Origin of the sequence: Synechococcus sp. PROS-7-1 (assembly GCF_014279795.1) — a bacterium.
Taxonomy (GTDB): Bacteria; Cyanobacteriota; Cyanobacteriia; order PCC-6307; family Cyanobiaceae; genus Synechococcus_C.
Genome location: NZ_CP047945.1, coordinates 2300256 through 2355472, shown reverse-complemented (window position 1 = coordinate 2355472; position 55217 = coordinate 2300256). Strand labels below are relative to the sequence as shown.

At 58.0% G+C, this 55217-nt stretch carries 58 protein-coding genes (1 of these 58 only partly in view); 38 read left to right on the top strand and 20 right to left on the bottom strand.

Translation table 11 applies throughout. The features are described from left to right. Nucleotides 1-376: 376 nt before the first annotated feature. Nucleotides 377-667: a type I restriction-modification system subunit M N-terminal domain-containing protein gene (locus SynPROS71_RS13810; protein ID WP_255442198.1), complete on the bottom strand. Its 291-nt coding sequence runs from the start codon at nucleotides 665-667 to the stop codon at nucleotides 377-379. Nucleotides 668-952: 285 nt separating this feature from the next. Here SynPROS71_RS13810 and SynPROS71_RS12815 point away from each other — a divergent pair, with 285 nt between their 5' ends. The 3 genes from SynPROS71_RS12815 (at nucleotide 953) to SynPROS71_RS12810 (ending at nucleotide 2167) form a co-directional block, all read left to right on the top strand. Beyond that, nucleotides 953-1552: a recombinase family protein gene (locus SynPROS71_RS12815; RefSeq protein ID WP_186595555.1), complete on the top strand. Its 600-nt coding sequence runs from the start codon at nucleotides 953-955 to the stop codon at nucleotides 1550-1552. After that, complete coding sequence (locus SynPROS71_RS13805) at nucleotides 1546-1728, top strand: hypothetical protein (RefSeq protein WP_222929532.1); 183 nt, start codon at nucleotides 1546-1548, stop codon at nucleotides 1726-1728. The genes SynPROS71_RS12815 and SynPROS71_RS13805 overlap by 7 nt, the downstream gene beginning before the upstream one ends. A 208-nt stretch (nucleotides 1729-1936) precedes the next feature. Then, the gene (locus SynPROS71_RS12810; protein WP_186598113.1) at nucleotides 1937-2167 is read left to right on the top strand and encodes a hypothetical protein; all 231 of its coding nucleotides are present in this window, start codon (nucleotides 1937-1939) and stop codon (nucleotides 2165-2167) included. On the opposite strand, the gene SynPROS71_RS12805 is transcribed toward SynPROS71_RS12810, so the two are convergent. Continuing rightward, nucleotides 2164-3720 carry a site-specific integrase gene (locus SynPROS71_RS12805; RefSeq protein WP_186595553.1) on the bottom strand — a complete coding sequence of 519 codons (1557 nt, stop codon included), beginning with the start codon at nucleotides 3718-3720 and terminating at the stop codon, nucleotides 2164-2166. The two genes, SynPROS71_RS12810 and SynPROS71_RS12805, sit on opposite strands and share 4 nt — an antisense overlap. A 236-nt stretch (nucleotides 3721-3956) precedes the next feature. Here SynPROS71_RS12805 and SynPROS71_RS12800 point away from each other — a divergent pair, with 236 nt between their 5' ends. The 3 genes from SynPROS71_RS12800 to SynPROS71_RS12790 are packed head-to-tail and all read left to right on the top strand — an operon-like array spanning nucleotide 3957 to nucleotide 6604. Next, complete coding sequence (locus SynPROS71_RS12800) at nucleotides 3957-4553, top strand: hypothetical protein (RefSeq protein WP_186595551.1); 597 nt, start codon at nucleotides 3957-3959, stop codon at nucleotides 4551-4553. A 57-nt stretch (nucleotides 4554-4610) separates the two neighbouring features. Then, nucleotides 4611-4925: a hypothetical protein gene (locus SynPROS71_RS12795; RefSeq protein ID WP_186595549.1), complete on the top strand. Its 315-nt coding sequence runs from the start codon at nucleotides 4611-4613 to the stop codon at nucleotides 4923-4925. Nucleotides 4926-4942: 17 nt separating this feature from the next. After that, nucleotides 4943-6604 carry an AarF/ABC1/UbiB kinase family protein gene (locus tag SynPROS71_RS12790; RefSeq protein WP_186595547.1) on the top strand — a complete coding sequence of 554 codons (1662 nt, stop codon included), beginning with the start codon at nucleotides 4943-4945 and terminating at the stop codon, nucleotides 6602-6604. 20 nt (nucleotides 6605-6624) lie between these two features. Here SynPROS71_RS12790 and eno read toward each other — a convergent pair whose 3' ends face one another. Continuing rightward, nucleotides 6625-7917: a phosphopyruvate hydratase gene (eno, locus tag SynPROS71_RS12785; protein WP_186595545.1), complete on the bottom strand. Its 1293-nt coding sequence runs from the start codon at nucleotides 7915-7917 to the stop codon at nucleotides 6625-6627. 146 nt (nucleotides 7918-8063) lie between these two features. Between eno and gloA the strand changes: the two genes are divergently transcribed. The 8 genes from gloA (at nucleotide 8064) to rplL (ending at nucleotide 14848) form a co-directional block, all read left to right on the top strand. Then, nucleotides 8064-8465, top strand: a complete 402-nt coding sequence (gene gloA, locus SynPROS71_RS12780) for a lactoylglutathione lyase (RefSeq protein ID WP_186598090.1) — start codon at nucleotides 8064-8066, stop codon at nucleotides 8463-8465. Nucleotides 8466-8476: 11 nt separating this feature from the next. Beyond that, nucleotides 8477-11242 (top strand): ATP-dependent Clp protease ATP-binding subunit, encoded by a 2766-nt coding sequence (locus tag SynPROS71_RS12775; protein ID WP_186595543.1) that lies wholly within the window; start codon nucleotides 8477-8479, stop codon nucleotides 11240-11242. Between the two features lie 93 nt (nucleotides 11243-11335). Further along, a complete protein-coding gene (gene secE / locus SynPROS71_RS12770) occupies nucleotides 11336-11584 on the top strand; it encodes a preprotein translocase subunit SecE (RefSeq protein WP_186595541.1) in 249 nt (82 codons plus the stop codon). A 63-nt stretch (nucleotides 11585-11647) separates the two neighbouring features. Next, nucleotides 11648-12316, top strand: a complete 669-nt coding sequence (gene nusG, locus SynPROS71_RS12765; RefSeq protein WP_011934262.1) for a transcription termination/antitermination protein NusG — start codon at nucleotides 11648-11650, stop codon at nucleotides 12314-12316. A gap of 110 nt (nucleotides 12317-12426) precedes the next feature. Continuing rightward, nucleotides 12427-12852, top strand: coding sequence for a 50S ribosomal protein L11 (gene rplK, locus SynPROS71_RS12760; RefSeq protein ID WP_186595539.1), 426 nt, complete (start codon nucleotides 12427-12429; stop codon nucleotides 12850-12852). An 80-nt stretch (nucleotides 12853-12932) separates the two neighbouring features. Next, nucleotides 12933-13640: a 50S ribosomal protein L1 gene (gene rplA, locus SynPROS71_RS12755; RefSeq protein ID WP_186595537.1), complete on the top strand. Its 708-nt coding sequence runs from the start codon at nucleotides 12933-12935 to the stop codon at nucleotides 13638-13640. A 240-nt stretch (nucleotides 13641-13880) separates the two neighbouring features. Next, entirely contained in the window at nucleotides 13881-14408 is a 528-nt protein-coding gene (gene rplJ, locus SynPROS71_RS12750) for a 50S ribosomal protein L10 (RefSeq protein WP_186586005.1), read from the top strand. Nucleotides 14409-14455: 47 nt separating this feature from the next. Next, nucleotides 14456-14848: a 50S ribosomal protein L7/L12 gene (gene rplL, locus SynPROS71_RS12745; RefSeq protein WP_011934258.1), complete on the top strand. Its 393-nt coding sequence runs from the start codon at nucleotides 14456-14458 to the stop codon at nucleotides 14846-14848. Between the two features lie 257 nt (nucleotides 14849-15105). Here the strand turns inward: rplL and SynPROS71_RS12740 are convergent, their stop codons facing one another. Next, nucleotides 15106-15810 carry a DUF3747 domain-containing protein gene (locus SynPROS71_RS12740; protein ID WP_186595535.1) on the bottom strand — a complete coding sequence of 235 codons (705 nt, stop codon included), beginning with the start codon at nucleotides 15808-15810 and terminating at the stop codon, nucleotides 15106-15108. Nucleotides 15811-15870: 60 nt separating this feature from the next. Between SynPROS71_RS12740 and SynPROS71_RS12735 the strand changes: the two genes are divergently transcribed. The 6 genes from SynPROS71_RS12735 to SynPROS71_RS12710 all read left to right on the top strand — a co-directional run bounded on the left by SynPROS71_RS12735 (nucleotide 15871) and on the right by SynPROS71_RS12710 (nucleotide 22602). Next, the gene (locus SynPROS71_RS12735) at nucleotides 15871-16593 is read left to right on the top strand and encodes a ribonuclease H (RefSeq protein ID WP_186595533.1); all 723 of its coding nucleotides are present in this window, start codon (nucleotides 15871-15873) and stop codon (nucleotides 16591-16593) included. Between the two features lie 14 nt (nucleotides 16594-16607). Beyond that, nucleotides 16608-17786, top strand: a complete 1179-nt coding sequence (locus SynPROS71_RS12730; RefSeq protein ID WP_186595531.1) for a quinone-dependent dihydroorotate dehydrogenase — start codon at nucleotides 16608-16610, stop codon at nucleotides 17784-17786. 48 nt (nucleotides 17787-17834) lie between these two features. Continuing rightward, nucleotides 17835-18746, top strand: coding sequence for a hypothetical protein (locus tag SynPROS71_RS12725; RefSeq protein WP_255442194.1), 912 nt, complete (start codon nucleotides 17835-17837; stop codon nucleotides 18744-18746). After that, nucleotides 18746-19438 (top strand): PilN domain-containing protein, encoded by a 693-nt coding sequence (locus SynPROS71_RS12720; RefSeq protein WP_186595527.1) that lies wholly within the window; start codon nucleotides 18746-18748, stop codon nucleotides 19436-19438. The genes SynPROS71_RS12725 and SynPROS71_RS12720 overlap by 1 nt, the downstream gene beginning before the upstream one ends. Beyond that, nucleotides 19435-20181: a hypothetical protein gene (locus SynPROS71_RS12715; RefSeq protein ID WP_186595525.1), complete on the top strand. Its 747-nt coding sequence runs from the start codon at nucleotides 19435-19437 to the stop codon at nucleotides 20179-20181. Before SynPROS71_RS12720 ends, SynPROS71_RS12715 begins: the two co-directional genes overlap by 4 nt. 90 nt (nucleotides 20182-20271) lie before the next feature. Next, nucleotides 20272-22602 (top strand): type II secretion system protein GspD, encoded by a 2331-nt coding sequence (locus tag SynPROS71_RS12710; RefSeq protein WP_186595523.1) that lies wholly within the window; start codon nucleotides 20272-20274, stop codon nucleotides 22600-22602. A 17-nt stretch (nucleotides 22603-22619) separates the two neighbouring features. Here the strand turns inward: SynPROS71_RS12710 and SynPROS71_RS12705 are convergent, their stop codons facing one another. From SynPROS71_RS12705 to SynPROS71_RS12695, 3 genes are all read right to left on the bottom strand, one after another. Then, nucleotides 22620-23435 (bottom strand): pentapeptide repeat-containing protein, encoded by an 816-nt coding sequence (locus SynPROS71_RS12705; RefSeq protein WP_186595521.1) that lies wholly within the window; start codon nucleotides 23433-23435, stop codon nucleotides 22620-22622. A 73-nt stretch (nucleotides 23436-23508) separates the two neighbouring features. Next, nucleotides 23509-23886, bottom strand: a complete 378-nt coding sequence (locus SynPROS71_RS12700; RefSeq protein WP_186595519.1) for a hypothetical protein — start codon at nucleotides 23884-23886, stop codon at nucleotides 23509-23511. Next, nucleotides 23883-24626: a DsbA family protein gene (locus tag SynPROS71_RS12695; protein WP_186595517.1), complete on the bottom strand. Its 744-nt coding sequence runs from the start codon at nucleotides 24624-24626 to the stop codon at nucleotides 23883-23885. Before SynPROS71_RS12695 ends, SynPROS71_RS12700 begins: the two co-directional genes overlap by 4 nt. A 156-nt stretch (nucleotides 24627-24782) precedes the next feature. On the opposite strand from SynPROS71_RS12695, the gene SynPROS71_RS12690 reads away from it, so the two are divergent. Both SynPROS71_RS12690 and SynPROS71_RS12685 read left to right on the top strand, forming a co-directional pair. After that, complete coding sequence (locus tag SynPROS71_RS12690; protein ID WP_186595515.1) at nucleotides 24783-25391, top strand: PilN domain-containing protein; 609 nt, start codon at nucleotides 24783-24785, stop codon at nucleotides 25389-25391. Further along, on the top strand, nucleotides 25388-26155 hold the full coding sequence (locus SynPROS71_RS12685; RefSeq protein WP_186595513.1) for a hypothetical protein: 768 nt from the start codon (nucleotides 25388-25390) through the stop codon (nucleotides 26153-26155). Before SynPROS71_RS12690 ends, SynPROS71_RS12685 begins: the two co-directional genes overlap by 4 nt. Here the strand turns inward: SynPROS71_RS12685 and SynPROS71_RS12680 are convergent. Genes SynPROS71_RS12680 through SynPROS71_RS12670 form a run of 3 tightly spaced genes read right to left on the bottom strand, consistent with a single transcriptional unit; the run spans nucleotide 26064 to nucleotide 29870 of the window. Then, nucleotides 26064-28064, bottom strand: a complete 2001-nt coding sequence (locus SynPROS71_RS12680) for a DUF3488 and transglutaminase-like domain-containing protein (protein ID WP_186595511.1) — start codon at nucleotides 28062-28064, stop codon at nucleotides 26064-26066. The genes SynPROS71_RS12685 and SynPROS71_RS12680 overlap by 92 nt on opposite strands. Next, the gene (locus SynPROS71_RS12675) at nucleotides 28061-28990 is read right to left on the bottom strand and encodes a hypothetical protein (protein ID WP_186595509.1); all 930 of its coding nucleotides are present in this window, start codon (nucleotides 28988-28990) and stop codon (nucleotides 28061-28063) included. The genes SynPROS71_RS12680 and SynPROS71_RS12675 overlap by 4 nt, the downstream gene beginning before the upstream one ends. Beyond that, a complete protein-coding gene (locus SynPROS71_RS12670) occupies nucleotides 28977-29870 on the bottom strand; it encodes a MoxR family ATPase (protein WP_186595507.1) in 894 nt (297 codons plus the stop codon). The genes SynPROS71_RS12675 and SynPROS71_RS12670 overlap by 14 nt, the downstream gene beginning before the upstream one ends. 62 nt (nucleotides 29871-29932) lie before the next feature. Here SynPROS71_RS12670 and SynPROS71_RS12665 point away from each other — a divergent pair, with 62 nt between their 5' ends. The 4 genes from SynPROS71_RS12665 to pilM are packed head-to-tail and all read left to right on the top strand — an operon-like array spanning nucleotide 29933 to nucleotide 32931. Next, nucleotides 29933-30430 (top strand): hypothetical protein, encoded by a 498-nt coding sequence (locus SynPROS71_RS12665; RefSeq protein ID WP_186595505.1) that lies wholly within the window; start codon nucleotides 29933-29935, stop codon nucleotides 30428-30430. A gap of 15 nt (nucleotides 30431-30445) precedes the next feature. Beyond that, on the top strand, nucleotides 30446-30664 hold the full coding sequence (locus SynPROS71_RS12660) for a hypothetical protein (protein ID WP_186595503.1): 219 nt from the start codon (nucleotides 30446-30448) through the stop codon (nucleotides 30662-30664). A gap of 38 nt (nucleotides 30665-30702) precedes the next feature. Beyond that, on the top strand, nucleotides 30703-31227 hold the full coding sequence (locus SynPROS71_RS12655; RefSeq protein WP_186595501.1) for a hypothetical protein: 525 nt from the start codon (nucleotides 30703-30705) through the stop codon (nucleotides 31225-31227). 3 nt (nucleotides 31228-31230) lie between these two features. Then, nucleotides 31231-32931 carry a type IV pilus biogenesis protein PilM gene (gene pilM, locus SynPROS71_RS12650; protein ID WP_186595499.1) on the top strand — a complete coding sequence of 567 codons (1701 nt, stop codon included), beginning with the start codon at nucleotides 31231-31233 and terminating at the stop codon, nucleotides 32929-32931. Between the two features lie 30 nt (nucleotides 32932-32961). Here the strand turns inward: pilM and SynPROS71_RS12645 are convergent, their stop codons facing one another. Genes SynPROS71_RS12645 through SynPROS71_RS12625 form a run of 5 tightly spaced genes read right to left on the bottom strand, consistent with a single transcriptional unit; the run spans nucleotide 32962 to nucleotide 38603 of the window. Further along, complete coding sequence (locus tag SynPROS71_RS12645; protein ID WP_255442192.1) at nucleotides 32962-34140, bottom strand: type II secretion system F family protein; 1179 nt, start codon at nucleotides 34138-34140, stop codon at nucleotides 32962-32964. 3 nt (nucleotides 34141-34143) lie between these two features. Then, on the bottom strand, nucleotides 34144-35196 hold the full coding sequence (locus SynPROS71_RS12640) for a type IV pilus twitching motility protein PilT (RefSeq protein WP_186595497.1): 1053 nt from the start codon (nucleotides 35194-35196) through the stop codon (nucleotides 34144-34146). Between the two features lie 13 nt (nucleotides 35197-35209). Continuing rightward, nucleotides 35210-36853, bottom strand: a complete 1644-nt coding sequence (locus SynPROS71_RS12635; RefSeq protein ID WP_186595495.1) for a GspE/PulE family protein — start codon at nucleotides 36851-36853, stop codon at nucleotides 35210-35212. A 6-nt stretch (nucleotides 36854-36859) separates the two neighbouring features. Next, nucleotides 36860-38152, bottom strand: coding sequence for a Tfp pilus assembly protein FimT/FimU (locus SynPROS71_RS12630; protein WP_186595493.1), 1293 nt, complete (start codon nucleotides 38150-38152; stop codon nucleotides 36860-36862). Beyond that, entirely contained in the window at nucleotides 38130-38603 is a 474-nt protein-coding gene (locus SynPROS71_RS12625) for a prepilin-type N-terminal cleavage/methylation domain-containing protein (RefSeq protein WP_186595492.1), read from the bottom strand. Before SynPROS71_RS12625 ends, SynPROS71_RS12630 begins: the two co-directional genes overlap by 23 nt. Nucleotides 38604-39051: 448 nt before the next feature. Here SynPROS71_RS12625 and SynPROS71_RS13950 point away from each other — a divergent pair, with 448 nt between their 5' ends. The 3 genes from SynPROS71_RS13950 (at nucleotide 39052) to cobD (ending at nucleotide 41195) form a co-directional block, all read left to right on the top strand. Then, the gene (locus SynPROS71_RS13950; protein ID WP_255442191.1) at nucleotides 39052-39186 is read left to right on the top strand and encodes a hypothetical protein; all 135 of its coding nucleotides are present in this window, start codon (nucleotides 39052-39054) and stop codon (nucleotides 39184-39186) included. A gap of 145 nt (nucleotides 39187-39331) precedes the next feature. Then, nucleotides 39332-40009, top strand: coding sequence for a hypothetical protein (locus SynPROS71_RS12620; protein ID WP_222929531.1), 678 nt, complete (start codon nucleotides 39332-39334; stop codon nucleotides 40007-40009). 46 nt (nucleotides 40010-40055) lie between these two features. Further along, a complete protein-coding gene (cobD, locus tag SynPROS71_RS12615; protein WP_255442190.1) occupies nucleotides 40056-41195 on the top strand; it encodes a threonine-phosphate decarboxylase CobD in 1140 nt (379 codons plus the stop codon). A 1-nt stretch (nucleotide 41196) separates the two neighbouring features. Here cobD and SynPROS71_RS12610 read toward each other — a convergent pair whose 3' ends face one another. Next, nucleotides 41197-42273, bottom strand: coding sequence for a glycosyltransferase (locus SynPROS71_RS12610; protein ID WP_186595490.1), 1077 nt, complete (start codon nucleotides 42271-42273; stop codon nucleotides 41197-41199). Between the two features lie 55 nt (nucleotides 42274-42328). Here SynPROS71_RS12610 and SynPROS71_RS12605 point away from each other — a divergent pair, with 55 nt between their 5' ends. Then, on the top strand, nucleotides 42329-43072 hold the full coding sequence (locus tag SynPROS71_RS12605) for a hypothetical protein (RefSeq protein ID WP_255442189.1): 744 nt from the start codon (nucleotides 42329-42331) through the stop codon (nucleotides 43070-43072). 2 nt (nucleotides 43073-43074) lie between these two features. Here the strand turns inward: SynPROS71_RS12605 and SynPROS71_RS12600 are convergent, their stop codons facing one another. Continuing rightward, on the bottom strand, nucleotides 43075-43983 hold the full coding sequence (locus SynPROS71_RS12600; protein WP_186595489.1) for an NAD(P)-dependent oxidoreductase: 909 nt from the start codon (nucleotides 43981-43983) through the stop codon (nucleotides 43075-43077). Between the two features lie 113 nt (nucleotides 43984-44096). Then, nucleotides 44097-45305, bottom strand: a complete 1209-nt coding sequence (gene pgk, locus SynPROS71_RS12595) for a phosphoglycerate kinase (RefSeq protein ID WP_186595488.1) — start codon at nucleotides 45303-45305, stop codon at nucleotides 44097-44099. A gap of 100 nt (nucleotides 45306-45405) precedes the next feature. Between pgk and SynPROS71_RS12590 the strand changes: the two genes are divergently transcribed. From SynPROS71_RS12590 to SynPROS71_RS12565, 6 genes are all read left to right on the top strand, one after another. Further along, nucleotides 45406-45789 (top strand): universal stress protein, encoded by a 384-nt coding sequence (locus SynPROS71_RS12590; protein WP_186595487.1) that lies wholly within the window; start codon nucleotides 45406-45408, stop codon nucleotides 45787-45789. Beyond that, nucleotides 45786-46655, top strand: a complete 870-nt coding sequence (gene ylqF / locus SynPROS71_RS12585; protein ID WP_186595486.1) for a ribosome biogenesis GTPase YlqF — start codon at nucleotides 45786-45788, stop codon at nucleotides 46653-46655. The genes SynPROS71_RS12590 and ylqF overlap by 4 nt, the downstream gene beginning before the upstream one ends. Before the next feature lie 111 nt (nucleotides 46656-46766). Next, nucleotides 46767-47987, top strand: a complete 1221-nt coding sequence (locus tag SynPROS71_RS12580) for a cytochrome P450 (protein WP_186595484.1) — start codon at nucleotides 46767-46769, stop codon at nucleotides 47985-47987. A 26-nt stretch (nucleotides 47988-48013) separates the two neighbouring features. Continuing rightward, nucleotides 48014-48892, top strand: coding sequence for a hypothetical protein (locus SynPROS71_RS12575; RefSeq protein ID WP_186595482.1), 879 nt, complete (start codon nucleotides 48014-48016; stop codon nucleotides 48890-48892). After that, on the top strand, nucleotides 48892-50058 hold the full coding sequence (locus tag SynPROS71_RS12570) for an NAD(P)/FAD-dependent oxidoreductase (protein ID WP_186595480.1): 1167 nt from the start codon (nucleotides 48892-48894) through the stop codon (nucleotides 50056-50058). The genes SynPROS71_RS12575 and SynPROS71_RS12570 overlap by 1 nt, the downstream gene beginning before the upstream one ends. Next, nucleotides 50055-50843, top strand: coding sequence for a hypothetical protein (locus SynPROS71_RS12565; RefSeq protein WP_186595478.1), 789 nt, complete (start codon nucleotides 50055-50057; stop codon nucleotides 50841-50843). The genes SynPROS71_RS12570 and SynPROS71_RS12565 overlap by 4 nt, the downstream gene beginning before the upstream one ends. Nucleotides 50844-50856: 13 nt before the next feature. On the opposite strand, the gene SynPROS71_RS12560 is transcribed toward SynPROS71_RS12565, so the two are convergent. After that, complete coding sequence (locus SynPROS71_RS12560) at nucleotides 50857-52254, bottom strand: MmgE/PrpD family protein (RefSeq protein WP_186595476.1); 1398 nt, start codon at nucleotides 52252-52254, stop codon at nucleotides 50857-50859. On the opposite strand from SynPROS71_RS12560, the gene SynPROS71_RS12555 reads away from it, so the two are divergent. Next, nucleotides 52253-53431 carry an MFS transporter gene (locus SynPROS71_RS12555; protein ID WP_370586828.1) on the top strand — a complete coding sequence of 393 codons (1179 nt, stop codon included), beginning with the start codon at nucleotides 52253-52255 and terminating at the stop codon, nucleotides 53429-53431. The genes SynPROS71_RS12560 and SynPROS71_RS12555 overlap by 2 nt on opposite strands. Further along, a complete protein-coding gene (locus tag SynPROS71_RS12550; RefSeq protein WP_186595472.1) occupies nucleotides 53406-54398 on the top strand; it encodes an RluA family pseudouridine synthase in 993 nt (330 codons plus the stop codon). Before SynPROS71_RS12555 ends, SynPROS71_RS12550 begins: the two co-directional genes overlap by 26 nt. Before the next feature lie 38 nt (nucleotides 54399-54436). On the opposite strand, the gene SynPROS71_RS12545 is transcribed toward SynPROS71_RS12550, so the two are convergent. Continuing rightward, nucleotides 54437-55217, bottom strand: the 3' portion of a protein-coding gene (locus SynPROS71_RS12545; RefSeq protein ID WP_186595470.1) for a transporter substrate-binding domain-containing protein. It continues 332 nt past the right edge of the window; the window shows 781 of its 1113 coding nt (coding positions 333-1113); its start codon lies off the right edge, out of view — the gene reads right to left on this strand; the stop codon is at nucleotides 54437-54439.

Here is a 55217-nt window from a genome sequence, read left to right as displayed (position 1 = left end):
AGTGACGGAATATCGCGAGATCCACCTCCCCTCAGATGTCACAGATCCCGTAAAATACTTACAGCAGTGTCGTGTTGATAATGATACCGATCTGTTGGAATACTCCTATTTCAGTGTAGAAGAGTAATCTTCAAGCATGGCAAAGGGTTCCTCTCGGAAGTAGTCAATACCCTTCGCCCATACACCATTGATGGAGAGGTGACTGTTCTCAAGAATGGTCACCTCAAGATCAAAGGTCGCTATCCCTCTGGCAACTATTCATTTGTGATTGGGGCAACTCCCAGCGATTGCAAATGGAAATTGCGCAGTCGGACTTTGCTTAGGCGATTTATCAACAAAGAAATTCTTCAAACTCAATACTAACTATCTATCAAATCTAATAAGCGCCCATCACCATCCACCAGGCGATGACTCCTTCTCGTGCCTCCTCAAAGGCATCGGACAGGCGCTTCACGAACAGCATCCCGAAGATGTAGTCCTTGAACTCGGACGCATCCATGCTTCCCCGCAGGATGTCTGCGCTCTTCCAGAGGAACGACTCCAGTTGGGAGAAGGTCAGTTTCTGACCGATCTGGAAGGTCGGTTCGGGTTCAGCAGCAGCGACCTTCTTCTTTCGCCCTCGCTTTTTGGGTTGCTCGTCTTCTCCTGAGATGACAGATGCCAGCAAGTCATCCAGACCAGCAGGTTCTTGGTCTGCGCCTTGAGCAAGAGGGTTATTCGCCGAGTCCGTCACGGAGGTCTTCTACCTGTCCTGATTTTGGATCCATCAGTGCGAGTGTGCCTCCCCTGAATGGGGGATTTCTACGGTCATTGCAGAAGACGCATGGACTCGGGTGTTCCAACAACCGATCGGAAACGAGAACATCAAACCCAAATCGCTGCAACTGAGATCTGAGTGTTCCAATAATGGTGTTCTGTTGTTATTCTTTCTGTAACAACCCTTTCTGGAACAGTGACTTCCCGAAGCATTGGTTACGCAAGAACCAGCGGCGGTGGCGACACCAAGCAGGCAGCGGGTCTGGAAGTCCAGGTCAAGTCGCTGAAGGATGCAGGGTGCGCTGTGGTTTTCCAAGAGATCGTCAGCACTCGCACGCCAGAGAAAGACCGCCATCAACTACAGGCAGCACTCAATGCGGTGGTGGAAGGCGACGAACTGGTCATCACTGCCCTCTCAAGACTTGGGAGGACGCAACGGGAGGTGATCAATCGTCTTCATGACCTTCAGGAGAAGGGCATTCATGTCCGCACCCTGGATGGACTGGTAAATACCAAGGCAATGGGAAAGATGGCACCTGTCCTCATTGGTCTGCTGACTGGTCTGAATGAAGTAGAGCGGGAGATGACCAGAGACCGAGTGATGGAGAGCATTGAGCACAGGAAGGCAACTGGTCAGAGCATTGGCGGACGCCCCAAAACCAATCAGGCAAAGGAGCGCCTGGTGCTGCGCTTAAGAGAAGAGGGTTGCTCCTATCGCTCCATTAGGGAACAGACAGGGTTGGCGCTCTCAACGATCCGTCGGATCATTGCCGAACAGGAGGCGATGTCGTGCTGAAGGTCCTCATAGGAGTCGGTCTGGGGTTCCTTCTCTTCACCAACCCAGAGGTAAGGCAGATCACCGCAGACCTGTTGAGATCAACTGCGAATGTGATTGCCCCTGAGCAAGACGGCAGGACCTTTCAGGACAGGGTGAAGGACGCAGTGGTTGAGAAAGTTTTGGAGGGCGAGTGAGGGATGGCAGGAGACCAGTTCCGCGTCCAAGAACTGAATCCCTTCATAGAATGGCACCTCCACGCCTCAGCGCCGTCGTTAGAGGTCGCCCCAAAAGAAGCGAACAGGATCGCCAGGATGATTGGTAGGAGGACCCGAGTCCTGGGCGAGGACGGAGAAGTCCTCCATGAAGTGGATCCATCAAAGTCAAGACCTTGACGGGCGACTGATGAGGTTCCTGCTACTCCCCCTATTGCTCCTGCTCCTCACCGCTCCAGCACTCGCTCAGATGAAGTTCGTCCTCCAATACCAGGATCAGTTCGGCAAATGGCATCGCTACCAGGAGAAGCACAACGAAGGCGATGCCTACAGGACTGCCAAGGCGCGCGCAGCGGCGACAGGAAAGCGGTTCCGCATCGTTGATGGTGATGGAAACCTTCTGGATCTCGTCTCTCCCTAGTCCTCTTTGACATAGGGATCTTTCATCCAGTCGGCGCTGAACCCCCCTTTTGGTACTCGTTTACGTCCTGTGATGAGTGCCTCAGTGGCGCGCTTGGCGTCATAGTGGAAGTAGTGCTCCTGCACGTACTGGATGCTCGTATCGCAGTTGGAGCATACGGTGGCGATTGGAACGCCTCGTTCCAGCGCAAGGGTGATGTAAGTGTGTCGGAACGAATACCAAGACAGTGACTTTCCCGATTTCACCTCTGCCTTCCTGCAGTTGTTGCTGTCGTCTTCTGCCCAATTCGCCAAACCTGCTTCAACGAGCATCTCCAGTAACCCATCGCGCCAGATACGATCTGATAATGCTTTCCTGTTGTTCAGATTGATGAAAAGAAGTTCGTCGTCTTTGCCTTTCGTCAGGCGCTTTAGGTGTTCTAAGTGTCTGGCGCAGGGCGCGCTTAGTTCATAGTGTCGTCCTGTTTTTGTATTTTCTGCTGGCACTTCAATCAAGCACCAGATTTTCTGATCTTCGTTGCTAAGTGTTTTATTCGCTGAGATGTGCGACCAGCGCATTTGGCGAAGCGAACCAATCCTGATGCCACTTTCCATCGATATCCTCATCGCCAGGTACAGCATCAGGCGGTGGTCTTTTTGTCGAGTTGCCCTCTTTGACTGGCGAGCGTGCTTGTCTTTGTTGACTCCAAAGAGGTTGTTTCTTGTGATGGGCGTATTGCTTTCCGTTCCTTTGTTTTGACCTCTTGTTATGAGTTTGTACCCAAGCGGTTCTCCAGTCGCTGAATACCTGCTGATTCCTTGTGTCCAGTAGAGGCGCGATGTTTTCTCGAGTTGTATCCATTCCTCTTCGCTGAGTGATGATCGGCGCAGAGACTTATCTTTCGGAACCTTCGCTCTGGGTATCTCTGGCATCTGGTCGCCAGTGATGTATCCATGACGTAAAGGGACTTCCTTGAACATCCTCCTGATCGTTGAGAACTCAGCATTGAGTGTTGTCGGGCGAGGAAGTTTTCTCCCTTGCTTGTCGTTCTCGCCTGTCGTGTCTTCACGCCACCGCTGGTACGTCTCCAGAAAACTCCGCCTTAGGAGATGGACCTGCTTGCTCGCCCCTGGTCCGTTCTTCCTGCAGCAGAACTCCAGGAAGTGCTTCGCCTGGTTTCTGAGCAGTCTGTAACGCGCAGCGGTGATGCCCTCATGAGGGCGATTGGAGATCCGCCCCTCTTCTTTGTCCAAGAATCTAGTGACCATCTCAGCGATGGTCATTGCCCGTACCGCTTCGCCTCGGTCGGTTTTGCCCTTCAGTTCAATGAACTTCTCCAGCGCAAGTTCCAAGGCGTCATCTAGACCGTCTGGAGTGGGTGATGGGAGGCGACCGTTGCTCCGCTTCAAGACAAAACGATGGCGCTGCATTGTTTCTTTGTTGATGAAGTAGAGGCACCAGCGACCGCCGCGTTGTCCGTCTCTAAAGACATAAGCGTTGTTTGCCCTGCCGCCTTGTAAGTCGCAGCGATCAAGGATCCGTTTTGGGGTCGTGTTGTCGAGTGCTTTGCTCACGGGTTGCTCACGCGATTCGCTCAGATCGCTTGCCTTGACTAGGCGACGACCGATGCTCACAATTTGCTCACACCTATTGTAATGGCAAACAATGCAGTCAGAGACTGGGATCTTGCCTCACGTGCGCATCAACGCCGATTACACCACCTGATTGCAGCCTTGGATGCGCTCCTGGCGTTCAGGGGCGAGGATGGGGCCCACCGTCAGGTGTGTTGTTGACCCTTTGAGTTCCAGTGATGGCCCCCTCCGCATCTGAGCTGCAACGCCCCAAACGCCCACGGTTCTGGGTGGGTCCCTTGGTGGCCGGGGCTTGTTTTGCGTTGGGATACGGCATCACCCAGCGCGTTGTGCTGATGCGGGCCGCTTGGCAGCAGCCCCAGCAGGAAGCGTTCCGCCAGCAGGGCTTCCCCGGTGAGACGCTCGAGGCTTTGAGACGTCGCTACGGCGAGGACAAAGCGTTGATGGGCGATGTGGCGGCGCTTGAAGCTGTGGAAGCAGAACAACGCAAGCTCGAGCAGGCCAAGGAGCAGGCTGCGGCCATCGCTGCCGAGGCTGAACGTCGGGACGCCGAGCAGCAGGCTGCTTTGGTTGAGCCCGTTTTGACGGAGCCCGCGTGGACGGCAACGCCAGTGGCTGCCCCTGCTGTTGAGCTCCCTGCAGCCGAGCTGGAGCCTGAGACGCCTGCGGAAACCGCCGTTGCACCGCTTCCTGATCCAGTGATTGATGCGCAGGATCCAGGTCTGTTCGAAAGCCCCGCCCCGCCGGTCAATCCTCAACCGTTCGAGGATCCCCAGGCCTTTTCAACGCCGCCCACGGCACCACCCAATCCGTAGATCAGCCTCACCAGATGAGGGAGGGATCTGCCACAGTTTGCGCATCGGCAGATCGCCATGACGCCACCTGATGCCTTGCTGCGCGCGACCATCAATCGCCTGGTTGCCCGCATTGGAGAGGGGTTAGCGGATGCTGCCGCTGGCATGGCGGTTGCTGTTCAGGATGCCCCCGAACGCATTCGCCAGGAGTGGGATCTCTTTCAGGAAGAGGTGAGAGCTGAGGCCGAGCGGCTGCATCAAGAGAGCGATCTGTCTGAATCCCAGGGCACCCAACCGCCAACGGATCCGTCGGATGAATCCCTGCAAGAGCGCATTGATCGCCTGAGGGCCCAGGTCGCAGACCTCGACAACCGCTTGGAGGAGCACACTTGAGTCGCTTGGTGTCGTTGATGGCGCCCTGGCGTCGCGCCCTCCGTGCCTTGCGCATCTGGCGAGCTGTTGTCGTGCTGCTTGTGCTCCTCTGGTGGGATGGGCAGGGCTGGACCTACGCCGGTGGGCCTACACCAGAGCGCAGGGAACAGCGCCAGCAGCAGCGGGCCCGTTGGCTCACTCGCGAACTTCTGGAGCTTGGTTCTGCCTTCATCAAGCTGGGGCAGTTGCTATCGGCCCGCCCGGATGTGCTTCCTGCGGGTTGGGTGGCCGAGCTGGCTGATCTTCAAGACAAGGTGCCGGCTTTCCCATTTGATAAGGCCCAGGCCTTGCTGGAAGAGGAACTGGGTGCCCGCTGCGCCGAGATCATCGATCTTGATGAAGAGCCGCTCGGAGCGGCCTCCCTGGCCCAGGTGCATCGCGCCAGCTTGCGCAGCGGCCGTCAGGTGGTGCTCAAGATTCAGCGACCCGGCTTGGAGTCCGTGTTCCGCCTGGACCTGGAGGTGATGCAACAGGTGGCGGCTGTTCTGCAGCGTCACCCCCAATGGGGGCGAGGACGTGATTGGGTGGCGATTGCCCAGGAGTGCAGGCGTGTGCTTCTCAGGGAGTTGGATTTCCGCCTTGAAGCGCAGCATGCGGCACGGTTCCGCCAGCAGTTTCTCGATGAGTCCAGGATCCGCGTGCCCGGCGTGATCTGGGAATTGAGCACCCGGCGGGTGCTTTGCCTTGATTACTTACCAGGCATCAAGATCAACGATCGCCCCGCGTTGATTCAAGCGGGAATTGATCCTGGTGAAGTTGCTGAGATTGGAGCCGCCAGCTATCTCCAGCAACTGGTGCGGTACGGCTTTTTTCACGCCGATCCCCACCCCGGCAATCTCGCCGTTGCAGCCGATGGGGCACTGATCTACTACGACTTCGGAATGATGGGGCAGCTGTCCGAGCGTCTGCGCCGGAGGCTTGGAGCGATGGTTCGTGCCGCGGCATCGAGGGATGCGGCCGCTCTGGTCGAGGAGATGCAGGCGGCGGGGGTGATCGCCGGTGATGTGGATGTGGGACCGGTGCGCCGTCTGGTGCGTTTGATGCTCCGTGATGCCCTCACGCCTCCGTTCAGCGCCAATGTGATCGACAAGCTTTCCGGTGATCTCTATGAACTGGTGTACGGCCAACCCTTCCGGCTGCCGGTGGAGATGATCTTCGTGATGCGGGCACTCTCCACGTTTGAGGGTGTAGGCCGCAGCCTTGATCCTGGCTTTAGTTTGGTGGGGATTGCCAAGCCCTATCTACTGCCTCTGATGACATCCAGTGGATCCGGTTCTAATGATCTCTTCAATGAGCTCGGCCGTCAGGTGGGAGCCCTGAGTTCCCGCGCTGTGGGGATCCCCCGGCGCCTCGATGAAAGCCTGGAGCGCCTGGAGCAGGGCGATCTGCAACTGCAGATCCGCATGGGCGAGTCCGACAGACAGTTCCGTCGCATGGTGACGGCTCAACACTCCATCGGTCAGTCGGTTGTGCTGGGGGGGTTGGCCGTGGCTGCGGCATTGATGGGTGCGAGCGCTCGGCCGCTGTGGGCACTGTTGCCTCTGGGTGCAGCTGTTCCTGTTGGGATGGGCTGGCTCAAACTCCAAGTGAAGTTGCGTAAGGACGCTCGGCTTGAAAGCCTGTCCTCAGCCCAGCGCTGAGAACAAGCTTGATTTGAGAATCAGGCGCTCCCGCGAGGACCCTGACCGACAGCACCGGCGTAGACGGCCTGGCTGCCCAGTTCGTCTTCGATGCGCAGCAACTGGTTGTACTTCGCCACGCGTTCGCTGCGGCTGAGGGAGCCTGTCTTGATCTGACCGGCGCGAGTGGCAACAGACAGATCAGCGATGGTGGTGTCTTCTGTTTCACCACTGCGGTGACTGATCACACTCGTGTAACCCGAGCGGCCGGCCAGATCGATCGCTTGCAGGGTTTCGGTGAGTGATCCGATCTGATTCACCTTGATCAGAATCGAATTGGCGGTGCTGTTGTCGATGCCCTGCTGCAGTCGCTTGGTGTTGGTCACGAACAGATCGTCGCCCACCAGCTGAACCTTGCTGCCCAGGCGTTCGGTGAGGAGCTTCCAGCCCTCCCAATCGTCCTCAGCGAGGCCATCCTCGATCGAAACGATCGGGAATTTCTCGACCAGCTTCTCCAGTTGACCCACCATCTCGGCGCTGTCGTAGCTGCCGCCGTCAAAGGCATAGCGGCCATCTGCGAAAAACTCGGTGCTGGCCACATCCAGAGCCAGGGAGATTTGCTCTCCAGGTTTGTAACCGGCTTTTTCAATCGCCTCCACCAGGATTTCACCGGCTTCCACGTTGCCCAGGTCGGGGGCAAAGCCGCCTTCATCCCCCACTGCGGTGCTCATGCCCTTGGCGCTGAGCAGCTTCTTCAAGGTGTGGAACACTTCGGTGCCCATGCGCAGGGCTTCCCGGAAGCTCGGGGCACCGTGGGGAACCAGCATGAACTCCTGGAAGTCCAGGCTGTTGGCTGCATGAGCGCCCCCGTTGATCACATTCATCAGGGGAACGGGCAGCAGGGTGGCCATCGGCCCACCCAGGTAGCGGTACAGCGGCAATCCCAGCCCGTTGGCCGCAGCCCGGGCATTGGCCATGCTCACCGCCAGGATGGCGTTGGCACCCAGGGACGACTTGTTGTCGCTGCCGTCGAGCTCCAGCATGGCGGCATCCACGGCGGCCTGGTCCAGTGCTGAAAGCCCGCAGAGGGCGGGGGCGATCCGCTCTTCGATGTGGTTCACAGCCTGGATGACGCCCTTGCCCATGTAGCGGTCGCCGCCATCGCGCAACTCATGGGCTTCGTGGGCCCCTGTGCTGGCGCCACTGGGCACAATTGCCCGGCCGCTAGCGCCACCCTCCAGGAGCACTTCGGCCTCCACGGTTGGGTTTCCGCGGGAGTCGAGCACCTCACGGGCCACGATGGTATCGATGACGAGGTCGAGGGAATCGAACACGTGCGGTGAATCGAAGACTGGGGGATCCTATGGGTCGCCCTGCTCACTGGAACTGTGCCCTTCGGCACGAATGGCAAGCGTCCCTACACGCGCTTCCGTCCTCCAAGGGAATGCACCATGCTGGGAAGGAGCTGCTGAACCTGTCGATGCGCATGCTGCACACCATGCTTCGGGTGGGCGATCTCGAGCGTTCTCTGGCCTTCTACACCAACGTTCTGGGCATGCGCTTGCTGCGGCGCAAGGACTATCCAGGCGGACGCTTCACCCTCGCCTTTGTCGGTTACGGGGATGAGTCGGAGTCCACCGTTCTTGAACTCACCCACAATTGGGATACCTCTGAGTACGACCTCGGAACTGGCTATGGACACATCGCCTTGGGCGTGGACGATATCCAGGCAACCTGCTCAGGAATTGCTGGCCAGGGGGGTCGGGTTGTTCGCGAACCAGGCCCGATGAAGCACGGCAGCACCGTGATCGCCTTCGTGGAAGATCCCGATGGATACAAAATTGAGCTGATTGAACTGGCGTCCCGTTCCCCGTCTGCCTGAGCCACCCCTTGATGACGTCTGCCTACGAAGGGAGTTCCCAGCCTCCAGCCAGCCTCACTGCCGAACCTGAGCGTTTCAGCGATCAGGCCTGGGATCTGTTGCTCAGTTCCCAAGACGTGGCCAGGCGTTGGCGCCATGGAGATCTCGATGTGGAGCATCTGCTCCAGGTGTTGTTCGCCGATCCTCGTTATCAGGCGGACGTGGCTGTGCTCTCACTCCCCCGCGACCGTCTCCTTGATCAGCTCGAATCGTTTCTTGTCGAGCAACCCACCGCCCGCGGTCAGGATCTTTTTATTGGGGAAGATCTCGAGCGTTTGCTGGAGTCGGCGGATCGTGTGCGGGGGCTTTGGGGCTCTCGTCTGATCGATCTATCCCACTTGATCATTGCGATCGGCCGGGATCCGCGCATTGGCGAAGATCTCCTCTCCCGCTTCGGGCTGACGCCGGACCGTTTGGAGGCGGAGCTGCGCCGGGCTCCGGACCCTGGCCCTGGAGCGACGATCCAGTCCCCCTCACAGGTACCTTCAGCACAGGGTCCGTCCTTCCCGGTCCCGCCGTCTGCTCCGGCATCGCCGCCCGCTCCAGCACCGCCACCGGCGCCTGCCCAAACGACCGACGCTGTGCCTGAGCCGGTCCCTGCGGCTGAAGCAACAGCCCTTGAGCGGTTCGGGCGGGATCTCACGGCGGAAGCTGCTGACGGCCAGCTGGATCCAGTGGTGGGTCGGGATGCCGAGATCCGCAGCTTGATCAAAGTGCTCTCCCGCCGCGGCAAGAACAACCCCGTGCTGATCGGTGCTCCGGGTGTGGGAAAAACGGCGATTGCTGAACTGCTCGCCCAGCGGATGGTGGCTGGTGAAGTGCCTGAATCGCTTCAAGGCCTGCGGCTTGTGGCGTTGGATGCCGGAGCGCTGATTGCCGGTGCCAAGTTCCGTGGACAATTCGAGGAGCGCCTGCGCGAGGTGTTGCAGGAGGTGAGTGATCCGGAAGCGGGTGTGGTGCTGTTCATCGATGAACTGCACACGGTGGTGAACAGTGATCGCAGCAGTGCCGATGCCGGCAGCCTGCTCAAGCCTGCGCTGGCGCGGGGCGATCTGCGCTGCATCGCCGCCACCACACCCGAGGATTACCGGCGCACTGTTGAAAAAGACCCTGCACTGAACAGGCGTTTTCAGCAGGTGCCCATCGCGGAGCCTTCCATTGATCACAGCATCGAGATCCTTCGTGGGGTGAAGGAGCGCTATGAGCTGCACCACGGCGTCACGATCACGGACGCCGCGGTCACCGCCGCCGCCCGGCTCGCCGATCGCTACATCAGCGACCGCTGCCTGCCCGATAAGGCGATCGATCTGATCGACGAGGCGGCCGCTCAGCTCAAGATGGATGTGACGTCCAAGCCCCAGGTGGTGGAAGACGCCGAAATGGCCTTGCGCCGGGTGGAGTTGTCGGTGCTTGCTGCCGAACAGGCTCCTGAGGCGGAACGTGTTCAGCTGCAGCGTCAACGACTGGAGGCCACCACGCACTTGTCCCGGTTGCGGGAGCGTTGGCAGGCCGAACGCGCCCAGCTCGAGGAGCTGCGCCAGCTGCTGCAGGAGGACGAAGATCTCCGCCATGCCATGGCCGAGGCGGAACGCGAGGGAGACCTCGAGGAGGCTGCGCGCCTGCAATACGACCAGCTCCATCGACTCCAGCAGCGCCGCGACGCTCTCGAGCAGTCCCTCAGTGATGCCCAAGCTGCTGGAACCGCGCTGCTGCGCGAACAGGTGGAGGCCGCGGATATTGCCGATGTGGTGGCGCGCTGGACTGGGATCCCGGTCCAGCGGCTGCTGGCTGGCGAGCGCCAGAAACTGCTGGAGCTGGATCAACGGTTGCAAGAGCGGGTGATCGGGCAACCGGAGGCCGTGCAGGCCGTGGCGGCTGCGATCCGCAGGGCGCGTGCCGGCATGAAGGATCCGCGCCGGCCAGTGGGGTCCTTCCTCTTCTTGGGGCCGACCGGTGTGGGCAAGACCGAGCTGGCCAAGGCCCTCTCGGGTCAACTCTTTGATGAAGAGGAGGCGATGGTGCGTCTCGACATGAGCGAGTTCATGGAGCGCAATGCCGTGGCCCGCTTGTTGGGTGCTCCTCCGGGCTATGTGGGCTACGAGGAAGGCGGTCAGCTCACGGAGGCCGTGCGTCGTCGTCCCTATGCCCTGCTGCTGCTTGATGAGGTGGAGAAGGCCCATCCGGATGTGTTCAATGTGCTGCTGCAGGTGCTCGACGACGGCCGGCTCAGTGATTCCCAGGGGCGCACCGTTGATTTCCGTCACACGGTGGTTGTGATGACCAGCAATCTCGCCAGTCGGGCCATCCTTGAGGCAGCGCGATCAGGCCAGGAGTCGGACCCTCAAGCCGCATCCCCGTCATTGGATGCGGCGGTGGATGAAGCGCTCAACAGCCATTTTCGGCCTGAATTTCTCAACCGCATCGATGAGGTGATTCGGTTTCGACCGCTCGATCAGCAGGATTTGAGCCGGATTGTGCGCTTGCAACTGGCTGATCTGTCCAGGCTTCTGCGGGAGCAGGGACTCTCCCTCGAGGTTGACGACGCCGTGATCGATGCCCTCGTGAGCCTGGGGTACGAACCTGAATACGGCGCCAGACCCCTGCGCCGTGTGTTGCGCCGCCGCCTGGAAAACCCCCTGGCGACGGAATTGCTTGAAGATCGCTTCCACGCTGCCCAAACCGTGCGGGTCCACGCTGGCGCTTCGCCCGCTGAACCCTTCAGGTTTGAACCTGCTTGAGCGCAGAAGGCGTCCGGTAGGATCTTTGTTTGCTGTCACGTGCCATCTGAGCCTGCGTCAGCACCGGCCCAATGACTCCGTGCCCAGCGATTCGTGACAACGCCTACCTCCGAGGACACCGCATCAGCCAAGTCACCGGCTCCTACCGGCTCTGACCAGCCGGGAAAGAAAGGTGGGTTCTTCGCTGCGACCTACGAGGAGCTCAAGCTGGTTGTCTGGCCCAGTCGGCAGCAGCTGTTCAGTGAATCGATCGCAGTGATTCTGATGGTGAGCCTGTCAGCCGCTGCCATCGCTGCTCTGAGTCGTTTTTACGGCTGGGCTGCGTCCCAGGTGTTCCGTTGATCGGCTGGTCCGCCTCCCACGGCGTCGAGTCGCATCGATGCTCTGTTCTTCTCATCCTGCCCCGTGTCTGATCTCGATCTCAGCCAGTCGGATTCCAGTGAAGTGCTGGATCTTCCGGCCCCGAACGACGGCGAGGAAGGAACGCTCGAAGTCCCTGAAGTGCGAACGGGGATTGCCCGCTGGTACGCGGTGCAGGTGGCTTCAAGCTGCGAAAAGAAGGTGAAAGCCACCCTCGAGCAACGGGCGGTCACCCTGGGCGTGAGCAACAGGATTCTTGAAATCGAGATTCCGGAAACGCCTGCCGTGAAGATCAAAAAAGATGGCAGTCGGCAGTCCACGGAGGAGAAGGTTTTCCCCGGCTATGTGCTGGTGCGCATGGTGCTCGACGAAGACACGATGATGGCTGTGCGCAGCACTCCGAACGTCATCAATTTCGTGGGTGCGGAGGATCGCCGCGCTACGGGCAAAGCCCGCGGTCACATCAAGCCGCGACCTCTGAGCCGCTCCGAGGTGGATCGCATCTTCAAGCGGGCTGCCGAGAAGAAGACCGTCGTCAAGGTTGATCTCACCGAGGGTGATCAAATTCTGGTAACGGCTGGGCCGTTCAAGGACTTCCAAGGCGAAGTGATTGAAGTGTCGGGCGAGCGCAGCAAGCTCAAGGCCCTTCTTTCAATCTTCGGCCGGGAAACGCCTGTGGAGCTCGAGTTCTCCCAGGTGAGCAAACAAAACTGAGGTGTTGTGGCGGCCGTCTCCCTGCGGAGGGCGGCCTTAGGAGTGGTTTCCGCTCCGCCGCACCTGCCCCGAGGGGCAAGTGATCCGCAGATGTACAACTCCGTCCGCCGATGGCCAAGAAAGTCACAGCAGTCATCAAGCTGGCCCTTCAGGCCGGCAAAGCCAACCCCGCACCGCCCGTGGGCCCTGCTCTCGGTCAGCACGGGGTCAACATCATGGCGTTCTGCAAGGAGTACAACGCCCGTACCCAGGACAAGGCCGGTTTTGTGATCCCGGTGGAGATCTCGGTCTTCGAAGACCGCAGCTTCACCTTCATCACCAAGACGCCTCCGGCGTCGGTGTTGATCACCAAAGCCGCCGGAATCGAGAAAGGGTCCGGCGAGTCCGCCAAGGGAAGTGTTGGCTCCATCAAGCGTTCCCAGCTTGAGGAGATCGCCAAGACCAAGTTGCCCGACCTCAATTGCACCAGCGTTGAGTCGGCCATGCGCGTCATTGAAGGCACCGCTCGCAACATGGGCGTCGCCATCACCGACTGACGCCTCAAGCGCCAGTTCTCACTGCTTCAACTGTCCTTTTTCGGGGGAGACCTTGCGGTCGCCTGCACCCCATTCCTGCCATGCCTAAAACATCCAAACGCCTGGCCAGCCTCGTCAACAAGATCGAGGAACGGGCCTACGAACCCCTTGAAGCCATTCAATTGGTCAAGGAAAACGCCACTGCCAAGTTTGACGAGACCGTGGAAGCCCACGCCCGTCTTGGCATTGACCCCAAATACACCGACCAGCAGCTGCGCACCACGGTGGCATTGCCCCATGGCACCGGTCAGACGGTGCGAATTGCGGTCATCACCCGCGGTGAAAAGGTTGCTGAGGCCAAGGCGGCCGGCGCTGAACTCGCTGGTGATGAGGATCTGGTGGAAATCATCAGCAAGGGAGAAATGGATTTCGACCTGCTGATCGCCACCCCCGACATGATGCCCAAGGTCGCCAAGTTGGGTCGGGTGCTTGGTCCCCGTGGTTTGATGCCGAACCCCAAGGCGGGAACGGTGACAACGGATTTGGCGGCTGCCATCAACGAATTCAAGGCCGGAAAACTCGAATTCCGTGCTGACCGCACGGGAATCGTGCATGTGCGTTTCGGCAAGGCCAGCTTCTCGGAAGGCAATCTTCTGGACAACCTCAAAACGCTCCAGGAGACCATCGACCGCAACAAGCCCAGCGGCGCGAAGGGGCGTTATTGGAAGAGCCTTTACGTGACATCCACCATGGGCCCGTCTGTGGAAGTTGATATCGCTGCGCTGCAGGACATCAACAAAGACGGCTGATCACGCTGTGATGTAATTTGATGGACTGGCGAAAGCCAGTCCACGGGCACGTGCCCGGCCTGAGACAGCAGGTTGCATCAGCCAGTTCTCCCGAACCGGCTTGGTCGCATAAGTCCTGCCGAGGCAAACGCGACGATTTTGCTCCCTTTGGGATTGGATCGATACGCGGCCTCGTCTCCCCTTCGGGGAGCACTGATCGGCCGCGTGTCCAGCTTGTTCCCCCGATCCGATCCAATTCCTATGGGCCGCACTCTGGAGAGCAAGCAACAGATCGTCGAAGAGCTCAAGCAGCTCCTCGGTGAGGCCGAAATGGCACTGGTCCTGGATTATCAGGGTCTCTCCATCAAGGAAATGTCTGATCTGCGGACCCGTCTGCAGGCAGCCAACGGTGTGTGCAAGGTGACCAAAAACACCTTGATGCGTCGTGCGATTGATGGTGACAGTGCTTGGTCAAACCTTGATTCCCTTCTCACCGGCACCAACGCTTTCATCCTTGTCAAAGGGGATGTGGGCGGTGCAGTGAAAGCCGTTCAGGCTTTCCAGAAGGACACCAAAAAGTCTGAAACCAAGGGCGGTCTTTTCGAAGGCCAGCTCCTGTCTCAGGACGAGATCAAGGCCATTGGTGATCTTCCCTCCAAGGAAGCACTCATGGCGCAGATCGCCGGTGCCATCAATGCCGTTGCCACCAAGGTGGCTGTCGGTATCAACGAGGTTCCCTCCGGCCTTGCTCGAGCGCTCAAGCAGCACGCCGAATCCGGCGAAGGCTGATCGTCTTCGACTCGACTGTTTCTCTGATCTGTTGCTGATTCCCAACCATGTCTGCAAAAACCGACGAAATTCTCGAATCACTGAAAACTCTCTCGCTGCTTGAGGCTTCCGAGCTCGTCAAGCAGATCGAGGAAGCTTTCGGTGTGTCCGCTGCCGCATCTGCTGGTGTGGTGATGGCCGCTCCTGGCGCTGCTGGCGCTGGCGGTGGCGAGGCTGCTGAAGAGAAGACCGAATTTGATGTTGTGCTGGAGAGCTTTGACGCTTCAGCCAAGATCAAGGTCCTCAAGGCTGTGCGTGAGGCCACCGGCCTGGGTCTTGGTGATGCCAAGGCCATGGTCGAGGCTGCACCCAAGGCCATCAAGGAAGGCGTGTCCAAGGACGAAGCCGAAGCCCTCAAGAAGGCCATCGAAGAAGTGGGCGGCAAGGTCACCCTCAAGTGATCGTGTCGGGTCGGTGTCCTGCGGGATAGCGACCCTTCCCCCATTCCATTGCACCCAACCGACCCCAGGGTCGGTTTTTTTGTGGCCCAAAAAAAAGAGCCCTGCCAAAGGCAGGACTCAGAAGTGAAGCGCATTGCAGGAGTCTGTCCTTGTTTCGACCCTGAAGAGGCGCTTAGCACTCCTCACACAAATGAACCATAAGAAGTGATCCTGGCCCTGTCTCGTCGGGAGAGGGCGCTCCCTCAACTGTCCTCCCGTCAGGGACGGAAGGGAATCACCTGCAATCGGATCGGCCCCCGCCCTGCCTGGCCCCTGCCTCCTGCCTGCGGCAGTCCTGGAGCACTGGGCAGACTCGCTGAGAAGCTGCGGGTCTGGCGGCTGCTGCCCCGACTCGAGGCCATGAGCGTTGGCATTGGCTTGGAATTGGCGAAATACACATGGCTCAGGGTTCGGCCTTTGTAGGCCCGACGTTCCAGGGCCCACCCCGGCTCCAGGGTCAGTTTCACAAAAGCATCCTTGTCCCGCCGCACCCGGGTGGCTCGGGCCACAACCGTGCTGTCTCCCCTCACTGGATCCATGGCCTGCAGCAGCAGTCCATCGCGGGTCTGCTCCAGCTTCAGGCGAAAGCGTTTGTCGGAGTCCGTGCCTCCCGTGCGTAGGGAATAGCCATTGCTGTCGAGATAGCGGCTGCAGATCCCGCTGAAATCGAAATCATTCAAAGAAGGCTTCATCAAGCCGTCCCTGCGCTCTTCCCAACACAGTGGACGGGCCTTGATCTGCTCCAGCACGAGCAGTTTCCAGCGGCTGTTGCCCACGGCCTGGGCCAGAACCGCGAAGCGTTCCTGTTGCAAGGGCCGACTGTCGAATAAAGCTCGGCTCAAGCCAGGAAGAGCCGCGCCCAGACCGGCAAGCCCCAGGGCGGTGGCCGCTAAGGCAGTCCTGCGGAAGTAGGTTCGGCCCATAGCCCAGACCTCCTGGGTGCTCAAGAACCGTGTTGTACCGAACACAGGGTGGGGTGACAAATGGCTGATGGCGATCGCAGGGGACGGGTTGTCGCGGCGGCCACCGATGGAGCCTGTAGCGGCAACCCAGGTCCAGGGGGCTGGGGTGCCTTGATTCGCTTTGAAGACGGCAGCGTGGAGGAGTTCGGTGGATCCGAGCCGGCCACAACCAACAACCGCATGGAGTTGCAGGCTGCCCTCGCCGTGCTGGAACGCTTGGCAGAGCTGCCACGCCATCCCGATCTCACCTTGCGGACCGACAGCAAATATTTGATCGATGGGCTTGGCTCCTGGATGGTCGGATGGAAACGCAAGGGCTGGAAGACGGCCGCCGGTAAGCCCGTGCTCAACCAAGACCTTTGGCAGGCCCTGGATGCGGCACGCCTGCCCGATGTGCCGCTCACCTATGTGAAAGGGCATAGCGGTGATCCCGACAACGACCGGGTTGATGCCATCGCTGTGGCTTACTCGAAGGGGGGGGCACCACCGCTTCGTGCTGCGCAAACCCAACCTCCGGATCCGGCACCGGAGCCACTGCGCACGTTGCTCACGCGCCTGGAGCTGGCGGATCGGCTCGCCACCGGTGGTTTCACGCTCACGGCCGTCGAGCTGGCTCAGTTGGTGGAACAACCCCTCGCCAACGTGCTTGAACGCCAGCACCCGTGGCGTTGGCGCGACTGGATGGTGGAACCGATCGACGGGGATCGCTGGCGCTTGCGGCGTGCCGAGGCAGGATCGAGATAGAAGCAGGAAACCAGATGGCCCAGTCGTCATCGTCCGGGGCGTTGTCCACCGCAGGTTTCTATCGCCGCTGGCTGGGCCCCGTGCTGGCCAACGATGAGGGGGTCGATGCCGAACAGCTCAGTCGTGCGGCCTTGCAGGCTCTCGCTCAACTCAGCCTTCGGCGTCGATGGCCCGGAGTCTCCGGAGTGCTGGAGGGCATCGGTGCGGAGCTTCAGCGCAACGATGTGCGCCTGGAACAGGTGCTCTTCGGCTGCCGCTTCAGCAATCCTGTCGGGCTGGCGGCTGGCTTCGACAAGAACGGTGTCGCCGCAGGGGTGTGGGATCGCTTCGGGTTTGGCTTTGCGGAGGTGGGAACCGTCACCTGGCATGGGCAACCAGGCAATCCGCGGCCGCGGCTGTTCCGGCTGGCCCAGGAGCGGGCCGCGTTGAATCGTATGGGCTTCAACAATGGGGGTGCCGAAGTGCTGCGCCGCACCCTGTTGCGGCAGGCGTTGCCGGCCCGTGGTCAGCGCCCGGCAGTGCTGGGGATCAACTTCGGCAAGTCCAAAATCACGCCCCTCGACCAGGCGGCCGATGACTATGCCTCGTCGCTTGAGCTGCTGGCGCCCCAGGCGGATTACGCCGTGATCAACGTCAGTTCTCCGAATACTCCAGGTCTGAGGGACCTGCAGGACGCGTCGCAACTGCGGCGCCTGGTGGAGCGTCTGCGCCGTCTGCCCGGCTGCCCGCCCCTGCTCGTGAAGATCGCCCCCGATCTGGAGGATGACGCCATCGATGGTCTGGCTCGTCTTGCCTATGAGGAGGGGCTTGCGGGGGTGATCGCTGTGAACACGAGCTTGGACCGTCTCGGCCTCGAGCAGCGTGTGCTTGCTCAGACCGGCCGCACCCTGGCGGAGGAGGCGGGTGGTCTCAGCGGCGATCCCTTGCGCAGACGCGCTTTGGAAGTGTTGCGGCGCCTGCGCGCCACCGCCGGGCCGGCGCTTCCCCTTGTGGGTGTGGGCGGGATCAGCACACCGGAAGCAGCCTGGGAGCGGATCACGGCTGGTGCGTCCCTGGTCCAGCTGTACACGGGATGGATTTATGAAGGCCCCGATCTGGTGCCCCGGGTGTTGGAGGGACTGCAGCTGCAGCTCGATCGCCATGGATTCCGCCACATCAGTGAGGCGGTGGGGAGCGGCGCCCCTTGGCGCTAGCCGATACCCTTCCGGCAGGTCGTTGATGACGCCAGTGGGGGGGATGTGGTGCTGGCCGGACTGAGCGATCGCTTTCCTGCACTTGAGGGCTGGATGCGTCAGGTCCAGGCCCTTCTGGATCCCGTGCGGGTCGTGCTGGTCCCATCCGACGATGCCCTCACACTCACCTGGAGCCTGCAGGGAGAGCCGCAGGTCACCAGCGTCCCGCTTCCCCAGGATCTGGTCCGCGCCGGCGTTCCCCTGCAGCGCGAGGTGCTGGGCGACACCCTGGCTGATCTGCTGCTGGATCAGGGGTTGGTGGCAGCCCAGGTTGAAGTGGAGTTGTTGCTGCCTCTGCCGTGCTGTGAATGGCGGCGGCTTCAGGGAGCGGCAGCGGCCACGCTCAGCAACGGTGATGATCTGCGGGCGCTTGGCCCAGACCTGGGCTGGTCTCTCTCGCTGCAGGAGAGCTACCTCGACCTGGTGCCGGACACCCGCACGAAGACGGTGATGGTGGTGGGTGCCGAGCGCATGGTGCTGCAGGCTTGGCTGGACACCCTGGCCGCGGCCGATCTCAGCGTGCGCCGGGCTGAATGGCTGCTCTGTGCCGCCTGGAGGGGACTGGCCTGCTCGCACGAGCAGGACCTGCAGCAGCCTCTGATCTGGTTGGTGGAGCAGGGGGGCAGCTGGCGTCTCCTGCTGCTGGAGCATGGATGGCCTGAGTTGGACGTTGCCCTGGAGGCCAGGGATCTGGCGGCCTTGCGCGTGGAAGTGCTGGGGCTGGTCGATGCCTGGAGGGAGCAAAACTGTGAAAAAGGATCTGCAGTCATGGACCTTCCAGGCTGGTGCGTGACGGCTGATGCTGCGTGGAAAGGCCGCTGGGGGGAGAGCCATGACGCGCTCAAGCTGGGGCCATTGCTTGGGGATGCCGAAATGTCCTTGGTGGAGCTGGCGCTGATGGCGCCAGCGGAGTTGCCGTGATGAGCCAAAAGCAGCAGCGTTTGCCAGATCTGTTGCGCGAACGGCGCTTAGAGCTCGGACGTCCCCAGGACTCCCCACCGTTGATGCCCAAGGGGCCTCTGCTGTTGCGGGGGGCGTTGCTGGGAGGGGCGGCCGTTGGTGTTGCCTTGGCCTCTGTGGTTGGCTTGGGCTGGATTGAGGCTGCCCAGCAGCGCGAGCTGGAGACGCTGCTGCCGTTTGAACGTCAGGTCCGCTCCCTTGAAGGCCAGATCAAGACGAACAAGGGCAAGATGTCCTCTCTCAAGAGGGACACGCTTCAGATCGCCGAGCAACTCGTGGCGGTCCCCGCAGGATCGCCTTTATTGGAGCAGTTGCGGCGCGTCACTCCCGTCGGCATCCAGCTGGAGGACGTTTCGGTTCAAAGCGACCGGATCAAGGTTTCTGGCAAGGCTGCCGTGGGAACCACGCCGGGGCCTCTGGAGCGCATCAATGCTCTGGCCATCACCTTGGCGCGCCTGCCCATCTCCAAGGCGGATGGGGTGAAGGTGCTTAAGCTCACCCGCGAGGATGGTGACACCCCGGTGGTGAACTTCAGTCTCGACTGGGTGCTTGATCCCAAAGCAGGACCGTCGATCCAGCAGTTGGAGGCTTTGGGGGCTGAGGGGCTGGCCGAGCGCTACCGGTTGCTTGAGCAGCAGGGAGTGCCGCTGTGACCAACCTCAGTCCGGATCAATCGGTCTGGCGTCGCCGGTTCAGCCGGGGGCGGATTCTGGTGGGTGCGCCTGCGGCTTTCGGGGTGGTGCTGGCTGGGGCGCTGTTAGCCGGGCTGGCTTGGCCGCGGCTGGGGGTGATCGAAGAACAGCGCCAGCGCATGGATGACTTGAAGGCCAAAGAGGCATCCCTGCCCCAGTTGAAACTGCAGCGCACCAAAACCCAAGTGGAGTTGCAGAAAGCGCAGCAGCAGCAGAACCTGCTCATTGAACTGGTGGCTGGCCAGGGGGAGATCGACACGTTTATGGCTCAGCTCAGCCGCGAGTCGGTTGCCACCGGAGTAGCGATCACGCTGTACGAGCCTGTGCCTGCGGCTCCTGCGGATGCCTCATCGCAGGCACCGAACCAGGCATCCAAATCCAGAAACACCCAGGGGAAAGGCAACAAGCCGGCAGCACCAAAGGACCCCTTGGCCAAGCTCGGATACCAGAAAACGGCGGTTCTGCTCCAGGCGGAGGGCCCCTATCCCGGCTTGCTCGCTTTTCTCAGGCGGATGGAGGCGTTGGAATTGCTGGTTCAGCCCAGCGATCTGGAATTGGTGGCGCTTGACGATGCGTCTCAATCGTCTGATGAAGACGATCAACAACCCGCCGGGCCACCTCGCACTCAGCTGAAGCTGAAGCTCACGTTCTTTGACAAATCCGCTGCACCGGTTGAGCCAAAGGCGGAGTCAGCACCCTCCTGAACCACAGGTGAGTTCTTGTTGGTAAGGGCTGGTTGAGTTGAGATTCGATCGATACCATCCGCCCATGGTTTGTGGCGGTTCGGCCCGGGTATGCGCTTCCCTCCTTCCCGGTTGACGGCCCTCGTGTTGATTGCTGGCCTTTCGGCTGCCGACGTGGGGGCACTCGACGGGCTGATGAACAACGTCTCCCGTCAAGTGCAGGCGCAAGGTGCTCTGGCGTTGCGCATCCGCCGTGGCCCAAGCGGCGTGGAGGTGGTGGTTGAGGGTGTGGGTGCCCAGCCGGTGCTGCAGCAGCGCCTCAATGGCGGGGTGTGGGAGGGCCGCCTGCAAACCCAGGGTCAGCCGGGGGTGCGCAATGGCAGCCAGCAACTGTCGGATCCCGGCGCGAGCCTGGCCAAGGTGGCGATCAGTGGTTCGGGGCAGACCTACCAATTGGAAGTGGTGCCGGTGCCAGGACAGACCCTGCAGGAACCGGTGGTGAGTGCGGATGGCAGAAATCTGATCCTCCAGTTCAACGGTCTGACCACAGCGCCCACCCTGCAGACGGGCCGCCTGGATCTGAACACCCCGGGCAGTGTGCCCCAGGCGCGTTACGCCCCACCCCTGCGTCCCCGGGCTGTTGCCCCACCGCTGGGCGATATGGCCGTGGGCACGATGGTGCTGCAGAACCGCAGCTTCGTGAATGTGAGCGGTCCGCCGGTGACGCTCACCCTGAACAACGCTCCGGCAAAGGATGCCTTGATGGCTCTGGCGCGCTTGGGTGGGTATGGGTTTGTGTATGTGGGGGATGCCGGCGACGCAACTTCAGAACCTGGACAAGCAGCAACTGGAAGCGTTTCAGGTGGTGGCAATCCGGTGTCAATGTCTTTCCAGAATGAAAGTTATGCCCGTGCCCTGAATGGGGTGCTGCTGGCTTCAGGGTTGCAAGGAAAGCTGGATGGAAGGACTTTGATGGTGGGTAGCGCAGTGTCTGCGAAAACTTTCGGGCCTCAAGTGTCCAAGGTTTACCGACTCAATCAGGCGAGTGCATCATCGGCGGCTAATTATCTCGCCAGTCTTGGTGCATCAGTCAGCAAGGTGAATACAACATCAATCACCAGTGGTGATCCGGCCTCGGCTGGTACAACGCAGATCAGTTCGCAGACATCGCAGTCCACATCGACGTTGACCAGTATTGAGACCTATGGAGCGGCAGTTGGCCCTTTGAAGGGTTTAACAGGCACTACCGATAAACGATTGCAGACTGTGACATTGGTTGGTGATTCTCAGTTGGTTGCGATTGCGGAGGCTTATTTAAAGCAAATTGATCTCCGGCAAAGGCAGGTTGCTTTGACGATCAAGATTTTAGATATCAATCTCGAAAATGATAAGCAAATCGCAAATAGCTTTGCGTTCAGGTCTGGTAATATGTTTGTGGTGAGTGATAATGGTGAGTTGCTGGCTAATTTTGGTGGCTACAAGCCTCCTGCGACCGAGGCTGGCGGTTTGCCGGGTCGATACGCAGCCCAGGATGGAACAACGCCAGTGCCAGGTACTGGCATACTTGCGGGTGAAAATACTCCATTCTTTGATCAACCTTCTTCGGCTTATCCTTTGCCGGGTTCGAACACCCAGGTGGGTGAATCGAACTTGTCACCTGTAAGGCCAGATTTCGGGACTTACGACAATCCTCTGCAGCCTGGGGTTAGCGAAGTCACTGAGGATGGTGTTGAATACACACCTCCGACGAAGTTTCAATACCCTGAAAATCAATTTTTTGACTTTCTTCGGGCAAGGATTCAGTCGACTTCGACGAAGGTGCTTGCGAGTCCAACGCTTGTGTTGCAAGAATTTGGGGAAAAGTCGACAGGCACAGATAAAGGCAAAATCTCAGAAGATGGCAAGATTGGTCGCGAGTTTTCCAATGAAGCCTATGTACGTGTCGGCACTCAGTTCGTAACCTCTTTCGAGGTAAAGCAAGATGTCAATGGTAATAATTTCTGTCAACCGGTTTTTGCCAATGCTGGCCTAACATTCGGTGCTCGTGTGGAAAAAATCGATGACAATGGATTTGTGACTTTCGCGCTTTCACCCGAGATTTCTGCACCCGTTGGCACTGAGCAGGTTGGCAATTGTGGTTCGATAACGATCATCAATGACCGATCATTGGATACAGGGAAGATTCGTGTTCGCGATGGTCAAACATTGATCCTTACGGGTGTTATTTCTGATACCGATCGTGAGGTGGTAACGAAATGGCCAATTCTCGGCGATCTGCCATTCGTAGGTCAGTTCTTTCGGAATTCTGGTGGTGAGAGGTCAAAGAGTGAGTTGGTGATTATGGTCACTCCTAAAATTATTGATGATCGAGCTGGTGGCGCTTATGGTTACGGCTACAGGCCAAGTCTCCCTGCTGCAAGGCAAGTCCTTTCAGGGACTTGAATCGTAGTTCTATGTGTTCAGAAGCCCAATCCTATTGGGGAAAATGCCTTGATTGCTAAAGGTGCAATAGTTCTAATGGCAGTGGAGATGCTGCTCAAAACACTACTGCCTACGCCATTCGCCGGTATGGGTGAATCCTGATGATGTCGTCTCTTTTTGAGGTTATTAGCAGCAGAACTGAGCTGTTTTGCCCAATCCTTATTCCCCTGCGATTGATAGATAGTCGCCGCATAGCCAAAGTCTGAGGCGGCGAGGTCGTCCTTCACAAGTTTTGAGCGTGCGATCCCTCTCGCAATCCACGAGAGGCTCTCGTTCGGAGATTGTTCGATTGCACGACTGAACAAAGCTTCTGCGTCACCCCAGCGGCCTTGAAGAGCGGCATCGACGCCAGCATTGTGAAGCGATGCATGGCTCTGGATTCCATTTCCCACTCCCTTGGCTTGATCCCAGTGCGCTTCCTCAAGGGCTTCCGGACTGAGCTTTGCCCCGCTGAGATCTGACTCTCTTAGATCCGTTCCATAAAGTCGAGCACCAACGAGATTGGCTCCGCGTAGGCTCGCTCCGCGCAGGCTGGTGAAACTGAGGTCGGCGCCGCTCAGATCTGCTCCATCCAGTTGGGCTTGGCCAAGGTTGGCGCGCTGCAGCCGAGCACCTTGCAAGTTCGCATCACGCAGATCGGCATGCACCAAATCGGCATCTTGGAGCTTGCAATCCGGGCAGCTCCGCTTCTGTAGCAACAGCAGTAAAGCTTCCGAGTCGGCGGCTGATGCCGTGGGAGACAGTGCACTGCCGCATAACAAAGGGAGGGCCAGCAGCAGGGGGATATGGCGCATTAGCGAAGTGAGAGCTGCGTCAGCGATGCTCTTCTTGTATCAGCCGCCAAGGCCTCTGTCGATCAGTTGGCATTCAGGCTGCTTCTTGATTGATGCTCAGTGCTTCATCGAGCAAGGCTTGTTCGAGCAATTCTCTGGCCACCGCTTTCATCAGCTCCTGTCTGGCCTGGGATCGCTCCGCAGTGCTCCGAATCGGAGTCGTGCGCAGTCGCAACCGCATGCGGGTGCCATCTGATGCTGCGTTGGTGTCTTGCAGCAGCTGAAACAGATCCACGACGGCGACCCATGTGAGCGCTTCTTCGCCGCTGAAGCTCGGGCGGAAAACGGGTGCTTGTTCGCCTCGGGCGTTCAAACTTTCAAACTCCCCGATGCGTTGGCGCCTGAAGCGCACCACAGCATTGGGATGGCGATCGAACCAGTACCTGTCGTTCTGCAGTGTGTTGGCGCTCATCGCTTCGCATCCAAGGAGGCTTTCTTCAGTTGCTGCTCGATCAGCGACTTGAATTGCGGCCACGGTAAGGCTCCCTCCACAATCTGACCGCGATGTCGATCGCGACCAATGGTGGGGCCGATCACAAAGGTGGGTGTGGCGCTGATGTCGTGAAGGGTCGATTCCGATCGATTGCTGCGCACTGCCTCCAGGATCGCTGGTTGGCGCAGGCAGCGATCAAGTTCGTCGCCGTTCAGTCCTGCGGCGACAGCGATCGCGATGGGGCCACGGCATTCCAAGCAGCTCTGTTGGTCGTAAAGCGCCTGGTGTACTGGCCAAAAAGCGTCTTGTTGTTCAGCGCAGCGGGCCACCGCGGCGCTGGTTTCGGCTTGCTGATGAAACGGCAATGGCAAATCCTTATGGATGAGGCGCACTAAGCCTTCATCGATGAACTCCCGTTTTAATTTCGGAAATACTTGCTGTTGAAAACGGCGGCAGTAGGGGCATTGGTAATCGCTGAACTCCACAATCGTGATTGGTGCTGATGGCTTGCCGAGCACTGGATCCCCTTGCAGCAAGAGGTCCATCACCAGTGTTCGCGGTTGGCGGTTTTGCTTGTTTGGGGTCTGAACCACCGGGGACTCTTCTCCTGCGTTCTGCCATTGCTGTAAGCCGAAGGTGCCTCCGACTCCCAGGCAAGCGCCGAAAACGAGGTAAGCCGCTGATCGCATCCAGGTCGGAAGGCGCCAAGCGCGAGGCATTGGTGATTTCTGCATCGATGCGCCCTCAGTTGTTGGGACTAACGCAAGCCGATTAAATGGATCGAGATTCGTTCGAGCTCTGTGGGTGTTGGTGCCTGGCTTGAAATCGATCTTCTCCGTCAGCGTCGAGAAGATTACGGCCAGGTCAGACCGCAAGTGGTCTCAACCCGCAGCCTGCTGCGTCGTGGTGCGCTGATTGGCATCGCTCTGCCGGCAGGACTCTTGTTGATCTGCGGATGGTTGTTAGTGCGCAATCAATGGCTTGCTGCTGAGGCACGTTCACTCCTGCCTGCCCAGCAGGAGTACGGCGATCTTGAGCAGCGGCTGCAGACGACTCGCACAAAGCTGAAGCAGCTGGACGATCAGAACCAGGAGATTGCGAAGGCTCTTGCCGATGTGCGATCCAGTTCCGCGTTTCTCACCGAACTGCAGCGACGTATCCCAACCCGTTTACAGCTCGATTCAGTGGTGGTTGAGGGGAAGGGCCTGACGCTTCTGGGGGAAGGCGATCCCGAGGGGGGGTTCAAAATGGTGAATGCTTTTCTTCTCAGCCTTAAGAATTCGTCGTTTCTTGATTCCAGCTCGGTGATCCTGGTGGACGCTGTCTTTGATGAGCGCAAGCAATCGCCGCGGCTGCGCTATCAGGTCAAAGCCAATTTTGCCTCGGATGCGGCAGAGGCCAGCGCAGGACGTCTGCGACAGCTGGGGGCGAATGGTGTGGCACTGCGCGTCGAGTTGATGCGCCGGCTTGGGCTGCTGCCATGACCAATTTTCAGACCAATCCAACGGCTCCTCGGGTGCGTTGGCTGACGCCAGAACGTGCGGTTTTGGTGATACCGATCGCGGCAGGTTTGATGGCCACCGTGCTTCTTACTTTTTTGGCGCTTACCCCCCTGCTTGTGCGGAACCAAGGCCAGCGTGAACAAGTGGAGGAGCTACGGCGTCTGCGTGATGCCGTGCCGTTGTTGCGTCAACAACTCGAGGTTGAGTTGGCGCGGCTTGAGCAGGGTTGGCAGCGGCAGGAATCTTTGTTGGAGTTGGTCGCGGGGACCGGTGAACTCGATACGTTGCTGGCCCTCCTCAACGATCTCGCCGATCGGATCGGGGTGACGATCACCCGCGCCGAACCCGGTGAAGTGCAGGCCTATCAACCACCGCCTACCCCTGCAGAGGGGCAGGCGGTTGCGCCGCCCCCGGCGGCAGGTGGTGAGGGCGCCGAGCCGAAGGATCCTCTGTTGCGCGAGGGATTGGAGCGCCGTTCAGCCCAACTGGGTGTGTCAGGGTCCTTTGCCGGGTTGCTTGGTTTCATGCGTGCGCTTGAGAGCCTGCAGGTATTTGTGGAAATCAGTGATCTAGATCTGCAGGTTCAGCAAGTCAGTGCCGACGAAGAGAAAGGTGCTGAGTCCGCTGCACCCCCTCTCGATCTGTCGCTCACCCTTACTGCTTATGGCCGTCAGCCTGACGACGCAAAAGGTGCTTCAGCTGCAGCGAATAACGTGCAACCTTCCGCTCCTGCCAGCGCCCCTTGAGGTGACGGGGTTCTGAAGAGGATGGGGCGAAACGCGTTTGGTTGTAGCTGTTTGCCAGTTGATCGAGCACCTCTTGGAGCTCGGGTTGCTCTCGGCTTAGCCGTTGGCTGAAGGCCCGCAGCGTTTCCCCATCTTGGGGATGCCAGCCCCCTCGCTTCAGTACGGCGAGGCAGCGTTCAAGGGCCTGGCGCAGTTTGTCTGCTCTTGGGCCTGCCGGGAGGCGTTGCAGAAGGAGCACGGCAGGAACCAGGAGAACACCGATCGTGAGCACTGCCACCACCCCCTGGCTCCGTGCCCCGAGGGGTAGCCATTGCAGCAGCAGTCTGCGCTGGGCTTCGGCATCGAAGCCCATCACCCAGCGCTGCCACTGATTGTCGAGCCCGCGCCATTGATCAGCGATTGGCCGAAGCCAGTGCCGAAGGCCTGTGACGGCAAGCAGGGGACGCTCTGACGCCGGCAAGCTGCTGAGTAGATCTGTGCGACTGCGTTGTGGGGCGATCCAGGCGGTGGGGTCGACCTGCAGCCAACCCCGCTTCGGATCCCAGATCTCGGCCCAGGCATGGGCGTCGCTGTTGGTGATTTCCAGAAAGGGCTGGCCGGTGAGGGGCCTCACCCAGCGCCCGCCCTGATAGCCCACCACCACTCTTGCCGGTACGCCTGCAGCTCGCATCAGCCCCGTGAAGGCGCTCGCGTAGTGGCCGCAGAAGCCTGCGCGGCTCCGAAACAGAAAGGCATCCAGCCCCCCACGCGCGGGCAGGGTTCCCGGTTGCAGGGTGTAGCGAAAGGGGTGTCCGATGAACCAACGTTTGGCCTTGTTCACCACCTCCAATGGATCAGTGGCACCCTGGCGCCATTGTTGGGCCAGTTCCTCCAATCGTGGATTGCTCCCACGAGGCCATTGCAGATCCTGGGCAGTGGGAGGTTGCTGGCGCCAGCTGTGCACGTCAGTGGTGACCGGCGGATTTGCCAAGCGGTAGCGGAATCGGGAGCGGATCGGCTCTGACGCCTGCAGTTCTCCCTTGGCTGTGACGGTGAGTGTGGTGGTGAGCGGTGTCCCCTCGCCATCCCAGGGCACCTGGGAGAGGGCAGAGGGCTCCAGCAGCCAGGTGCGTGGCTCTTCTATCGGTAGGGCGCTGTTGGCCATCGGCGCAGTTGCACGACCGACCGGAGCTGCACGCCAACTGCCCCGATCGAAGCGATCGAGCACCAGCACACGCCAATAACGCTTGCTCGGTGGCGGCAGATCAGGCTTTTCCACAAACAGGCGAGCCGCCAGTTCGGAGGAGCGGGCCAGCTCACTGAGGGCACCGGGGTTGAGCTGGTCGGAGAGGCCGCTGCGGCCCGACAAGTTGGAGGGCAGCGTCCACAACGGCGGAAGCCTCGGCAGCAGGAGGAAGGCGCTGATGACCAGGGGCAGGGCCAGGCCGACCAGGCTGAGGCAGCGCTTGAACAGGAACCGCAGCGGTTGCGGCCCCCCCTCCACTGCGATCAGGCCGCTAAGGCTGAGCAGGGCAGCCAGCCCTTGCAGCAGGCTCGCTGCCAGGGATTGACTGAGCACCCCGGCCAAGGCGATGCCGATCAGCAGAATCAGGGACACGAGGCGAAGGGGGCGACCTGCGTGTGCCTCGACCAGTTTGAGCCCGGCCAGCAGCCAGAGCAGATTGGCGAGGGCCGTGAGCCAGGGCCGGCTATCGAGCCCAGCGGAAGCCAGGCCCCAGCAGGCGAGCACGGTGAAGGTGAGGGCCTGAAGCCGCCGCTGGGGCAGGGCGGGCCAGCTGCTGATCACGAGCAGGGTGGGGATCAGCACGAGGCTGCTCAGCTGCAATTGACCCGTGGGCAGAAGCTGCAGCCAGAGCGCGGCGAGGGCTGCCTGCAGCAGACGGCGTGCCGTTAAGAGCTTGCCGGTCATGGCGGTTCACCTGGTGCCTTGGCCAGGGCGGTGAGGCAGCGCTCGAGATGGGCGGCGCCGCTGCCGGGCCTGATCCGGTCGCCATGGGGCAGGATCAACCCGAAAGGCTGTCCCGCTGCGGCCATCCGGCAGAGCTGGTCACACACGTGCTCGAGACCCTGCTCCAAGGGCAGATGCGGATCTGGGCTGCACCACAGGGCCGGGAGCTGGTCGTCGCTGAAGGTTTTGCAAAGGTCGCCGCGACCGCGAGCCCGCGTTTTCCAGTCGAGGCGTTGGCTTCCCTCCTCCTTGCGCCAAGGGCGCAGGTCTTCGAAGCTTTCGCTCCCTGCTTGCCGCACTGAGTCGGCAGAGGGTGAGGGCTGGTTCGAGTCAGCCTCACCCTTCAGCCACTGCACTGGTCCGGGCCGCCGGGCTGGCGCCACGGTCACGAGCAGATCGGGTTTCCAGCCACCCCAGCACCGGAACAGGCCAAGAGGTGCTCGGGTGACCAGCAGTAGCTCGCCTGGTCGTTGCTGACCGCGGCCGACTGCCAACCAGGGAAGCTCCAGGCGCGTGACCCCTGGGGCGAGATGCCATTCCGTCCTGCTGGTATCCGGCAGGCCCCGCCAGTGCAACTGCAGGCTGCTGTGCCAGTGCTGGCTGCGGGCTTCCAGGGCGATGCTGCCTCGCTCACCAGCGAAGGTGATCGGCTGGTCGAGTGTGCGCAGTTCCAGCCCAGCCAGGTTCTGGTGGGTGAGAAACAGCGCCAGCAGCATCAATCCGCCCATCAGGTAGGCCAGCAGCAGGGGGGTTCTGCTGCTGGCCTGGATGCCCATCAGATAGATCATCACGGTGCTCACGCACCAGAGCCCCCCGAAGCGACTGCTGAAGATGAAAAGGTTGCGGCGGCTGAACTGCCGGGTTTGGCTGGGCTCAGCGCAGCGCATCCACCGACTCCAGCAGGTTGCGGCTGAGTGGCTGGGGTTGGTGCAATCCGCCATCCAGTCGATGCTCACTCACGGCTTCGAACACAGCCTGCACATCATCGGGAAGCACACAGTCCCGACCTTCCAGATACGACCAGGCGCGGGCAGCAGCGATCAGATCCTTAGCAGCGCGCGGACTCAGGCCGATGCTTCGGTCGCGGCTGGCCTGCACCAGATCGAGCACGTAGTCCAGCAAGGCCGGAGCCGTGTGCTGCTGTTCAACCGCTTGTTGCGCTTGCAGTAGATCGGCAGGCTGCAGGCTGCTGCTCAGGCTCTCCACCGCTTGCTGGCCCCCGCTGAGCATGGCCCGTTCCGCTTCCCGATTGGGGTATCCGAGCGACAGGCGCATCAGGAAGCGATCCAGCTGCGATTCGGGCAGCGCGGAGGTACCGCGCTGGTCGAGCCCGTTCTGGCTGGCGATCACAAAGAACGGTTGTGGCAGGGGATGGCTGGTGCCTTCCATACTCACCCGACCACTGGCCATCGCTTCCAGTAGGGCGCTCTGGGTGCGGGGGCTGGCTCGGTTGATTTCATCGGCCAGCAGCACTTCGGTGAAGAGGGGGCCAGGGTGAAAGCGGAACTGGGCGGCTGCGCTATCCCAGATGTTGATGCCGGTGAGATCAGCGGGCAGGAGATCGCTGGTGAAATGCATGCGCTGGAAGGCGAGGCCGAAACTGCGCGCCAGCGCTTCCGCCAGGGTGGTTTTGCCCATGCCCGGTTTGTCTTCCAGCAACAGATGGCCGCGGGCAAGCAGGCAGGCCACGCAGAGTTGCACCTGATGCGTTTTGCCCAGCAGCACGCGGCTGATCCCAGCAATCACAGGCTGCAGGTGAGAGGGCATGCCGAAAGCGAGCGTTACATTGATGATGTTGGGCCAGTTGGCAATCCCCTGGAGGCCGTGTCTTGACGTATCTCTATGCGGTGTTGGGCATCGCCATGTTGACCGGCATCATGGCGATGTTCGAAATGGGGCTGTCGTTGACAAGCCAGCAGAGTTTGTTGTCACCCCCCAACGATGCCTACACGGGAGGAAGACCGGAACAGCGTGATGATCAGCGCTGGATGGAACTTCTGAGTGATTCCGACGCTCTGGATGTGATCGGACGCAATCTGAGTTCACAATCGCTCTGTGATCAGCTGCTCTGTCGTGTGAGTGAGGCGCAGGAAAAGCGCTGTACTGGAGAAAATGCTTACGAGGCTGGTTATGACACTCTCGGCGAGTTTTCTGCCAGCTCAATCACCGATTCAGGTCATCCTTTTCCCCGTGCCTGTGTGTTCAGCAAGGGCGCCCATCGTGTGTTGATCGTTCCTGAGGAAAAAGAGCCTGGGGCACCTTATGGTTTGTATTCCTGCCTCACGAACTCACTGAACAGTGCAGGCTTGTGTTCCTTTGAAGGCTGACCCGGGAGCTCAAGAATGTTGGATGCAGTGGTGGGAGCGGTGATTGCGGTTACGGCTACCACGGCGATGTTGTCGGCGGTGCAGGTGACGCAATCGGCTTTCGATCAGGCCGGTCGTTCACCCTTGATTGAAGGAGAAGTGGAGATTCTGCGCGGAGCCGGATATGACGCCAATGCGGGATCCGAAGATCGTCAAGTGCTAGAGGCTGATTTGCGTCAGTTGCCGGTTCAGTGATCGGTCGTCGCCGCCATCTCCATTCGGCTTGCAGAGGCATGACGCTGCTGGAAATGGTGGTGGCGATGATGATGTTGGTGATGTTCACCGGTGTAGTGGTGGCGGTGCTGGAGGTCACCTCTCGCTTTGCCGGGGAGGTGGAGTCGGCGCAGCAAGGTGGGAATGGGGTGTTGATCGATCATCAGGAGATCCAGATTGGTCTCGACCAGTTGGCCGAGGTGCTTGGGCAGCCCGGCATCAGCAAAGATCGTTTGAATGGTCTGGTAACGGGTTATCCCCAGATCGCCTTTGCCTCGTCCACAGATCCGGGTCAAGCCTGTGCACCGGCTGACTCCGATCCACTGCAGGTTTGGCGTTTGCCTGGGCCCAAGCTTTTGTTCCCACCTGGTTATCGCATCTGCGTTTGGACTACTGGCTTGGTAGAGGCTTCAACCGAGGCCCTGGTGCGTCGTGATGCCGGAGCTAAGGCGGGGATTTATGTGCTCCAGGCCTTGCCCGAGCGCTCCGATGCCGCCAGTCTTCCCACACGGCGACTGTTTTGCAGGCCGCGGCCGTTCTGTTGAGCGATGACTTCCACCCCCCTGGTTGGCACGAAGTTCTTTGGGCTGGAGCTCACTCCATTGCTGCAGCGCCTGAAGGGTTTGCGTCGTCAGGTGTCAAAACGAGTGCTGCTGCTCGAATTTGATCCCCGCCGGCTGCGATTGGCGGAGGCCAGGTTCGCCGGGGCTGGTCTTCAGTTTGATCATGTGTCCCGCATCGACCTACCTGAGGATGCTTTGGAGAGGGGGATTCCCAGCGACCCGGCAAAGATGGCTGGTTTGATCCGGGAGCTTTGCAGCGAGAAGCAGATTGATGTGGTTCGCGCTGCTGTTGTGTTGCCTACCGAGGTGGCGTTTCAGCGTTTGATTCAGTTGCCCGCTGGGCTTTCCCTCCAAGAGGCCCGCCAGTTTGTGCTGGATCCATCCAGCGGCCTGCAGATTCCAATTGCGTTGAGTCAGGCCGATTTCGACCTGCAACCCACCACCTTGCCGGGTTTGCGCGGCGCAGAAGGAAATCAAGTGACGTATCTGCTTTCGGCGATGCCGTGCAACTTGGTGGACAGGGTTTTGGAGACGTTTCAGGCGGCGGAGCTGGAGCTGCAGGCACTGGAGATTGGTGCTTACAGCCAGTTGCGCTTGATGGCGCTCGATTTGGTGATGCTCAGAGAGCAGGATGTGCGGCTGGTGTTGGAGCTTCAGCGCGACTGCACGCATTTCATCTTGGTGGGGGCTTCAGGTCCGTTTTGTATGGAGCGCCTCGCTGCAATTAGGGAATTTCCTGAGCCAACTCTTTCTGAGGAGCAAACCGTTTCTGCCCTTGAGGATGGGGTGGGCGCCGAGCAGATCAGCATCCATCAGGAGAGCTACCTCGCGCTTTCCGAAATGGATCTGCGTGTGCTGGTGGCGGAGATGCGCGAAGCGCTGCAACGGTTTTCCGCGGATTGGCCAGGTTTTCACCTGCAAGACATTGCGCTCATGGGTCCCAACAGTGCCCATCCGATCTTGGCGGAGCTGTTGCAGGCGGAGTTCGGTTGTTTCGTTCAGGCTCTGGAGCCGGTACTGGCGCCGGCGGTTGAGGGCCTGCAATACGACAACGTGGTCGTCCAGAAAGGTCTCAATCGACTCGTCGGCTTGGGTTTAGGGCTTTTGCCGAGCGACCATCTGCTGTCTTGCCGTTTGTTGGATGCTCCTGTTGCAGTCTCAAAGACCACTGCTATTTCACTGGTGGATGTCACACCGGCCCCTGAGCCCAGTTCATTTGTAGAGACCGAGTCTTTGGCCGTGATTGAGTCGCAGGTTGCGTTGCCAAACATTGAGCTTGAAGCAGTGCCAGGGGGCGGCTCCAGCACTATTGCCAGCAGCCACGCTTTGGCGAGTGATATCCCACTCCAGCTAGAAGTGGAGCCACAACAGGATCCTGCCTTGGAATCCGAACCAATCCAAGAGGAGGAAGAGGAATGGCCAAGCATTGCTTCGCAGGTGTTCCCATCAGAGCCTGAGTTGCCGATCGCACCGAGTAGTGAAGAGATCAACGACGACGAGGAGGAATGGCCAAGTATTGGTCGCCTGATGTTTGCGCAGGAAGCGACGGTTTCCAACATCGAGGCCACGCCTGAAGCTCTTGACGAGCCAATCGATCAGGATGCTGTTGCTCAGGCTGAGCCAGAGAGGCAGGATGACGCATCGTCGTTACCGCTAGGAGAGCTGAAATTCAGTGATGACAGTTGACGTTGAATCAATTGATAGATGGAAAATTCTCTATTTGCCAAAATTTTGAATCAGGCTGAACATTGGTAGATAGAGGGAAATTACGATGGTGCCAACAATTCCAGATACCACAAAGATCACTGCAGGTTCCATTGCTTTGGTGAGTGAGCTCACAGTGGATTCAACTTCACGCTTGTAAAAAATCGCCAGTTTCTCGAGCATGAAGCTGAGCTGGCCTGTTTCTTCGCCTATTTTAATCATCGAAATAACCAGTTTTGGAAACACCTGGCTTTTGGCGAGAGAGTAATTGAGTTCCTGTCCTTGCATCACTAGATTGATACCACGACGGATTGTGGTGCGAATCCGTTCATTCGAACTTGCCGATACGCAGCGTTCCAGACCATCAACCACAGGAATGCCTGAATTCACCAGGGTGGCCAATGTGTCACACATTCCCGCCATTTCAGAGCGCAGGATGAGATCGCCAAACAAGGGCACGCGGAAAATGGCTGTGTCGATGCGCAAACGTCCTATTTTGCTGGCATAGACGGTACGGAAGCCATATAGAAGCCCCAGGATTGTGAGCGGAGCACCAACGGCGAATTGCCAACTGGTGACCAGTTTGGAGAGGGTGAGCATGAAGGACGTGAGCGCAGGCAGGTCAGCGCCCATGCCATCGAACATGTCTTTGAACTTGGGAACGATAAAAATCAAAAGACCAAGGCTCACGGAGATGGCTAAGAGAAATACCAATGAGGGGTAGACCAGCGCCCCGATAATCTGACCTCGGATCTTGGCCTGCTCTTCCATCAGTAGGGCGATGCGTTCCAGCACTAAATCGAGAATTCCGCCAGTTTCACCGGCTTCAATCAATCCCACCGTGATCGGTTTGAAAACCTTGGGGTATTGCCGCAATGAGAGAGAGAGTTCTTCCCCTGCACTGAGCCTCGCCGCGATTCGTTGCACACAATGGGCTAGCTTTTTGTTAGTCATGTTCTCGGCAATCAGTGTCAACCCTTGAGCGAGCGAAACGCCGCTCTGCAGAATCACTGAAAGCTGCCGAAAGAACACAAGCAGATCTTTTTGGGGCACCTTGAGTTGTTGTGGTGCTGGCTGCCCTCCCAACAGGCCGCTGAACAAACTGATCATGCTGCTCGATGGTGGGTTTTCTCTGGCCGCCAGTGTGCTGCTTGCAGCTTTGTTGAGGCTGGTGTTGCCGTAAGTGGCCATGGCTTAAGTGTTGGCCTGAAGAATGGCTTTGGGATTGGAGGCTTTCCCGATCGCTTCTTGCAGGGTGATCGTGCCTGCATCCACCAGGCTCTGCAAACATTGCTCCAGTGTATTCATACCTTCGCGGCTGCCAGTTTGCAGCTGTGAGTAAATTTGACTCACTTTCCGTTCTCGAATTAGATTGGCGATTGCGGGTGTATTAATCAACAATTCATAGGCCAGTGAGCGTTTGCCGGATGTGTTTTTGCAGAGTGTTTGCGACATGATCCCGACCAAGGAGGTTGACACTTGCAATCTGGCCTGTTCCTGCTGATCACCAGGGAAAACATCCACGATCCGCTCCACTGTTTTGGCGGCTGAAGCGGTGTGCAGGGTGCCGAGTACCAAGTGACCGGTTTCTGCGGCGGTAATGGCGAGTTGAATCGTTTCCAGATCCCGCATCTCACCAATGTAGATCACATCGGGATCTTCCCGCAGAGCTGCACGCAGAGCAGAGGCAAACGATTGGGTGTCGCGTTTAACCTCACGTTGATGAATGATTGAATGACGCGAGTGAGAAAACTCAAATTCAATCGGATCTTCAATAGTGAGAATGTGGCGTTTCTGAGTTTCGAGAATGCAATTGATAAAGGCCGCAAGTGTCGTGGATTTACCTGAGCCTGTGGGACCTGTGCAGAGCAAAAGACCGCGATGTTTATTCGTGAGATCAATGAGTGGTTGGGGCAGACCTAGATCCTGCCAGCGAGGTAAATTGTCAGGGAGTATCCTTAACGTGAGACAGCGCTTATTGTTGGCCACGTAGGCATTGATACGAATGCGTGAGAGTCCCTCGAGTCCGATTGATGTATCCAAATCATTATGTTTTTCAAATATCTTTAATTTCTCTTGACCGAGTAGCTCTCCAAGCAATTGATCCATGTCTTGCTTCTTCAGGATATTATCAAGAATGCGAATGTCTGAATTTGTACGTATGGCTATGGGCGACTCTTCTTCCAGATGGATATCAGACGAACCAGCATTAATAGCAAATTGAACGATTTGGCGAGCCAGTTTCATAGCAAGAGTGCTGTTAGTGTTCAGTGTTGCAGATTTTCTTGAGTTCGGAAATGGTGGTGAGTTGTTTTTTGATCAGGTCCACAGCGTAGCTTTTCAGTGTCAACATGCCATCTTCGACGGCTATTTCCTCGATTTCATGGTTTGATTTCTGTTGTTTGATGGCGTCACGGATGTTGCGGTTCACTTTCATGAGTTCATAGGTACCGATTCGCCCCTGGTAGCCGGTTCCGCTGCATCGGGTGCAAAGGCTTCCCTCTTGTTTGCGTTGTTGCTTGTCTTCGGCTTTCAGAGAGGTGGCTACTCGCACGTTGGTGCCAAGTTGAATACCAGTGAATTGGCTTTCGGCCTCATTAATCGGTCGCTCTGCGCTGCATTCCGGACAAACTTTTCGGAGCAGGCGTTGAGCAAGCACCCCGCGAAGTGATGCATTCAATTTATAACTGGGTACTTCCATGTCCATGAGTCGCGTGAGAGAGCTTGCTGCACTGTTAGCGTGCAAGGTGGTGAACACAAGGTGCCCCGTTTCAGCAGCATCCATGGATGATTCCGCTGTTTCGGGATCACGGGTTTCGCCGATCAGGATCACATCGGGATCCTGCCGTAGGAATGTCCGCAGTAAGTTGGCAAAGGTTTGACCCTTTGCACGGACAACAGGAAATTGTTGGATGTTGCCCCCAAGGTCGTATTCAATGGGATCTTCCGCAGTCACAATATTGAGTTCTCCAGTATCTTTTTCTCTGAGCGCAGAAGCCAGCGTTGTGGATTTACCAGAACCGGTGGGGCCCGACACAATAATGATGCCATTGGATTCATTGATAATGGAGCGAAATTGCTCGCGCACATTGTCGTTAGAGATCAAAAGATCAAGGCTGAGCATCTCACTATTGCTGTTGAGAATCCTCATCACCATCTTTTCGCCGTACTTTCCAGGAGCCGTAGCGCAACGGAATTCCATCGTTTGCCCTTCGAAACGGCGTTTGATTTTTCCATCCTGAGATGCACGTCGCTCAGCAATATCCATTTTGGCCATATTTTTCAGACAAGCTGTTAATTTGATGCCTGCAGATCGAGGTATTTTCACATAGTTCTGCATAACGCCATCACGCCGGACGCGAATGTTGTAGTCGTCATGCCTGGGTTCAACGTGTATATCAGAGACATTCGAGCGACAGGCATGAATCAGGATTTTTGCAGCGGCCTGTTGAATTTTGCTTCCCAGCATTTCAAGTGAGAGATCTTGGACGATGTCTTCAATATTTTCTTCTTCGCTATCGTCGAAATCAAAGTTAAAGCCCAGCTGATTATCGTCTTCGGCTTCTTTGAGTGCATCAAGGATGGCATCATCGCTGAATTCTGTTTCGGAGATGCTGTCTCCGCTAATGAGCCGTTCCTCAGCGGCTTGATCTAGCAGCGACTGTATTTCATTGGCTGGCTTTTCGACGATCTGGCACTCATATCCGTTCTCTGCAGCGCGCTTTTTGATAAATTCGCCAATTGTTGCTAGGTAGCTAAAATTTCCGATGGCAATCGTGATTATTTGCGACTGTGCCTGTCCATTGGTGATTGTATTAATCGGTACGACTAGATTTTCTCTGCACCACTGCAGGGAAAATAGTTTGTCGACGAGTTGACGAGTTGTGGTAGGTGTTAATTCCATTCATGTTCAGGCGCATTTGCACCATATGCCGCCAAATTTATCGCAACGTCTTTGATTTCTTGGTTTGCATGTTGGTGGTGGTTGACTCGGGCAATCAGCATTAAATTTTTCTTCGCTATCTTTGTAGGTGTTGTTGCACACCCAAAAGGTATCCCCGCAGGGGGGTGTTGCTCGTCCTTTGGATGGATGAGAGACAACTCCATTAGGACTTGTGCGTATTAGCTCATTGATTTCAGATTGACATTTTGCACCTTCATTGGCCTCGACGCATTGCTGGTATTTTTCTGCATTGGGCTGCTTTGTGCCATCGCAGATATAAACAGGCTCTGAGCCGCAATATGGAAGAGCTTTATTGTTTAGGCCTCCTGATGAGATGACATTGTTGATCTCATCTTCACACATTAATCCTGTCCACTCGTCTTGTGTGGCGGCTTCTTTGCCTTTGTGAAACCAGAATTCTTGAGGTCCGCATTCGGTAATGGTGATCGGTTGTTCGCTGGGGTTGGTAAATGGCGGTGTTTGATTTCTGAGATCTTCTAGCTTTTCAGTGCAAATGCGTCCATATTTTTCTTCTAGCGCTTTATCGTAGTCTTCTTGTGTATAGCCAACTACCGTTCCGTCGAGTGCATAGACCTTTCTATTGCATGAGTTTGGTGTGCAATATTGAGCATCTTCGATTGGGGGGCGTGGTGGGCATTTGCTATCACCGGTAGGATTCCAGCGAACATTTGAGCCGCTGCTTTTCGCTGTGATCCATTGGTTATATGTCGACTCGCAGGAATTCTTCGCTGCATTAATTTTCTCAAGATATTCAACATGTCTTTTTAGATCTTCGCTTACTGAGCAGTTTTCTCCTGCCCAGCTCTTGCAGGAAGGCAGTGATTCTGCCCCAGTTGGCGTCGCCAACTTGGTGAGCTTCCCTAGCCCAATTGCAAAACCCATTGGGAACCTATGCGTTTCGTCGCTATCGAGAGGCTCAATTGAAAAATAAGAACATTTATTGCCGCCGGACGCTATTTTGTATCCATATTGCTTGAGATTGTCATCGGAAATTATATTTGAATCAACTGCGATATCTTGATTATCCGATGTTCTTAGCCTTTGTAGGCAATCTGCAGCAGCGGTGTTGACTTGAGCTTTTGCTCCATCAATCTTGGACTCTTTAATCCAACTTGCGATAGGAGGAATTGATAAAGATGATAAAATTCCAAGCACAGAGATGACGACAATCAGCTCTAGGAGTGTGAAGCCCCTTGGCCCATTTGGGCATCGCGATTCACCACTTAAGCGTCGTTGCATTGCAGTTATATCCAGTTCCTCTACCCGCGACTACACATGTTTTTGCTCCTGAGTATAAGTCAATTGTGAACGTTGGAATAGACGTCAATGCAGGTGTGTATGTCAAGGTTGTTCCTGCTGCTATCGGACAAGGAATTGCGGAGGTAGTGCTGAAAGTGCCGCCATTAATTGTTGGCGGCGTAATGCTTGGGCCTCCCGATGCGCCAGTTGCGAGCCCCCTTGTTCTTGCAATGTTGCATTCGGTGTACCCGTCAACTAAATATTTTTTACCTGATGACACAGCTGCGTCATCGGTTACGCCCTGGAAGTTTGGCAGTGCAATCACGATCAGCACAGCCAAAACGGCGATGACGACAACAAGCTCGATGAGTGAAAAGCCTTGCTCGCCTGCCTTGCGGTTCAGAACGCGGCGAGTACTTGGCTTGTTGAGGTAGGCCTGGAGAAGAGTCATGAATTCTAAAAAGCCAAATTAATGTTGGCCGCCCTAGGCTTTTTTGTCAACGCTTGTCCTGGACTCTTTGCGCTAAAGCATCTGCCGGAAAAAATTGGTTTGTGTCATGCCCCGGTGTTTCGTTTTGTCGCTGGCTTGTCTTGTGCTTCATCGGTTCTGACGCTGTTGTCTGTCTGCTTCTGTTTATTACTGGTCTTAGTTTTGCCTCCGATCGTTTCCCTCTCTGGCCTCGATTCTGCTTTGCCTCTGTATCTAGTGCTGTTGCTTTTCGTGGGCGCCACCCATTGTGTTTTGCGTAGTCTTTCTCAACGTTGGAGCTTTTTTGCTCTTTGGTGAAAGGGGATGTATCCATCTGTTGCGAATTCTTCTCGTCTGTTTGCTCCCCATTCTTGACCAAGGTTCATCGCCATCTTTCCAAGTTGTAATGACTAGCGCCTGAGTCCATTCCATGGTCTGGTTGTTGGTTCGCATGGTGTTGATTCCTCTCGAGGGACGTCCGGAGCTGCTCTGCACGCTCCCCCTGGTCTCTACTTCGGGAAGTTTGCCCTCTCCTGGTTCTCGCCTCGCCAGGCGTTGGTATTAGACAGCTCCTCGCGCTGGTCATGGGCACCTTGCCCTCTAACTCTCGACGCAAATTCGTTGCTACCAAAAGCTCGATAGCCACCCTCTGTGTCCCGATGCTTTCCCAGAGAGTCCGCCCCCTTCTGGTAACAGGTGTCGTCCTGTCCATGCTTGGCACCTGTCTGTCGTCTGCTCACGCGGTGCCTCGCAAGGTCATCCTTCTGCGCCATGGCGAAAAGGCCAATGCCTACGCCTTGTGTGCGATCGGGCAGCAACGATCTCTTGCGCTGCGTGACACCTACTTGGGTCGTAATGCCACGAACAGCGTGCTGTTGGGTGGTCAGGCCCCTGCGGCTTTTTTGGCTATCACCTTGCACACGTTGGAGTTGGCTGCTCCCTCCGCTCAGAGTTGGGGGATGCCGATCAACACCTATGCCGTCGTGCCGCTTGATGGTGGTGGAGCAGCTGTGCCACAGGAGCTCAAGAACGCCACAAGCATTGCCGCTGCTGATGTGTTGACCAATCCGGCCTGGCATGACCGCACTGTTGTGATGACCTGGCAGCACACCTCCATCGCCAGTGCTCGCCTCGAGCGTCAAAACCCTGGTGAGAAGGTCACCCTGCGCCAGTTACTCAACCTTGACCAGCTTCCAGGCGTGCCAAAAACATGGCCTGGCAAGAACTACGACTACTTCTGGATTGTCAATTACGACCCTCAACGCTCCGCGATCCCCACGGGCTTTGAAATGGTGAAACAGGTCTACGCCCCACCGTTCAACACTCTTCCCCAGAACGACTGGGGTGCGCCGTTGCCGAAGGACTACGCAGCTGGATGCAAAAGCTAGACGGGCTTCTGACTGCCGTCGGCTCGACCGTCCTGCCATGGGCAGGATGGAGCGAAAGCAGCTGGCGTCTGGTGTGAGCAACGGACCACCTCCCCATGGCGGCAACCTGATCCAGGAAGCGCAGCGGTTTGGCCTGAATCCAGGGCGGGTTCTAGATGCCAGCGCCTCGCTGGTGCCGTTTTCTCCACCCCGCCGACTGCGACAGGCCCTTGCTGAGGCCATGCGCAGCAGTGCCCTGCGTGACTATCCCGATCGCAGCCAAGCGGCGCTTCGTGAAGCGATCGCTGCCTGGCATGGCGTCCCGCCAGAGCAGGTGTTGCCCGGCAACGGTGCTGCCGAGCTCTTCACATGGGTGGCCCGTGATGCTGCCGCGCTCGGGGTCAGTGCTCTGCCCCAGCCGGGTTTCGCTGATTACGCCAGGGCCCTGCGCTGCTGGGACGCCGCCTGTGTATCTGTGTCGCTACCGCTCGCCTGGTCTGATCAGAGCGATCCCCATCCCTGGCCGTTCGCACCGGACTCGCTGGCGAATGCATCCGTTGTTTGGATCACCAATCCCCACAACCCCACCGGCCAGCTCTGGAGCCGCGCGTCCCTGGAGCCGCTCTTGGCGCGTCACCGCCTGGTGATCTGCGATGAAGCCTTCCTGCCCCTGGTGCCGGAGGGTGAACGGCAAACGTTGATACCGCTCTTAGCCGAATATCCCAACCTGGTAGTGATCCGCAGCCTCACCAAGCTGTTTGCGGTGGCGGGGTTGCGACTGGGTTACGCCATCGCTGCGCCTGAGCGGCTTCAGCAGTGGAGTCAGTGGCGCGATCCCTGGCCGGTGAATGGTTTGGCGCTCGCCGCTGGCACCGCTGTGATGGCCGACCAACAAGGCTTCGAGCACTGGCAGCAGCGTGTGCAGCATTGGGTGCGCAACGAGGGTGCTTGGTTGCAGCACCAGTTGCGCCAGCTCCCGGGTCTGAACCCACGCCCTTCGAGCGCCAACTATCTGCTTGTGGAGAGCCAAGCGTCGTTGCTGGCGGTGCGCGAACAGGTGGCCCAGCGTGGCGTGCTGCTGCGCGATTGCCGTTCCTTTGAGGGCCTGGGGGAGCGCTGGCTGCGGATTGGTCTGCAGGATCGCCGAGGCAATCGCCGCATCCTGCAAGCGCTGCGCAGGGCCCTGCGGCATCAGCCCCTGGTGTGAGTCACCGCACCAGCCCCTGGAGCAACGCGGCCAGTTGCTGATCAGCATCCGCTTCGGCAAGGGTGCGCATCGCTCGCGCCATCGACACCAGCGGGTCAGCGGCTGGATCGCAGCCTCGCAGTCTCGGGCCGAGCAAGCGCCAGAGGGTCTGGCGCAGAGCTGGTTCGGTGGGCGAGTGCTGATGCACGATCACCGCAGCACCCAGCGCTGCGGCGCAGGCGGCGTTGGCGTCTTGATGGCGATCGGCGGCCTGGGGAAACGGCACCAGCACGCTCGGTGTGCCGCTCACGGCGAGTTCACTCAGGCTGCCTGCACCGGCACGGCTGATGGCCAGATCGGCATGCTGCAGCAGCGCTGGAATGTCATCGCTGAAGGGTCGTTCGGCGAGCCTGGGATGTTCGATGCTGTTTACATCGGGATCGTTGCTGCCGGTGAGATGCACCACCCGGCAGCCTTCGCTCAGCAGCATGGGCAGCAGGGGGCGCACCATGCGGTTCAGTCCCAGCGCGCCTTGACTGCCGCCCATCACCACCAGGAGTGGCCCTGGACCCTGGGGGACCCAGTCAGGCAGTGACTGGGTCTGAAGAAAGCTGTTGCGCACAGGCGTTCCGGTCACGATCGCCTCGCAGCCGGGGATGCGCCTAGCGGCGGCTGGCAGACCGATGGCCACCTGGGTGCAGGCGCGTGCCAGCAGCCGGGTTACCCGGCCGGGGATGGCATTGGATTCATGCAGCACCACTGGAACGCCACTCCAGCGGGCGCCAAGGATGGCCGGGGCGGCGATATAGCCCCCCGTTGTGAACACCACGTCGATGCCGTTGCGTCGGATCAGCCTGCGAACATCGCGGCTGGCCGCCAGCAGGCGGAGCAGCTGAATCACTTTCTTCAGGCCCCGCCCCTGCAAGCCGCCAGCCTTCACGGTGGTGAGCGGGTAGCGCTCGGGAACAAGGGTGGTTTCGAGCCGATCCGGTACCCCGAGCCAGCGCACGGTCCAGCCGTCCGGAAGCGCATCCGCAACCGATAACGCCGGAAAAAGGTGTCCGCCGGTGCCGCTGGCGGCGATCAGAAGCCGGGGCATGAAGGGCGGATCGTAAAAACGGGGCCTAACTTAAATGGATTCCAGAGGCAACTTCATGGTCCCGTTCCTGCGTGTCGCAATGGCGTCATGGATGTGCGGGACGGCGCTGTTCACAGCGATGCCGTTGCGGGCTCAGACGGGAGCCGATCTCAGCAGCCGTCTGCAGCAGGCACTCAATGCCGATGACAGCAGCAAGCAGCTGGAGGCGTTGATGGTTCCAGAGCAGGCGAGCACCCTCGCTGGTCGCTTCCGCCGCTTCACTGAACGGTTCCCGGAAACCCGTTGGGCGGTCAGGGCCGGTGAGCCCTTAGATGATGGCCGTCAGACCGTGGAATTTGCCGTGAGCGGCACCCGCCAGCAGGACGGACTCAGTTATTCCTTCCAGGCTCAACAGACGGTTGCCCTGGCATTGGAGAACGGTCTGATCGCCGATCAGGAGATCCTCAGCGATCAATCCGTGCTCACCAGTGCCAGCAAGCCCCTGCCGATCTCACTGCTGATTCCAGACACCGTGCTCACCGGCAGCCGTTACGACGTGGATGTGGTGGTGGATCAACCACTCGGCAAGTCGTTGCTGGCCGGAGGACTGATCTCCGTGACGCCGCAGCAAGTGCTGGAGCAGCAAAGCCCCGATATCCAGCTTGAACCGTTGGGTGGCGGCGGTCTGTTTAAGTCTGTGCAGGCTCCCTTTCAACCGGGATCGCAGGTCTGGGCTGCTCTGCTGGTGCATCCCGATGGCGTTGTCACGGTGAGCAAGCGGGTGCAGGTGGTCGACGACCGCAGCAAGCTCAAGCCGTGACATCACACCCTGGGCAGATGTCTGCGCAGAGCTGAAACATCAGCGTTGCCCAGGCCTGCGTCCATCAGGGTCTGTTCCTGAGCCTGCACAGCCTGGGTGATTGGCAGGTCAAGGCCGGCCTCGGCGGCGGCTTGAAGAGCGATGCCCAGATCTTTGTGATGCAGCGCCAGCTTGAAGCCGAGGGGATAGTGATCGCTGAGCATGGCGCTGGATCGGTGCTCGAGGGCCCAGGATCCGGCGGCGCCGTGCCGGAGAGCATCCACCACCTGCTGCATTGGCAGCTGCAGGTGCTGCCCGAGGGCGATGGCTTCCGCTACGGCGGCATAGCTGCCGGCCACCAGCACCTGGTTCACCGCTTTCACCTGTTGGCCGCTGCCAACAGCACCGAAGTGGTGAATCGAGCCACCGATCGTCTCCAGCACTGGCATGGCGCGATCCAGGTCGGCGTCGCTGCCGCCACAGAGCACGGTGAGTGTGCCGGCTTTGGCTCCTTCCGTTCCTCCCGTGACGGGGGTGTCCAGATAGCTCACGCCTCGTTTGGCCAGGCGTTGTGCCATTCGCTGGGATGTGGATGGGCTGATGGTGGAGCAGTCGATCACCAGGCTCCCCTCCACGAGTGCAGGCCCGGCACCGTTTTCTCCCCAGAGCACAGTCTCCACGGCGTCGTCATCACTGACGCAGAGCATCAGTGCCTGGCAGCCCTGAACAGCATCAGCGGGGGATGCGCAGCAGAGGGTCGCTGCGGCTGGATCCCCTTGATGCAGGCTCGGATCGTTCTCGGCGTTGCGGCTGCGGGTGTGCACCTGCAGTGAATAGCCGGCACGGTGCAGGTTGGCGGCCATCGGTAGGCCAAGGGCGCCGAGGCCGACGAAGGCGAGTCGACTGGGAGCTTTGAGATCAGATCCGGTCATGGTTCACTCCCATCTCAGTTAGATCCTGGCGAACCGGCCCACCCGGTTCACAGTGCAACCCATCAAAAAAGCCGCCCCATCAGGGGCGGCCACAGCATGAGTTTGTTCGCGAATCAGGCAGCGTCGTTGAGGGCGGCCACGCCGGGCAGCACCTTGCCTTCCAGCAGTTCGAGGCTGGCGCCGCCACCGGTGGAGATGTGGGACATCTTCTCGGCCAGACCGGCCTTCTCCACAGCAGCCACCGAGTCACCACCGCCGATGATCGTGCAGCAGCCCTTGGCGCTGAGCTCCGCCAGGGTGGTGGCGATGGCGTTGGTGCCGGTGGCGAACTTCTCGAATTCGAACACGCCCATGGGGCCGTTCCAGATCACGGTCTGACAATCGGCCAGGGCGGCCTGGAACACCTTCACCGCATCGGGACCGATGTCCAGACCCATCCAGCCGTCGGGGATGGCGGTGACATCAGCCACCTGGCTGTTGGCATCGGGGGCGAAGTTGTCGGCCAGCACCACATCGGTGGGCAGCAGCAGCTCAACGCCCTTGGCCTTGGCCTTGGCTTCTAGCTCCTTGGCCAGTTCCAGCTTGTCCTCTTCCACCAGGCTCTTGCCCACCGAGAGGCCGCGGGCCTTGTAGAAGGTGAAGATCATGCCGCCGCCGATCAGCACCTTGTCGCACTTGTCGATCAGGGCCTCGAGCACGCCAATCTTGGAACTCACCTTGGATCCACCGACGATGGCGGCGAGGGGACGCTTGGGCTCATCCACGGCGCCTTGGAGGTACTGAAGCTCCTTCTCCATCAGGAAGCCAGCGACGGCGGGCTTGAGGAACTTGGTCACGCCCTCAGTGGAGGCGTGGGCGCGGTGGGCGGCGCCGAAGGCGTCGTTCACGTACACCTCAGCCAGGCCGGCGAGCTTTTCAGCGAAGCCGGCTTCGTTCTTCTCTTCCTCGGCAAAGAAGCGCACGTTCTCCAGCAGCACCACATCGCCATCGGCCATGGCGCCCACCTTGGCTTCAGCGTCAGGGCCGATGCAGCTGTCGGTCTTGGCCACGGACTTACCCAGCAGCTCGCTCAAACGGGCGGCCACAGGGGTGAGACGCATGGCGTCGTTCACCTGACCCTTGGGACGGCCGAAGTGAGCTGAGAGGATCACCTTGGCGCCTTTGCTGATCAGGTCGTTGATCGTGGGCAGGGCTGCGCGGATGCGGGTGTCGTCGGTGATCGCACCGGCATCGTTCAGGGGCACGTTGAAATCAACCCGCACAAGCACACGCTTTCCGCTGAGGTCGGTGCCGGAAAGGCTTGCCAGGGAACGCTTCGCCATGGGGTTGTGTCGTGCGGTAGGAAAACGGGGTGAGGTTAACCCGAGTTCCCGGCTCTTGGCGCTAGGACTAAGGAAGCGCTGTCTGCTGGAGGCCGTCGCGATGTTTGAAACCGTTCTGTTCCCGATCGATCAGAGCCGGGAGGCTGTGGAGACTGCCGGGAAGGCCCTTGAGCTGGCGCGCAGTCATAACAGCCGGCTGGTGGTGCTGTCGGTGGTGCAGCCCGAGCGGCCGGAGATGCACGACCATCAGGCGGTAGCCACTTTGTTGGCTGAGGCCAGAACCCGTTTTGAACAGGCGGGGGTGGCGTGCGATGTGGTGGAGCGCGAGGGCAAGCCGGCGTTTGTGATTTGCGATGTGGCCGACGAGTTGAATGTGGATGTGATCGTGATGGGAACGCGGGGTGTGAATTTGCAAGCCGAAAGCGGCAGTACGGCGTCGCGGGTGATTCAGTTGGCCCCCTGCCCAGTGTTGGTGGTGCCGTGAGCTCACCGCCGATTCAGTGGTATCCGGGCCATATCGCCAAAGCGGAGCAGCAGCTCAAGCGCAATCTCGACAAGGTGGACCTGGTGATCGAAGTGCGCGACGCGCGCATTCCCCTGGCGACGGGGCACCCCCATCTCAATCGTTGGATCAGCGGCAAGCAGCATCTCCTGGTGATCAACCGGCGTGACATGGTCACCCCCGCTGCACGCCTTGCTTGGGAAGCGTGGTTCAAAGCCCGCGGCCAGCGCACGGTGTGGTGCGATGCCAAAGCGGGCACCGGTGTGAAGCAGGTGCAGCAGGCAGCGATCCGCGCCGGCGATCAGCTCAATGAGCGGCGGCGTAACCGCGGCATGCGTCCACGTCCGGTGCGGGCGCTCACTCTGGGGTTCCCCAATGTGGGCAAATCGGCCTTGATCAACCGCTTGGTGAAGCAGAAGGTGGTGGCCAGTGCCCGGCGTGCCGGTGTCACGCGCACGTTGCGTTGGGTGCGTTTGGGGCAGGATCTTGATCTGCTTGATGCGCCCGGGGTGCTGCCGCCGCGGCTGGATGACCAGCAGGCAGCACTGCATCTGGCGTTGTGCGACGACATCGGCCAAGCGGCTTACGACGGTGAGCTCGTGGCCCAGGCGTTTCTGAATCTCCTGAAGGGATTGCAGCCGCAGGAGGCCTCAGGCGTGGGCTTGGCGCTCCTGGAGAGTCGTTATGGCGTTCCTCTGGAAGGGGCCACCGAAGATCCTGCCTACTGGCTGGAGGCTGTGGCGGAGCGCCACACCTCAGGGGATACAGCGCGGATGGCCCAGCGATTGCTCGATGATTTCCGAAAATCTGCTTTAGGCAGCATCGCGCTGGAACTGCCGTTTGATTGAGCCGTTGTCAACGCCAGTTGATTTTACAATAAAAAAGTTATCTTATTGTTTGCCATCTGATGTTGCCGGGTTTGGAATCCATTGCTTGAGTGTGGGAAATGATGCGCTTCGGTGGATTTTCAGCAAGCTATTCAGTGGTTTAAGCAGGATCCTTGTCTGCCGGGGCTGGATGATCCGTATCGGGTTTATGCGGCTTTAAGGGAAGAATCTGCCATTCATTGGTGTGAAGGTCCGAACTTGTGGATGATTGTTGCTTATCAAGAGGCTGTTGACCACATGAAGGATGCTCGCTTTAGCCGGCAGAGTCACCTTGATGAATTGATTGCCCGATTTGGCCATGGCCATATTTTTGAACGCCAGAAAAATGATTTGCCTTATATGGATGGACGTGAACATGCCCGTTTAAGACATCATGTTACTCAGGCCTATCGGGGTATAGATTTTCAACTGTTGGCAACATTCACCCAGGCATTTTTGCATGATCGCTTTCAGGCGATTGCTGGTGAGCCAGTGATTGACCTCGTTCGCGAGATTGCCAACCCCCTGCCAGTGATGGTGGTCAGCGAACTGATGGGAGTGCCTTCTGAGCAGCAGGAGATGGTCTGTCATAAGGTGGGTGCCTTTGTGCGTGCTCGCGGGTTGACACAGACGCAGTCCACTGTGGAAGAAGGTGATGATTCAATAGGCTTTTATAATGAGTATTTCCTGCCATTGATTCGCGAAAAGCGTCAGCATCTTTCTGCAGACTTGCTGAGCCGTTTGATTTCGGATCATCAGGAAAATATGCATCTCACTGATGAGCAATTGCTGTTGGTGATCAGCAGTAATTTCTATTCAGCAAGTATTTATACCCTTCGGTTGCTGGTTGGCACAGTCGCCTGGGCTCTGTCTCTGCATCCGGAGGTGTATACGCGAATTCGAGCTGATCGTCAGTTGGTCGCACCTGCGCTTGAAGAGGTGTTGCGCTGGGACCCGCCCGCTCAGGCGATTAATGCCGGTACGGCTCTTGAGGATATGGAGATTGATGGAAAAATAATTCGGGCTGGTGAGTCAGTTTCTGTTTTGGTGAGTGCCGCAAATCGTGATCCTCGCGTGTTTGAACATCCGGATCAGTTCCTGATTGATCGGAATCCGAATCACCATCTCAGTTTTGCGCCTGGTCTGCATCAGTGCCTTGGCCTTCACCTGGCGAGGATGGCAGGAGCATGTTTCCTGAATGCACTCTGTGATCATTTTGAATCACTTGAGATTGTTGAAGGTGAGAGTCGACGTTTGCTTGCAGACCGTTTCCGAGGGTTTGATCGACTCTTGCTCAAGGCTTCGCCTGTGTAATGGGGGTGGGATTCTTGGCCCGTCCGTTGGACTACATCGAATGCCTATTCATTTCTGCAGCGCAGGAGCCTCGAGAGTCGCCTCTTGAGAGAAACCTGATTCATAGCGTTGAATCAGCCTTGGCTCATGTTGAGCGTCGTCTTTCTCAGGGGTTGAGTCGTTGGTTGGTTGTAGCTGTGAATGATCAACCAGGTTTGGATCAGCTTGATGAGCCGAATTTCTGCGTGGCTCATTTCCTTGAACAGGTTAGTGCGCGATGGGCGCGCAATCAGGTCATGTTGATCGCTGATGTGGGATTGTCTCCTTATCTCGCTTCTGGCCACAGTGTTGTATTGAAGGAGGGTCTGGTCGATCTGGAGGCCTCCTATCAGGCTGCGATTCGTCTGGCTTTGCGATTCGCTGACGCAGGCGCTCATTATGTGGCTCCTTGTCTTTCATTGCCTGATCAGACATCCCGGTTGGCCGCTGCTTTGAGAAGTAGAGATCTAGTGTGTGGATTGATGCCTTACAGCACGAAGTTTTCCTCTTCGTTGTATGGACCTTATCGGTCGACGGTCGGCTCCTCGCTGGGGTTAGCGCGCAAAAGTTATCAGTTTGATTTCTCTGATGCAGAGATGGCACTTCACCAAATGGATGAAGACTTCAGGCAAGGAGCGGAGATCGCCATTGTGAAACCAGCGTTGCCTTATCTCGATGTCCTGCAGGACGCTTGCCGTCGCTCAAGGCGTCCGGTGGCTGTCTATCACGTGAGTGGTGAGTATGCGATGGCGATGGCTGCAGCTAAGACTGGTTTGTTGGATCCCCAAGCCTATTTTTCTGAGATCCATGCTGCGTTCGCCCGTTGTGGGGCTCGTTATGTGATTGGTTATGCAGCTGATAATTTCCTGCATCATGTTTCTGATTGATGCGAATCCTGGTGGTTGGCTCTGGTCCGGTTGGGCTTATGTTCTGCGCCAAGCTCTCTCGGGAGGGGCACGAGTGTGTCTTGATTGAGCGTCATGATTTCAATCAGACATTTTCGAGAGCCTCAACGCTTCAGCCAGCCACCCTTGAGCTCTTGTCTGAATTTGCCTGTTGGCCTGAGCTTTTGGCCCAGGGAGAGGTTGTCTCAGACGTCATGTCTTGGAATCTCGAACGATCGACTCAACAACGATCAAGCTATGACGCGCTCTCGGCTCAGACCCAATTCCCTTACCGATTGCATTTACATCAGGCTGCATTGCGCGCGGAGTTGATCGCCGAACTCCAAGCTTCCAGGTGTTGTTGTCTGGTGGACAAGGCAGATGCTGTCGCCTTGCAGTTTGATCGTTGCAACAAAGGCGTGTCTGTACGGGTCAATCGCTTTGGATCAAGTGGCTTGAGCCAGACATTTCAAGGGGATTATCTGATTCTCTGTGATGGAGCGCGCAGTGTGTTGCGTGATCAGCTGGGTCTTCGTTTTGAGGGGTATGACTTGCCAACCCCAGTTGTGCGTCTTTCCGTGCCAATGATTCCTGACTCTCTGCAGGGGCAATTGGCTGGGGTGTCTTATGTCCAATCAGAAGGTGGTTCGGTGAGCTGCCTCAAGATGACCGACGGTTGGCGTTTTGTACTGCGGCCTCGCTTATCTGAACTGCGGCAGGCACTAGCGGGTACTGCATGGGCACGGCAACGTTTGGCCGGTGTCTTCAGGGATTGCGTGCCGGCTCAGTGGTGGGAATCGATTCCGGCCATGCGTGACTCCTATCGCGTTGCGCAGCGTTGTGTGAAAACCCGACAAGTTCAAAGGGTGTTTCTCTTGGGTGATGTGGCCCATGTCACCAACACCCGAGGAGGTTTGAATATGAATTTCGGATTAATGGAAGCCTATGCATTGGCATCCTGTTTTTTGAACCATCCTGATTGGCAAGCATTGCAGCATTGGAATCTGACCTGGTCGCGTTTGACGCAAGATGCCTTGATGGCGCGCACCCAGCAGTTGCTGGCGGGACGGACCCCTCGTTTCCTGAGGCCTTCTAGTGAGTCGTTTGGGGCGCTGATGCGTGCTTCACTTCTTGACCTACTTTCGTATTCAAAGTCTTTGCGCCGATGACTCTTGAATCAATGCACTCTGTTGGGCTTTTGGTGCCTCCTTCCAATCCAACGCTGGAAATCGAGCTCAAACAGCTCTTGGATGATCAGCCTTATCTTTATGTGTCCAGGCTTCCTGTCTTCCCTGATTGTGACCTAGCGGAACGCAACAGGCGTTATCTTCAGGAGTATCTGGATACTTCGCTTCGCTTTGGCAAGCTACCGCTGTCTGCCATTCTTGTTGGTCTTACCGGTTCAAATTATGCTTCAGGACCGGGAGAAGATAGGCGTTTTTGTGACGAACTCTCGGCGAGGCTGAACGTTCCATTTGTGACCACCAGTCTGGCCATCCTTGAATTACTCCATCATTTGCAATTCAAGCGTCTTCACCTTGAACTTCCTTATCCGCAATGGCTCATCAATGAGGCGAAGTGCTATTGGGAGCAAGCTGGCATTGAAGTTGTTGCTGCCAATTCGATTCTCGATGCACTCCAGGTACAAGATGCTTACGCGATTGACTCTGAGGCTTTGGAGGATTATCTTCAATCTTTGACCTTCCATGATGGCGCTCCTGTTCTTCTTTCAGGAACAGGGATGCGTACGGTTGGGGTGATCGAGGACTTGATTGATCGTTATCCTGCTCCGTTGCTGTCTTCCAATCTGGCAGCGGCTCGCTGGCTTCTATCTCATTGTGGTGATCGTGGACTTCGTGGTTCGGTCTTGTTTTGCAAGCTATACGAGAAACTCGAGCGTTTTGCATCTATGAGTGACTGGTCTGAAGTTGATTCACTGTTCAATCCCTTCTAACTTTTTTCTGTATTTATGCTTCGGGTAGTAGGCCATTGCTGAGGTCTCCCTCAAGCCAATGGTTGACTAATCGTTCGGCACATCGTGTTTCAAGATGATCTTCCAGTAGGCGTTTGGCTTTCGTGATCCGGTCATCGATGCTGAGAGGATAGCCTGGGTCCCCTTTCAGATATTTGCATTCGGCGCGACTTCTCCTCCCTTGTTGGTCAGTCAGATTCAGCACAGCCCAGCGTCCTGATTGATGATCGTTGGCCAGGAGTTTGGTTCGACTCATGAGGATGGCCACGACTGGATGATGCAGCCAGCTCTGATTAAAGATGTTTGTACTCGTATCACCTGTCAGTAGGCAAATGCAGGTTGCGTATTGCAGGCTGAACTGAGCCTGTATGCGATTGCTCGGTTCGCTTTGGTCGCAATAGTTGATTGCTTCAGGGTAAGTTTCAATTGTGATTGTGCTGGGGATGTCTTGTTGTCTCAGGGTCTGTTCTGAGTGATATCCGTGGCTTAGGCGCCAATTCAGAGCAGCTTCCATGCCGTAGTGCAGGTGGCGTGCCCCTGGATAGAGCTTTACATAGCTGTCTTCAATCGCGAATTCCGCTCTGATCGTGAGGTCTGGTGCCGATGGCCAGCGTTGTTGATGGTCGCTTGACGTTCGCCCTGGTCGGGCTGGTCCGTGCAATCCGGCCCTGGAGGCTAAGGCCAGCTGGAGCCCTGTTAGGGCAGACAAGCCGGAGTAGAGCAAGCGTGAACCGCTTCCCGCCTCCACAGGTGCAAACAGGCTTCGACTCATCTGACAGAGCGCGCCATTGATCGCGCCTCTGGTTTGCTCCGGTGTTGTCTTCAGAAGTGTGCATGCGGCCACGGTCGCTGCGATGGTTCCCCATGTGCCGTCCACGTGTTCCCCGGGGGGTACGGAATACGCTTCACCGAATCGGGTGCCGATTTCATAGCCCTGAAGAATGGCCCGCAAGATCTCATCGAGCGTGCAATTCAGACTCAGGCCCAGCCCGATACTGATTGGAACCACGTGAAGTGCGGGGCGGCCATGGGCCTTGGCATTGCCTTCAACCAATTCATTCCATGGAGCTGCTGCTGACAGCACGCTGATCAGGCCGTGGATACTCAGTGTTTGTCGGATCCCAGGAAAGTGCAGATGACCTGGCTCGAGATTGGCATTGTTCTCGCTGTACGCCTGAATGAGATCGCTGGACAATCCATTGATGATGACCGCACATGTGTCGAGTAACACGAGGCGTGTTGCTTGAATGATTGATTGCTTCTCAGGTGTTTGATCGTGCTTCCACTGTGTATTGATTGCCTGGCTTAGTGAGGTCGCTTCTGTTCCCCATTCACGCCAGTCATTGCTTTTATTCGTGCTATGACCAGGCTGTGAACTGGGGACTGTAGACATGCGTGCGAGCCAGAAATTTCCCTTGACGATTCTAGGGGCGGTGATGGGAGTGAGCATCGGCAACATGTTCTATTCCCAGTCCCTGTTACCTGTCATTTCTTCAGCATTTGACTTGCCGTCTGGTCGTGTTGGGGTCGTGCCGGTGATGCTGCAGGCGGGGTTGTTGACCTCTCTTGTGTTCCTGTTGCCGGCTGGGGATCTTCTTGATCGCCGTAAAATGCTTCGCTTGATTGCTTGTGGGGCATCGCTGTCGGCCTTTTCAATTGTCTTGTCAGGAGACTTCTCGCTACTTCTTGTTGCTTTTTATAGTTTGGGTTTTTGTTCGTTAAGCTCGTATATTCTCCCCGCTTTTGTTTCCGGTCTGGTTGGCCCTCATGAGCGAGGGTTTGTGATCGGCAGATTGCTCAGTGGTCAGTTTGCAGGCATCCTCTTGTCCCGTTTCTTTAGTGGACTGATGGCGCATTGGTTTGGCTGGCGGAGCATTTATTTGGTGTCTGCAGTTCTGATGGGTGGAGTCGCTCTCTTGTGGCCTCGTTTGATTCCGCCTGACACCGAGAGTGTGAACAAGCCCTATGGACTCGTGATCAGTCGTCAGTTCTCATTGTTTCGGCGTTTTGATGTTCTCAGGCAAGCCTGTGCCAGCCAAGGCTTTCAATTCGCTGCTTTTATTGTTGTCTGGACAGGGCTTTCATTGCGTTTGGCGAATCCCCCCTGGTCGTTCGGCCCAGCCCAGATTGGTGCTTTCGGTCTTGTTGGCCTGGCCAGCATCACATCCGCAGCCTGGGTTGGTCGCATGGTGGATCGATTCGGCGCCCGTCAGGTGATCACAGGGTGTAGTGGGATGACCTTGCTGGGTGTGATCGGTCTGATTGTTTGGGATACATCCGTTGTGGCGATTCTTGTCTCAATGTGTTGTATCGACTTTGGAGTGCAGGGAAGTTACGTCGCGAATCAGTCGCGGGTGTTGTCGCTTGATCTGGCAGCACGATCAAGGCTCGGTGCCTTGCTCTTCATCTCTGCGTTCGGGGCTGCGGCTCTCAGCGGTCTTCTTTTGGTGAGACTTTGGCCCATCTGGGGATGGCACGGTGTTTTATACCTGGCTTTAGGGCTGGTTCTGCTGGCCATGCTTTCCCAGTGTTCTGGGCTGACCATTGCCAGACCATCCCCCTCTTCCTGAACTCTCGTTTGACAAGGCTTTTGGTGAAGGCCAGGGAGAGTTGCTCAGCCTGACTTACCCCAAGCCTTTGCCCATGCGGCTTGACCGCTGGCTTGTGAGCCAGCGTCGCGAACAGAGTCGCGCCCGAATTCAGAAATTCATTGATGCGGGTTTGGTGCGTGTGAATGGTCGAACGGGTAAAGCGAAGACCCCCCTGCGTCAGGGCGATGAGGTGCAGCTCTGGATGCCCCCACCTGAGCCGCTGCCCTACCTGAAGCCTGAGGCCATGGATCTGGATGTGCTTTTCGAAGATGAGCACTTGATTGTGATCAACAAGCCCGCTGGCCTCACCGTGCACCCAGCCCCTGGTAACAAGGATGGAACCCTGGTGAACGGTCTGTTGCATCACTGCCCGGATCTACCGGGGATCAGTGGCAAGCTCAGGCCGGGAATCGTGCACCGTCTGGACAAAGACACCACCGGCTGCATCGTGATCGCCAAATCCCAGGAGGCACTGGTGAAGCTGCAGCTGCAGATCCAAAAGCGCATTGCCTCACGGGAGTACCTCGCGGTGGTGCATGGGGTGCCGTCAGGAGACAGCGGCACGATCGTGGGGGCCATCGGCCGCCACCCGGTGGATCGCAAGAAATATGCGGTGGTGAGCAGCGAGAGCGGTCGTTTTGCTTGCACCCACTGGAGCTTGCAGGAGCGACTCGGTGATTACTCGTTGCTGCGCTTCAAGCTCGATACGGGCCGCACCCATCAGATCCGCGTGCATTGCGCGCATATGAACCATCCGGTGGTGGGGGACCCCACCTACAGCCGTTGCCGCAAATTGCCCATCGAGCTGCCTGGACAGGCTCTACATGCGTTTCAGCTGGGGCTGGATCACCCGATCACAAGGGAACGGATGCTGTTTGAAGCGCCGCTGCCACCAGTGATGGACAAACTGCTGGCGGTGCTGAGGCGGCGTTCCTCGATTACGTAAAGCGGCAAGGTCAAATTTTGACCAAGAGTGGCTAATGCTCATGGCCGCAGCCAAATCCTGCTCAGCTTGGCGTGAGAGCCGTCGTAATAGCTCCTGGCGATTGCATCGTTGATGGCGAGTGAGCGTTGATCTTTGCTGAAGTCTTTGGAGATTGCAAAGGCCATGAACAGGGTCATGAGTTTCTCTGAAGCAGCGGATACTTTCGCTCCCTGCATCAAGGGCAAGGTTGTTTGCATGGTCAGCATGTCGTCGAGGATGGCATCGGCTTGCCCTGTTTTGAGCAGTTGAATGCATGTTTCTGCAACATCGCATGCAATGGTTTTGGCGCCGTTGCTTTTCAAGATGGATGTCTGGATATAGCCTGGAATCGCAGCAAATGTTGTGTCTTTGAGGGTTTCAAAGTTAATCTCCTCGATCATATTTTGTTTTTTAGAGAGTTGTTCGCTGCTGGCCACTTTAAGGATGTAAGAAGCAAAATAGGCTGTTAATAAAACCCTGGCAAACAGTGAGCCGATTGAAATCAAGCGAGTTTTCGTGCGTTTTGTATGGTCTGTGGAGAGCAGCAAAGTTTTCTGAAGAATGAGCACCAATTGATGGCGCTTCTGCTTGTCGGCCAGGTCTGGTCGGTGACGCTCCATCATCCAAACGGGCAGAGCAAAGATGCAGGCAATCAGAATCAATCCCAGGAAAATCAGCAGCACTTCCCTGGAAAACAAAACCCGAAGTAATTTGACGGCTGTTGGTTCCTCGCTGTTGACGGTGTAGATCTTTAAATCACTGCTGGCCGTGGGAAAGGAAAACCGAAAGGCCTTGCTGCGG

Coding starts and splice junctions, on each gene's coding strand:
- SynPROS71_RS12625 (WP_186595492.1), bottom strand. CDS start 38,603: ATGACTCTTCTCCAGGCCTACCTCAACAAGCCAAGTACTCGCCGCGTT.
- SynPROS71_RS13950 (WP_255442191.1), top strand. CDS start 39,052: ATGGTCTGGTTGTTGGTTCGCATGGTGTTGATTCCTCTCGAGGGACGT.
- SynPROS71_RS12640 (WP_186595497.1), bottom strand. CDS start 35,196: ATGAAACTGGCTCGCCAAATCGTTCAATTTGCTATTAATGCTGGTTCG.
- SynPROS71_RS12705 (WP_186595521.1), bottom strand. CDS start 23,435: ATGCGCCATATCCCCCTGCTGCTGGCCCTCCCTTTGTTATGCGGCAGT.
- SynPROS71_RS12675 (WP_186595509.1), bottom strand. CDS start 28,990: ATGCGCTGCGCTGAGCCCAGCCAAACCCGGCAGTTCAGCCGCCGCAAC.
- SynPROS71_RS12685 (WP_186595513.1), top strand. CDS start 25,388: ATGACCAATTTTCAGACCAATCCAACGGCTCCTCGGGTGCGTTGGCTG.
- SynPROS71_RS12740 (WP_186595535.1), bottom strand. CDS start 15,810: ATGGGCCGAACCTACTTCCGCAGGACTGCCTTAGCGGCCACCGCCCTG.
- SynPROS71_RS12655 (WP_186595501.1), top strand. CDS start 30,703: ATGACGCTGCTGGAAATGGTGGTGGCGATGATGATGTTGGTGATGTTC.
- cobD (WP_255442190.1), top strand. CDS start 40,056: ATGGAGCGAAAGCAGCTGGCGTCTGGTGTGAGCAACGGACCACCTCCC.
- SynPROS71_RS12710 (WP_186595523.1), top strand. CDS start 20,272: ATGCGCTTCCCTCCTTCCCGGTTGACGGCCCTCGTGTTGATTGCTGGC.
- pgk (WP_186595488.1), bottom strand. CDS start 45,305: ATGGCGAAGCGTTCCCTGGCAAGCCTTTCCGGCACCGACCTCAGCGGA.
- SynPROS71_RS12800 (WP_186595551.1), top strand. CDS start 3,957: ATGGCCCCCTCCGCATCTGAGCTGCAACGCCCCAAACGCCCACGGTTC.
- SynPROS71_RS12680 (WP_186595511.1), bottom strand. CDS start 28,064: ATGACCGGCAAGCTCTTAACGGCACGCCGTCTGCTGCAGGCAGCCCTC.
- SynPROS71_RS12720 (WP_186595527.1), top strand. CDS start 18,746: ATGAGCCAAAAGCAGCAGCGTTTGCCAGATCTGTTGCGCGAACGGCGC.
- rplJ (WP_186586005.1), top strand. CDS start 13,881: ATGGGCCGCACTCTGGAGAGCAAGCAACAGATCGTCGAAGAGCTCAAG.
- SynPROS71_RS12670 (WP_186595507.1), bottom strand. CDS start 29,870: ATGCCCTCTCACCTGCAGCCTGTGATTGCTGGGATCAGCCGCGTGCTG.
- SynPROS71_RS12565 (WP_186595478.1), top strand. CDS start 50,055: ATGACTCTTGAATCAATGCACTCTGTTGGGCTTTTGGTGCCTCCTTCC.
- SynPROS71_RS12645 (WP_255442192.1), bottom strand. CDS start 34,140: ATGGCCACTTACGGCAACACCAGCCTCAACAAAGCTGCAAGCAGCACA.
- SynPROS71_RS12730 (WP_186595531.1), top strand. CDS start 16,608: ATGGCCCAGTCGTCATCGTCCGGGGCGTTGTCCACCGCAGGTTTCTAT.
- SynPROS71_RS12630 (WP_186595493.1), bottom strand. CDS start 38,152: ATGCAACGACGCTTAAGTGGTGAATCGCGATGCCCAAATGGGCCAAGG.
- gloA (WP_186598090.1), top strand. CDS start 8,064: ATGCGCATGCTGCACACCATGCTTCGGGTGGGCGATCTCGAGCGTTCT.
- SynPROS71_RS12605 (WP_255442189.1), top strand. CDS start 42,329: ATGGTCCCGTTCCTGCGTGTCGCAATGGCGTCATGGATGTGCGGGACG.
- SynPROS71_RS12570 (WP_186595480.1), top strand. CDS start 48,892: ATGCGAATCCTGGTGGTTGGCTCTGGTCCGGTTGGGCTTATGTTCTGC.
- SynPROS71_RS12560 (WP_186595476.1), bottom strand. CDS start 52,254: ATGTCTACAGTCCCCAGTTCACAGCCTGGTCATAGCACGAATAAAAGC.
- SynPROS71_RS12660 (WP_186595503.1), top strand. CDS start 30,446: ATGTTGGATGCAGTGGTGGGAGCGGTGATTGCGGTTACGGCTACCACG.
- SynPROS71_RS12635 (WP_186595495.1), bottom strand. CDS start 36,853: ATGGAATTAACACCTACCACAACTCGTCAACTCGTCGACAAACTATTT.
- rplK (WP_186595539.1), top strand. CDS start 12,427: ATGGCCAAGAAAGTCACAGCAGTCATCAAGCTGGCCCTTCAGGCCGGC.
- SynPROS71_RS12810 (WP_186598113.1), top strand. CDS start 1,937: ATGAGGTTCCTGCTACTCCCCCTATTGCTCCTGCTCCTCACCGCTCCA.
- rplL (WP_011934258.1), top strand. CDS start 14,456: ATGTCTGCAAAAACCGACGAAATTCTCGAATCACTGAAAACTCTCTCG.
- SynPROS71_RS12795 (WP_186595549.1), top strand. CDS start 4,611: ATGACGCCACCTGATGCCTTGCTGCGCGCGACCATCAATCGCCTGGTT.
- pilM (WP_186595499.1), top strand. CDS start 31,231: ATGACTTCCACCCCCCTGGTTGGCACGAAGTTCTTTGGGCTGGAGCTC.
- rplA (WP_186595537.1), top strand. CDS start 12,933: ATGCCTAAAACATCCAAACGCCTGGCCAGCCTCGTCAACAAGATCGAG.
- SynPROS71_RS12735 (WP_186595533.1), top strand. CDS start 15,871: ATGGCTGATGGCGATCGCAGGGGACGGGTTGTCGCGGCGGCCACCGAT.
- SynPROS71_RS12555 (WP_370586828.1), top strand. CDS start 52,253: ATGCGTGCGAGCCAGAAATTTCCCTTGACGATTCTAGGGGCGGTGATG.
- SynPROS71_RS12590 (WP_186595487.1), top strand. CDS start 45,406: ATGTTTGAAACCGTTCTGTTCCCGATCGATCAGAGCCGGGAGGCTGTG.
- SynPROS71_RS12600 (WP_186595489.1), bottom strand. CDS start 43,983: ATGACCGGATCTGATCTCAAAGCTCCCAGTCGACTCGCCTTCGTCGGC.
- SynPROS71_RS12700 (WP_186595519.1), bottom strand. CDS start 23,886: ATGAGCGCCAACACACTGCAGAACGACAGGTACTGGTTCGATCGCCAT.
- SynPROS71_RS12620 (WP_222929531.1), top strand. CDS start 39,332: ATGCTTGGCACCTGTCTGTCGTCTGCTCACGCGGTGCCTCGCAAGGTC.
- SynPROS71_RS12610 (WP_186595490.1), bottom strand. CDS start 42,273: ATGCCCCGGCTTCTGATCGCCGCCAGCGGCACCGGCGGACACCTTTTT.
- SynPROS71_RS12695 (WP_186595517.1), bottom strand. CDS start 24,626: ATGCCTCGCGCTTGGCGCCTTCCGACCTGGATGCGATCAGCGGCTTAC.
- SynPROS71_RS12775 (WP_186595543.1), top strand. CDS start 8,477: ATGACGTCTGCCTACGAAGGGAGTTCCCAGCCTCCAGCCAGCCTCACT.
- SynPROS71_RS12790 (WP_186595547.1), top strand. CDS start 4,943: ATGGCGCCCTGGCGTCGCGCCCTCCGTGCCTTGCGCATCTGGCGAGCT.